Source organism: Rugamonas violacea, from assembly GCF_016461825.1.
Classification (GTDB): domain Bacteria; phylum Pseudomonadota; class Gammaproteobacteria; order Burkholderiales; family Burkholderiaceae_D; genus Rugamonas.
On sequence record NZ_JAEMNU010000125.1, the window covers coordinates 24,610 to 82,280 of the forward strand.

General features: G+C 66.5%; 43 protein-coding genes (1 of these 43 running past the window's edge). 21 read left to right on the plus strand and 22 right to left on the minus strand.

What is annotated here, in order from left to right:
* The first annotated feature begins 71 nt into the window (after nucleotides 1-71).
* The 3 genes from H7U20_RS23820 to H7U20_RS23830 all read left to right on the plus strand — a co-directional run bounded on the left by H7U20_RS23820 (nucleotide 72) and on the right by H7U20_RS23830 (nucleotide 4,214).
* Nucleotides 72-1,697, plus strand: a complete 1,626-nt coding sequence (locus H7U20_RS23820; protein ID WP_199761627.1) for an HAL/PAL/TAL family ammonia-lyase — start codon at nucleotides 72-74, stop codon at nucleotides 1,695-1,697.
* 225 nt (nucleotides 1,698-1,922) lie between these two features.
* Nucleotides 1,923-3,224: an NCS2 family permease gene (locus H7U20_RS23825; RefSeq protein ID WP_199761628.1), complete on the plus strand. Its 1,302-nt coding sequence runs from the start codon at nucleotides 1,923-1,925 to the stop codon at nucleotides 3,222-3,224.
* A gap of 120 nt (nucleotides 3,225-3,344) precedes the next feature.
* The gene (locus tag H7U20_RS23830; RefSeq protein ID WP_199761629.1) at nucleotides 3,345-4,214 is read left to right on the plus strand and encodes an outer envelope protein; all 870 of its coding nucleotides are present in this window, start codon (nucleotides 3,345-3,347) and stop codon (nucleotides 4,212-4,214) included.
* 180 nt (nucleotides 4,215-4,394) lie between these two features.
* On the opposite strand, the gene H7U20_RS23835 is transcribed toward H7U20_RS23830, so the two are convergent.
* The gene (locus H7U20_RS23835; protein WP_199761630.1) at nucleotides 4,395-5,162 is read right to left on the minus strand and encodes a DUF4386 domain-containing protein; all 768 of its coding nucleotides are present in this window, start codon (nucleotides 5,160-5,162) and stop codon (nucleotides 4,395-4,397) included.
* Nucleotides 5,163-5,305: 143 nt separating this feature from the next.
* Here H7U20_RS23835 and H7U20_RS23840 point away from each other — a divergent pair, with 143 nt between their 5' ends.
* A complete protein-coding gene (locus tag H7U20_RS23840; RefSeq protein WP_199761631.1) occupies nucleotides 5,306-6,340 on the plus strand; it encodes an AraC family transcriptional regulator in 1,035 nt (344 codons plus the stop codon).
* A 10-nt stretch (nucleotides 6,341-6,350) separates the two neighbouring features.
* Here the strand turns inward: H7U20_RS23840 and H7U20_RS23845 are convergent, their stop codons facing one another.
* The 3 genes from H7U20_RS23845 to H7U20_RS23855 form a co-directional block, all read right to left on the minus strand.
* Nucleotides 6,351-6,764, minus strand: a complete 414-nt coding sequence (locus tag H7U20_RS23845) for a type 2 periplasmic-binding domain-containing protein (protein WP_370593239.1) — start codon at nucleotides 6,762-6,764, stop codon at nucleotides 6,351-6,353.
* A gap of 86 nt (nucleotides 6,765-6,850) precedes the next feature.
* The gene (locus H7U20_RS23850) at nucleotides 6,851-8,023 is read right to left on the minus strand and encodes a hypothetical protein (protein WP_199761632.1); all 1,173 of its coding nucleotides are present in this window, start codon (nucleotides 8,021-8,023) and stop codon (nucleotides 6,851-6,853) included.
* A 161-nt stretch (nucleotides 8,024-8,184) separates the two neighbouring features.
* Nucleotides 8,185-8,655, minus strand: a complete 471-nt coding sequence (locus H7U20_RS23855) for an Lrp/AsnC family transcriptional regulator (RefSeq protein ID WP_199761633.1) — start codon at nucleotides 8,653-8,655, stop codon at nucleotides 8,185-8,187.
* A 126-nt stretch (nucleotides 8,656-8,781) separates the two neighbouring features.
* Here H7U20_RS23855 and H7U20_RS23860 point away from each other — a divergent pair, with 126 nt between their 5' ends.
* Complete coding sequence (locus tag H7U20_RS23860) at nucleotides 8,782-9,075, plus strand: hypothetical protein (protein WP_199761634.1); 294 nt, start codon at nucleotides 8,782-8,784, stop codon at nucleotides 9,073-9,075.
* Nucleotides 9,076-9,095: 20 nt separating this feature from the next.
* Here the strand turns inward: H7U20_RS23860 and H7U20_RS23865 are convergent, their stop codons facing one another.
* The 3 genes from H7U20_RS23865 to H7U20_RS23875 all read right to left on the minus strand — a co-directional run bounded on the left by H7U20_RS23865 (nucleotide 9,096) and on the right by H7U20_RS23875 (nucleotide 15,202).
* Entirely contained in the window at nucleotides 9,096-10,394 is a 1,299-nt protein-coding gene (locus tag H7U20_RS23865) for an NCS2 family permease (protein ID WP_199761635.1), read from the minus strand.
* 202 nt (nucleotides 10,395-10,596) lie between these two features.
* Nucleotides 10,597-12,543: a phytase gene (locus H7U20_RS23870; protein WP_233411033.1), complete on the minus strand. Its 1,947-nt coding sequence runs from the start codon at nucleotides 12,541-12,543 to the stop codon at nucleotides 10,597-10,599.
* 70 nt (nucleotides 12,544-12,613) lie between these two features.
* Complete coding sequence (locus tag H7U20_RS23875; RefSeq protein WP_199761636.1) at nucleotides 12,614-15,202, minus strand: TonB-dependent receptor; 2,589 nt, start codon at nucleotides 15,200-15,202, stop codon at nucleotides 12,614-12,616.
* Nucleotides 15,203-15,672: 470 nt separating this feature from the next.
* On the opposite strand from H7U20_RS23875, the gene H7U20_RS23880 reads away from it, so the two are divergent.
* Genes H7U20_RS23880 through H7U20_RS23890 form a run of 4 tightly spaced genes read left to right on the plus strand, consistent with a single transcriptional unit; the run spans nucleotide 15,673 to nucleotide 18,170 of the window.
* A complete protein-coding gene (locus H7U20_RS23880; RefSeq protein WP_199761637.1) occupies nucleotides 15,673-16,656 on the plus strand; it encodes a GGDEF domain-containing protein in 984 nt (327 codons plus the stop codon).
* Nucleotides 16,653-17,678 (plus strand): AraC family transcriptional regulator, encoded by a 1,026-nt coding sequence (locus H7U20_RS23885; RefSeq protein WP_199761638.1) that lies wholly within the window; start codon nucleotides 16,653-16,655, stop codon nucleotides 17,676-17,678. Before H7U20_RS23880 ends, H7U20_RS23885 begins: the two co-directional genes overlap by 4 nt.
* On the plus strand, nucleotides 17,675-17,803 hold the full coding sequence (locus tag H7U20_RS30725) for a hypothetical protein (RefSeq protein WP_255522881.1): 129 nt from the start codon (nucleotides 17,675-17,677) through the stop codon (nucleotides 17,801-17,803). Before H7U20_RS23885 ends, H7U20_RS30725 begins: the two co-directional genes overlap by 4 nt.
* A gap of 55 nt (nucleotides 17,804-17,858) precedes the next feature.
* The gene (locus tag H7U20_RS23890) at nucleotides 17,859-18,170 is read left to right on the plus strand and encodes an Hpt domain-containing protein (RefSeq protein WP_199761639.1); all 312 of its coding nucleotides are present in this window, start codon (nucleotides 17,859-17,861) and stop codon (nucleotides 18,168-18,170) included.
* Between the two features lie 175 nt (nucleotides 18,171-18,345).
* Here the strand turns inward: H7U20_RS23890 and H7U20_RS23895 are convergent, their stop codons facing one another.
* From H7U20_RS23895 to H7U20_RS23920, 6 genes are all read right to left on the minus strand, one after another.
* Nucleotides 18,346-19,932, minus strand: a complete 1,587-nt coding sequence (locus tag H7U20_RS23895; RefSeq protein ID WP_199761640.1) for an SAM-dependent methyltransferase — start codon at nucleotides 19,930-19,932, stop codon at nucleotides 18,346-18,348.
* Nucleotides 19,933-20,087: 155 nt separating this feature from the next.
* Entirely contained in the window at nucleotides 20,088-21,254 is a 1,167-nt protein-coding gene (locus H7U20_RS23900) for a tyrosine-type recombinase/integrase (protein WP_199761641.1), read from the minus strand.
* Nucleotides 21,255-21,426: 172 nt separating this feature from the next.
* Entirely contained in the window at nucleotides 21,427-22,998 is a 1,572-nt protein-coding gene (locus H7U20_RS23905) for a sensor domain-containing diguanylate cyclase (RefSeq protein WP_199761642.1), read from the minus strand.
* A 209-nt stretch (nucleotides 22,999-23,207) separates the two neighbouring features.
* Nucleotides 23,208-24,494 (minus strand): arsenic transporter, encoded by a 1,287-nt coding sequence (locus tag H7U20_RS23910; RefSeq protein ID WP_199761643.1) that lies wholly within the window; start codon nucleotides 24,492-24,494, stop codon nucleotides 23,208-23,210.
* Complete coding sequence (locus H7U20_RS23915) at nucleotides 24,488-25,006, minus strand: arsenate reductase ArsC (protein WP_199761644.1); 519 nt, start codon at nucleotides 25,004-25,006, stop codon at nucleotides 24,488-24,490. Before H7U20_RS23915 ends, H7U20_RS23910 begins: the two co-directional genes overlap by 7 nt.
* Nucleotides 25,007-25,083: 77 nt before the next feature.
* Nucleotides 25,084-25,410, minus strand: coding sequence for an ArsR/SmtB family transcription factor (locus H7U20_RS23920; RefSeq protein ID WP_199761645.1), 327 nt, complete (start codon nucleotides 25,408-25,410; stop codon nucleotides 25,084-25,086).
* Nucleotides 25,411-25,558: 148 nt separating this feature from the next.
* Between H7U20_RS23920 and H7U20_RS23925 the strand changes: the two genes are divergently transcribed.
* Together H7U20_RS23925 and H7U20_RS23930 are read left to right on the plus strand one after the other, a co-directional pair.
* Nucleotides 25,559-25,882 carry an ArsR/SmtB family transcription factor gene (locus tag H7U20_RS23925; RefSeq protein ID WP_199761646.1) on the plus strand — a complete coding sequence of 108 codons (324 nt, stop codon included), beginning with the start codon at nucleotides 25,559-25,561 and terminating at the stop codon, nucleotides 25,880-25,882.
* Nucleotides 25,882-26,286, plus strand: a complete 405-nt coding sequence (locus H7U20_RS23930; protein WP_199761647.1) for an SRPBCC family protein — start codon at nucleotides 25,882-25,884, stop codon at nucleotides 26,284-26,286. Before H7U20_RS23925 ends, H7U20_RS23930 begins: the two co-directional genes overlap by 1 nt.
* Nucleotides 26,287-26,349: 63 nt before the next feature.
* Here H7U20_RS23930 and H7U20_RS23935 read toward each other — a convergent pair whose 3' ends face one another.
* The 5 genes from H7U20_RS23935 to H7U20_RS23955 all read right to left on the minus strand — a co-directional run bounded on the left by H7U20_RS23935 (nucleotide 26,350) and on the right by H7U20_RS23955 (nucleotide 33,598).
* A complete protein-coding gene (locus H7U20_RS23935) occupies nucleotides 26,350-26,766 on the minus strand; it encodes a GFA family protein (protein ID WP_199761648.1) in 417 nt (138 codons plus the stop codon).
* 217 nt (nucleotides 26,767-26,983) lie between these two features.
* Nucleotides 26,984-28,639: a methyl-accepting chemotaxis protein gene (locus tag H7U20_RS23940; RefSeq protein WP_199761649.1), complete on the minus strand. Its 1,656-nt coding sequence runs from the start codon at nucleotides 28,637-28,639 to the stop codon at nucleotides 26,984-26,986.
* A 900-nt stretch (nucleotides 28,640-29,539) separates the two neighbouring features.
* Nucleotides 29,540-30,955, minus strand: a complete 1,416-nt coding sequence (locus H7U20_RS23945; RefSeq protein ID WP_199761650.1) for an amidase — start codon at nucleotides 30,953-30,955, stop codon at nucleotides 29,540-29,542.
* A gap of 140 nt (nucleotides 30,956-31,095) precedes the next feature.
* A complete protein-coding gene (locus tag H7U20_RS23950; RefSeq protein WP_199761651.1) occupies nucleotides 31,096-31,794 on the minus strand; it encodes a response regulator in 699 nt (232 codons plus the stop codon).
* A complete protein-coding gene (locus H7U20_RS23955; RefSeq protein WP_199761652.1) occupies nucleotides 31,787-33,598 on the minus strand; it encodes an ATP-binding protein in 1,812 nt (603 codons plus the stop codon). The genes H7U20_RS23950 and H7U20_RS23955 overlap by 8 nt, the downstream gene beginning before the upstream one ends.
* A gap of 166 nt (nucleotides 33,599-33,764) precedes the next feature.
* Between H7U20_RS23955 and H7U20_RS23960 the strand changes: the two genes are divergently transcribed.
* From H7U20_RS23960 to H7U20_RS23970, 3 genes are all read left to right on the plus strand, one after another.
* Nucleotides 33,765-35,441 carry a cytochrome C gene (locus H7U20_RS23960; RefSeq protein ID WP_233411035.1) on the plus strand — a complete coding sequence of 559 codons (1,677 nt, stop codon included), beginning with the start codon at nucleotides 33,765-33,767 and terminating at the stop codon, nucleotides 35,439-35,441.
* A 162-nt stretch (nucleotides 35,442-35,603) separates the two neighbouring features.
* Nucleotides 35,604-39,014: a response regulator gene (locus H7U20_RS23965; RefSeq protein WP_199761653.1), complete on the plus strand. Its 3,411-nt coding sequence runs from the start codon at nucleotides 35,604-35,606 to the stop codon at nucleotides 39,012-39,014.
* Between the two features lie 160 nt (nucleotides 39,015-39,174).
* On the plus strand, nucleotides 39,175-40,299 hold the full coding sequence (locus tag H7U20_RS23970) for a sensor histidine kinase (protein ID WP_199761654.1): 1,125 nt from the start codon (nucleotides 39,175-39,177) through the stop codon (nucleotides 40,297-40,299).
* A 67-nt stretch (nucleotides 40,300-40,366) separates the two neighbouring features.
* On the opposite strand, the gene H7U20_RS23975 is transcribed toward H7U20_RS23970, so the two are convergent.
* Nucleotides 40,367-41,134: a carbonic anhydrase gene (locus H7U20_RS23975; RefSeq protein WP_199761655.1), complete on the minus strand. Its 768-nt coding sequence runs from the start codon at nucleotides 41,132-41,134 to the stop codon at nucleotides 40,367-40,369.
* A 364-nt stretch (nucleotides 41,135-41,498) separates the two neighbouring features.
* On the opposite strand from H7U20_RS23975, the gene H7U20_RS23980 reads away from it, so the two are divergent.
* The 5 genes from H7U20_RS23980 to H7U20_RS24000 all read left to right on the plus strand — a co-directional run bounded on the left by H7U20_RS23980 (nucleotide 41,499) and on the right by H7U20_RS24000 (nucleotide 49,243).
* Nucleotides 41,499-42,575 (plus strand): ABC transporter substrate-binding protein, encoded by a 1,077-nt coding sequence (locus H7U20_RS23980; RefSeq protein WP_199761656.1) that lies wholly within the window; start codon nucleotides 41,499-41,501, stop codon nucleotides 42,573-42,575.
* Nucleotides 42,576-42,870: 295 nt separating this feature from the next.
* Entirely contained in the window at nucleotides 42,871-43,218 is a 348-nt protein-coding gene (locus tag H7U20_RS23985) for a hypothetical protein (protein ID WP_199761657.1), read from the plus strand.
* A 116-nt stretch (nucleotides 43,219-43,334) separates the two neighbouring features.
* Complete coding sequence (locus H7U20_RS23990) at nucleotides 43,335-44,786, plus strand: TolC family protein (protein ID WP_199761658.1); 1,452 nt, start codon at nucleotides 43,335-43,337, stop codon at nucleotides 44,784-44,786.
* Complete coding sequence (locus H7U20_RS23995) at nucleotides 44,783-46,066, plus strand: efflux RND transporter periplasmic adaptor subunit (RefSeq protein WP_199761659.1); 1,284 nt, start codon at nucleotides 44,783-44,785, stop codon at nucleotides 46,064-46,066. The genes H7U20_RS23990 and H7U20_RS23995 overlap by 4 nt, the downstream gene beginning before the upstream one ends.
* Before the next feature lie 12 nt (nucleotides 46,067-46,078).
* On the plus strand, nucleotides 46,079-49,243 hold the full coding sequence (locus H7U20_RS24000) for a CusA/CzcA family heavy metal efflux RND transporter (RefSeq protein WP_199761660.1): 3,165 nt from the start codon (nucleotides 46,079-46,081) through the stop codon (nucleotides 49,241-49,243).
* A gap of 87 nt (nucleotides 49,244-49,330) precedes the next feature.
* On the opposite strand, the gene H7U20_RS24005 is transcribed toward H7U20_RS24000, so the two are convergent.
* Nucleotides 49,331-49,786, minus strand: coding sequence for a hemerythrin domain-containing protein (locus H7U20_RS24005; RefSeq protein WP_199761661.1), 456 nt, complete (start codon nucleotides 49,784-49,786; stop codon nucleotides 49,331-49,333).
* Between the two features lie 257 nt (nucleotides 49,787-50,043).
* Between H7U20_RS24005 and H7U20_RS24010 the strand changes: the two genes are divergently transcribed.
* Both H7U20_RS24010 and H7U20_RS24015 read left to right on the plus strand, forming a co-directional pair.
* Nucleotides 50,044-50,952, plus strand: coding sequence for a hypothetical protein (locus tag H7U20_RS24010; RefSeq protein ID WP_233411036.1), 909 nt, complete (start codon nucleotides 50,044-50,046; stop codon nucleotides 50,950-50,952).
* A gap of 120 nt (nucleotides 50,953-51,072) precedes the next feature.
* Nucleotides 51,073-53,172: a catalase gene (locus tag H7U20_RS24015; protein WP_199761662.1), complete on the plus strand. Its 2,100-nt coding sequence runs from the start codon at nucleotides 51,073-51,075 to the stop codon at nucleotides 53,170-53,172.
* A gap of 60 nt (nucleotides 53,173-53,232) precedes the next feature.
* Here the strand turns inward: H7U20_RS24015 and H7U20_RS24020 are convergent, their stop codons facing one another.
* Nucleotides 53,233-56,985, minus strand: coding sequence for an EAL domain-containing protein (locus H7U20_RS24020; RefSeq protein ID WP_199761663.1), 3,753 nt, complete (start codon nucleotides 56,983-56,985; stop codon nucleotides 53,233-53,235).
* A gap of 401 nt (nucleotides 56,986-57,386) precedes the next feature.
* Nucleotides 57,387-57,671: the 3' portion of a GAF domain-containing sensor histidine kinase gene (locus H7U20_RS24025; RefSeq protein WP_370593241.1), read on the minus strand. The gene runs 1,092 nt beyond the window's last position; only the last 285 of its 1,377 coding nucleotides appear in the window; its start codon lies off the right edge, out of view; it ends in the stop codon at nucleotides 57,387-57,389.

Below are 57,671 nucleotides of genomic sequence, written 5' to 3' on the forward strand. Positions count from 1 at the left end.
TATGGGTTCCCGCCTACGCGGGAACGACGGGGCTATTCGATGTGCCCATTAATTACATAGAGAGAATCATCATGACCATAACAACCATCAATGGTTTCAACCTGACGGCCGCGCAAGTGGTGGCCGTGGCCCGCGACCGCCACATCGAGGTGGCGTTGGCCGCCTCCTCGCGCGCCGCGCTGAAGGAGAGCCGCGACTATATCGAGGCGACCTGGATGCACGACGAGGCGCCGATGATGTACAGCTTTAACACCGGCGTCGGCATGCTGAAGGACACCCGCGTCAAGGTCGAGGACATCGTGCTGTTCCAGACCCAACTGATCAAGGCGCACGCCGCCGGCATGGGCGAGCCGTTCTCGGAGGAGGTCAGCCGCGCCACGATGCTGCTGCGCGCCAACGCCTTCGCCAGCAACTATTCGGCGCCGCGCGTCGAGGTGGTCGACCGCCTGCTGGCCTTCGTCAACGCCGGCATCCACCCGATCATGCCGCAGAAGGGGTCGGTGGGCGCCTCGGGCGACTTGGCGCCGCTGGCCTATCTGGCCGCCGCCATCGCCGGTTTCCCCGAGGCCGAGGTGATGTATGAGGGGCGCCGCATGTCGGCGCCGGAGGCGATCGGCCTGTCCGGCGTCGGCCCGGTGGTGTTCGAGCTGAAGGCCAAGGACGCCTCGGCGCTGATCAACGGCTGCACCGTGTCGCTGGCGGTGGCGCTGCTGGCCGCCGCCGACGCGCGCAATATGCTGTCGGACGCCTGCCTGTCGCTCGGCCTGACCCTGGAGGCGATGCGCGCCGAGATGGCCGCCTTCGATCCGCGCATCCACGCGGCGCGGCCGCACGTGGGCCAGATCAAGACCGCTGCCATCGTGCGCCATCTGTTGGAGGGTTCGACCCGCACCACCCACGCCGCCCGCGCCGTGCAGTTCCCCGAGGAGCTGCGCCGCACCGACATTGCCTACACCGAGCGCATCCAGGACGTGTATTCGCTGCGCTGCGCGCCGCAGGTCTACGGTCCGGTGTTCGACGCGCTCGACTACATCGACACCATCCTCGACAAGGAAACCAACTCGGCCACCGACAATCCGCTGATCTTCGGCAAGGATGGCGGCGGCTTCGAGATCATCTCCGGCGGCAATTTCCACGGCCAATATCTGGCCCAGGCGATGGACTTGCTGGCGATGGCCGTGGCCGACCTGGGCAGCATCGTCGAGCGCCGCGTCGCCCGGCTGATCGACCCGACCCTGTCCTGGGGTTTGCCGCGCAACCTGATGTCGGGCGTGCGCGGCGTCAACACCGGCTATCCGGTGGTGCAGTGCTCGCTCAGCTCGCTGGTGATGGAGAACCGCACGCTGTGCATGCCGGGCAGCGTGGACAGCATTCCGGCCAAGGGCAACAGCGAGGACCATGTGTCGAACTCGACCTGGTGCGCGCGCAAGGCCGCCGTTGTTGTATCGAACACACAATACATTGTCGGCGTAGAAATGTTACTTGCGGCCCAGGCGCTGACGATGACGGAATCCTTGCTGCCCGGTTTTGTGCTCGGCAAGGGCACCCAGGCGGCCTACGATTCGGTGCGCGGGCAGATCGCCGCCTGCCTCGACGGCGACCGCTGGCTGCACGCCGACATCGAAATGGCGCGCTCCTTCGTGGTCAGCGGCTCGGTGCGCAAGGCGGTCGAGGCGAAGATCGGGAATTTTGTCTAGCTTGGCTTGGACCATCGAATAGGAGGGCAGAAAGGGGCAAAACGGCAGGATCTGCGCTTTGCCCCGTCCGATATAGGAATTCACAGATAGCAAGTATCCACCGCGCCGGACATGGCGAAGAGGGTGCTGGGATAAGGTCACACACTGGTCGGCCGCTGGTTGTTCCCCTGTTTAATCAGCGCATGACATATGAGAAGTATAAAAAAGAGAACAAGGAGACGCAAAATGTTGTTACTAGAAAAGTTTTTCAAGTTGAAAGAGAATGGGACGGATGTGCGCACCGAGCTGGTCGCCGGCCTGACCACCTTCCTGACGATGGCCTATATCATCTTCGTCAACCCCTCCATCCTGGGTGACGCCGGCATGCCCAAGGGCGCCGTGTTCGTCGCCACCTGCATCGCGGCGGCGCTCGGCTGTCTGATCATGGGCCTGTACGCCAATTACCCGATCGCGCTGGCGCCGGGCATGGGCTTGAACGCCTACTTCGCCTACGTGGTGGTGAAGGGCATGGGCATGCCGTGGGAGATGGCGCTGGGCGCGGTCTTTATTTCCGGCTGCCTGTTCCTGTTCGTCAGCGTGTTCAAGCTGCGCGAGATCATCGTCAACGGCATTCCGCATTCGATACGCACCGCCATCACCGTCGGCATCGGCTTGTTCCTCGGTTTGATTTCGCTGAAGAGCGCCGGTATTGTCGTGGCCAATCCGTCCACCTTGGTCTCGGTGGGCGACCTGCACAAGGCGCCGCCGCTGTTGGCCATCGTCGGTTTCTTCGTCATCGTCGCGCTGGACCGTCTGGCGGTCAAGGGGGCGATTCTGATCGGCATCCTGGCGGTGACGGTGCTCAGTTTCTTCGTCGGCGGCAACCACTTCGACGGTCTGGTGGCGGCGCCGCCGTCGCTGGCGCCGACGCTGTTCAAGCTCGACATCATGGGCGCGTTGTCGGTCGGCCTGCTGAACGTGGTGCTGGTGTTCTTCCTGGTGGAATTGTTCGACGCCACCGGCACCTTGATGGGCGTGGCCAACCGCGCCGGCCTGCTGGTCAACGGCAAGATGGAACGCCTCAACAAGGCCTTGATGGCCGACAGCTGCGCCATCGCCGCCGGCTCGCTGCTGGGCACCTCCAGCACCACCGCCTACATCGAAAGCGCCGCCGGCGTGCAAGCGGGCGGCCGCACCGGCCTGACCGCCGTCGCCGTCGCCGTGCTGTTCCTGGCCTGCCTGTTCATTTCGCCGCTGGCCGCCGTGGTGCCGTCGTACGCGACCGCGCCGGCGCTGCTGTACGTGTCTTGCCTGATGTTGCGTGAACTGGTCGAGATCGACTGGTCCGACACCACCGAAAGCGTGCCGGCCGCGATTGCCGCGCTGACCATGCCGTTCACCTATTCGATCGCCCTGGGCGTGGCTTTCGGCTTCATCTCCTACGCGGTGTTGAAGCTGTTGACCGGCCGGGTGCGCGAAGTGCGCCCTGTCATTTGGGCGATCGCCTGCGTGTTCACGTTCAAGTTCGTCTACCTCGGCGCGGGTTGAGCCGGATCTCATCTGACTCTTACCTGCGTCTCATCTGAGTCCATTTTATCTTTGACCGGCGGCGCCACGGCGCTTGCCGCGCTGCCGGTCGCCCTGTCAATTCATCTGGAATACATAAAAATGTTTAACACCACCAATAAATACCTGCCACAACTGTTGTGCATCGCCTGCGTCAGCCTGGCCGGCACGGTCCACGCCGCCGACTGGAGCGACACCTCGATCAGCTATCGCACCGGCAACGATTACCGCGAGCCGTTCAACCCACAGGATATTTCCAAGCACATCTTCGCGCTGACCCATGTCAGCGGTTACAAGTACGGAAGCAACTATTTCAACGCCGACTTCCTGATTTCGGATAAGAACGATCCGGCTTCGCTGAACCAGACCGGCGGCGCGCAGGAAGCCTACATCCTCTATCGCAACACCTTCGACCTGGGCAAGATCACCGGCAAGCCCATCAAGTTTGGCCCGGTCAACGGCGTCGGCATCACCGCCGGCTTCGACGTCAACACCAAGAACGACGTCGGCTACAACTCGCGCAAGCGCATGCTGGTGCTGGGACCGACCTTGATGTGGGAGGTGCCGGGCCATCTGAACACCAGCCTGCTGCTGGTCAACGAGAGCAACGCACCGAGCGGCGCCTTCGCGCCGATCTCCGGCGTGACCGGCCGCTACACCTACAAGACGCACGCGATGCTGGCGGCCGACTGGGCGATTCCGCTCGGCACGCTGGTGGCTTTCGAGGGCTTCGCCAACTTCATCGGCGCCAAGGGCAAGGACGAGGTCGGCCGCGACACCGGCGCGGAAACCAATATCGACATGCAGTTGATGGTCGACGTGGGGGCCTTGGCGGGCAGCGCCAAGAACACTTTCCGCGTCGGCGTCGAGTACCAGTACTGGCGCAACAAGTTCGGCAATACCTCGGCGATTACCGGCGGCCAGGGCCATGTCGCCAAGACGCCGATGCTGCGCGCCGAGTACCACTTCTAAGCGCAGCGCTAAAATCCGTCGCTCCGCAAGGGCAGACCGCCTGCGCAAGTGGGAATCCATGTTGTGCTAGGCAGCATGCGGCGTAAGGGGGAACTCATGCGGGGCATGGGGGGAACTCATGCGGGGCATGGGGGGAACTCATGCGGGGCATGGGTTCCCGCCTGCGCGGGAACGACGATGCTAGGCGGGCAATGCTGCGGCTGCTGGCGTTGACGTCGACGTCGACGAACTGCCGTGCGCCCCTGCTTCGACCTTGATGCCACGGACCAGCAAGTAGAGTCCGCTGACGATCTCGCTGACAAACATCGGTGCAAAGCCGAACTGGGTCAGCGCCGCATGTTCCGGTAGGATAAAGTTCGTCAGGCTGACGAGCACCACCAGAACCGATGCGGCAATACCGATGACGGCCTGCACCTTCGGCAAATAGGCCGATTTCAGAAACAGGCTGAAGAACAAAATCGAGCCGCAGCCGAAGAACAGGGTCGAGCTATTGAAACCGACGAAATGGCTGTGGCGCGCCAACGTCAGCAGTGTCTGCCACTGTTCAGTGCCGCCGGCAGCTAGGCCTCCGCCGGTGCCGATGTAGGTGGTGTAAATGCGCAGCTGTTCGAAGCTGAAGATGAGGATGATCGCGCCGATAAAAGTTTCGCCGAGCCGGAACAGCAGGGCCAAATTGGCGAGGCGCTCGTTGACCGGTTTCAGGGCGACATACAGGGCATAGGCCAGCACGGTCGTGCACAGCGGCGTCAACACCTGCAGGGTCAGCGCGAACCGGTACAGATGTTCCGACGCGGCGGCGTGGCGCGCGGCGGCGGCAAAATCGCCATTGCCGACGATGCCGGAAATGATAAATTCGCCACTCATGTACATGACGATCAGCAGCAAATAGACGAAACCGGCGATGCGGGCGTAGTAAATCTGTGTCGTTTGATCCGAGGTATTTTGCATCGTGCGCCTTTTCTTTCCGTGACTAAAAAAATATAGTATTGTTGCAAGCCTGAAAACCTAGCAAGACTATCCGGAAGGCACGCGAAAGAACATGACTCCACGCATCAATGACATGATCCCAGGTTGCATCGTGCCCCGCAGCGATGGCTGAGTTGACGGTTGCGGCCGGCGTCGCGCGCGGCTTGATGGAGGTGGCGGTATCCAGGGGCGCCAACCGTGACGCGCTGGCACAGCGCGCGGCGATCGATGTGAGCGTCCTCGACGACCAGGACAAGCGGGTGCCGTTTGCCAGTTATGTGGCACTTATGCGGGCGGGCAAGGAATTGTGCAACGATCCCGCGCTGGCGCTGCATTACGCCGAGGAGATCGACCTGTCCGAGGTGTCCATCGTCGGACTGCTCGGCCACGCCTCGGCGACCATGCTCGACGCCTTCGCGCAACTCAATCGGTATGGGCAACTGGTGGTCGAGGTCGAGGTTGAAGGCGTCGCCGTTGCCGACCGGTTTCAGCTGCTGCCAAGCAAGGGGGAGCTGTGGCTTGTCGATAATCGCAAACGGCCCAACGATTGTCCCGAGTTGACCGAAGCGACTTTCGCCCGCATGGTGTGCGGCACGCGCCGCTTCGGCGATACGCCGTTTGTCAAGGCGCTGCACGTCACGCATGCCGATCCCGGTTATCGCGCCGAGTACGAGCGGATTTTTCGCGCGCCGGTGGTGTTCGGCAGCGACAGGAACGCGATGCTGATCGATGCGGCGTGGCTGAGCCATCGCATCGCGCTGGTGCCGCGCTATGTGTTCGGTATTTTGAGCGAGCACGCGCAGACTTTGCTGAAGAAGCTGGAGAATTCGAAATCGACGCGTGGCCGCGTCGAGTGCATATTGATGCCGGTGCTGCATACCGGCAGCGCCAGCATGGACTTGGTCGCCGGCCAGATGGGGCTGAGTCGCCAGACTTTGTTTCGCAAGTTGAAAGCCGAGGAGACCACCTTCGAGAAGGTTTTGGACGAGTTGCGTCATGCGCTGGCGCAGCATTACCTGAGCGGGAAGAAGGTCTCGGTCAACGAGACGACCTATCTGGTCGGTTTTTCCGATCCGGCGGCTTTTTCGCGGGCGTTCAAACGCTGGACCGGATTCAGCCCGCGCGACGCGCGGCAAGCCTTTAATTCCGCCACGGACTAGATAGTGTGCGTCAGGGGATGACCAGGATGGTCTTGACGCTGTCGTCCACCGCCGACTTCTCGATGTAGCCGATGGCGTTGACGTCGGCCGCGATGGCCTTCTTGACCTCGGCGCTGGAGTGCATCTCGGCCGGCGCCACGCCCTTGCCGGTGAAGACGATCTTGGCCCAGGCCGCCTTGACCTGGGAGATGTCCTTGCCGGAAAGCTTCTGGTAGAACTCGGCGCGGATCGGCGATTTTTCCGCCTGGTCGAGCGGCACGAACATGCTCGATTTGCCGAGGAAGAACTGGGACGCCTGCTCGGAGAACATGCGGGTGGCCGGGTTTTTCGGATTGACGACGACGGCGATCTCGATCGCCAGCGCCGGTGCGCCGGCACACATCAGGGTAAGGCCGAGCAAGCCGGTGCGGAAGGCGTTGTGCATGGTGTTCTCGCTAAGAATCACGGCCGCCGGCTTGCGCTGCGGCCCTGCCGATCGGATGGTCGCCGGCCGCAGCCGGCTCGGGCGCTTCAGAACACCGTCTGCCAGGACGCCGAAATTAGGTCGGCGTTGCCGGTGAACAGCCACTTCGATTCGTCCTTGATGCGGTCGTACTGCACCTTGAAGGCTTGCGAGGAGGTGAAGTCCCAGCGGTAGCTGAGCGACTTGGTGCTGTGTTTTTCGGTGGCGGTGGGCCAGTAGGCGGCCCGTTCGCGGAATTGCGACCAGGACAACATGACCGTGTGCGCGCCCCATTTGCGGCCGCCCGAATAGGACTGGGCGGTGTAGGTGTTCTTGACCGAGGGGCGGTCGATATAGTTGAGCTCGCTGCGCAGTATCCAGTCCTTGTAGTCGACATTGAGCGACAGGCCGTAGAAGGATTGGCCGACGTCGTTGACGAAGTCGCCGTTGGCGCCGGTCATCACCAAGGAGCGCACGCCGTTGACGACAGCGAAGCGCTCGACCACCGTGTGCATGTAGACGCCGCGCGCGGTGACGATGTCGTTGCTGACGTCGAGATAGCCGCCAATCATCTTTTTCCAATGCTCGTCGATCTGGGTCGAATAGTAGATGCTGCCGAGCAAGGTATTGTCCTTGGTCTTGCGGTGGCCTACCCACACGTTGCCGTTGATGTTCCAGTCGCCCACCGAGCCGGAATACAGGACGTTGGCGCCATCGTAGGAATAGATTTGCCAGGCATATAAATCCTGCGAGGGGCGTACCCAGGGATAGGCGTAGCCGACGTACATATAATCGGAATAGTAATATAGCGGCAGCCGCTTGCGGCCGAATTGCACGGTCCAGGCATCGTCGATTTTATAACTGCCATACGCCCAATCGGCATTGACCGAACTATCGGCGCCGCGCGCGACCAATTGCACGGTGGCCGACATTTGTGGCGTGAATTTGAAATTGCCTTGGACACCGGCCAGAGATTCGGGCGCCAGATCGGTCTTGTGATATTCGTAGACGCCGGCGTATTCGTAATTGCTGACGAAGCAGGGACACTGATAGCTGACACCGGGTTTGGCGCTCAAGGTGTAGGGCGTGGGGCCGCTTTGGCCATTGGTCGGATCGCCACTGAGCACGCGGCCGGCGGTGACTTGGGCGAAGCCGCTGAAACTGCTGTCGACGGCGTGGGCGGAGGTGGCCAGCGTGCCGAATATCGTAATAATCGCCAAATAGAGTTGATTTAAACGCATGGCCCGATCCTTTTATTATTTGGAATGGTGGAATTCCCTGTTGAAGAATTTACTATTCAAAAATGAAAAAATCAAGCTGGCGAAGTTTATATGTCTTTTTTATGGGAAAATTTCAAACCACCATTATTTATTTCAATTTTATAATGTTGGTATTTATAAAATCAAGGTTCCACTGAATGGCTGCGTTTTAAACAGCGCAGAACGAAGGTCGAGCGGCTGTGGCGCAGGCCGGGCAAACGGTATAGTTTGCGGCGCAGGAATTCCTCGTAGCCGGCGGTGCCGGCCACCGCCACCTTGATCAGATAGTCGTATTCGCCGGTCAGCAGATAGGCCTCCATCACCTCCGGCAGGTCGGCCAGCGCCTGGCCGAATTTTTCGAAGATCTCGTCGTCGTGGCGGTCCAGTGTGACCTCGATGATGACGGTGTCCGGGAAGCCCAGCGCCTTCTGGCTGAGCAGGGCGGCATAGCCTTCGATCACGCCGCGCTCCTCCAACGCACGCACGCGGTTCCAGCAGGGCGTGGTGGATAGGCCGACCTTTTCCGCCAGCTTGGTGTTGCTCAGGCGGCCGTCAAGGCGCAGCTCGCGCAGGATGCGCCGGTCAATTTCGTCGAGTTGGGCTTGATGATCCATGGGTCTTTATCGTCCAAGTAGAAAATTCCATTGAATCGTCATTGTATGGTGGATTCTTCTCTGTTTGGCGGTATTTCGCATAAAGTATGGAAGCCTATTTTACACCCGGCTGGCTATAGTGGAGGCATGAATACTTCCACCGCCCCCTACAAAAAGGTTCTCCGCTTCGGCGTGGAGAACGACGCCGCCCTTGCCACGCTGGAGGCCGCGTTGGCGATTATTCGCCGTTTGGAGATCGAGTTGTGCAGCCTGCGCACCAGCGCGGGAGAGGAGGGGATGGACGTGCAAATCCGCCTGGCGGCGGCCGAGGAAGAGCCGCTGGTGCTGTGCCGCATGCGGCTGCACAATGTGATTGGCATCCTCAGCATTCGTGAAATGCCGGTGCTGGTGGCGTCACAGGAGCGGCGGCATCTGGCATAGCCGCCGCCCGGCGTTGCCGCTCAGCCCTTCAGATAGATGTACTTGAACAGGAAGATCGCGGCGATCACCCAGACCACCGGCTTGACCTGGCGCGCGCGGCCGGTCAGCAACTTCAGGCCGGCGTAGGTGATGAAGCCGAAAGCGATGCCGTGGGCGATCGAGTAGGTGAAGGGGATGGCCAGCGCGGTGACCGCCGCCGGCACGCTTTCGGTGCTTTCGCTCCAGTCCACCTCGGTGAGATCGCGCAGCATCAGGCAGGCGACGAACAACAGCGCCGGCGCGGTGGCGTAGGCCGGCACCACGCCGGCGATCGGCGCGACGAACAGGCAGGCCAGGAACAGCAAGGCCACCACGACGGCGGTCAGGCCGGTGCGGCCGCCGGCCTGCACGCCGGCCGCGCTTTCGATATAGGCGGTGGTGCTGGAGGTGCCGAGCATGGAGCCGGCGACGATGGCGCAGCTGTCGGCCATCAGCGCCTTGTTCAGGCGGATCATCTTACCGTCGACCAGCAGGCCGCCACGGCTGGCCACGCCCATCAGCGTGCCGGTGGCGTCGAACAGCTCGACCAGGAAGAACACCAGCACCACGTTGAGGATGCCGACCGAGAGGGCGGCCTTGGGATCGAACGCGAACAGGGTGGCGTCGATCGACGGCGGCAGCGAGACGAAGCCGTGGAAGGTGTTCCCGCCGACGAAGAAGCTGAGGATGGTGACGGTGACGATGCCGATCAGGATCGCGCCCGGAACGCGCAGGCGGTCCAGCGCGACGATCAGCATGAAGCCGGCGATGGCCATGACGGCGGCCGGCTTGTGCAGGTCGCCCACGCCGACCATGGTGGCCGGGTTGGCGACGACGATGCCGGCGCTCTTCATGGCGATCAGGGCGAGGAACAGGCCGATGCCGACGGTGATGGCGGTGCGCAGCGAGTGCGGGATGCCGTTGACGATTTGCTCGCGGATCTTGAACAGGCTGACGACGATGAACAGGCAGCCGGAGATGAACACGGCGCCCAGCGCGGTCTGCCAGGGCACGCCCATGCCCAGCACGACGGCGTAGGCGAAGTAGGCGTTCAGGCCCATGCCGGGCGCCATGCCGATCGGGTAGTTGGCGTACAGGCCCATGATGAGCGTGCCCAACGCGGCGGCCAGGCAGGTGGCGACGAAGACGGCGTCTTTCGGCATGCCCGCGTCGGCCAGGATGGTCGGGTTCACGAAGATGATGTAGGCCATCGTGAGGAAGGTGGTGAGGCCGGCGATGACCTCGGTGCGGACGTTGGTGCCATGCTCTTTGAGCTTGAAGAATGTATCGAGAGTGGACAAGTGCGTCTCCGTGATTAGGCCAGTGGTGCCGCGCGCGCGGGCCGACAGGATATCACGGATGGTGATGTGGCCGGGCGTGGCGCGGCCAGCAAGCCGGCGCGCTCAAGACTACCCCACGGCGTGAAACTGGGGTCGGACCCCGCGGGGTCCGCCCCCGGCTCTCTGCCTTTGGGGTGGGGAAAGGCGTCCTGCGCCTGGAGACTCAGTCCAGCTTGAGGGCGCGGGCGACGTCGTCCCAGGCGACGTATTTGAAGTTCTGCGCGCCGTCCGGCAGGCGTTTGTAGCCGTCCTGCACCACCAGCATGCCCTTGGCGTAGGCGCCGCCCAGGTTGGCCGAGGTGACGTCCAGACCGTCCGTCTCCGAGGTGCCGTCGATGCCGGCGGCCAGGTTGAAGCCGATGCGGAAGGCGCCGCGCATCTTGTACGGCGGCAGGGCGTCGAGCACCACGTAGCTGTTGCTGCCCTGGCTGGAGACGACCAGGTAATCGGCCTTGGCGCCGTGGTAGAGCGCCATGCCTTCGACGTCGGCGGTCAGGTGCGGGCCGACCGGCAGCGCCATGGTCAGCGCGTCGGGCTTGGCGGCATCGGCCGAGGTGACCCAGACGCCGCGCTTTTCCTCACCCAGGTAGAGGCGGGCGTTGCGGTCGTCGGCGACGCAGCCCTCGGGTTGGCTGGCCACCTTGAACTTGCGCAGCAGCGTGCTGGCGAAGCGGCCATCCTGGCGGCCGATACGGTATTGCAGGAAGGTGCCGTCCTTGTCGTTGATGAAGACTTCCAGGCCGCCGGCGCTTGGCTGGTAGGAGCAGATGCCGTAGATTTTATCCAGCCCGGTGGGGAAGCGGGCGGCCTCGCTGACCTGGCCGGCGGGGTCTATATTGAACAGCACCAGCGTGTTGTCGTCGCGCTGGGTGGCCACCGCCAAGTCAAAGCGCTGCTGGTCGAGCAGCACGTTCTGGCGCAGGTCGACGTTGTTCAGGCGGCCGACCTCCAGCAGTTGCAGCTGCTTGCCTTGCAGGTCGTAGACCAGTAGGCCCTGCTTCTTGTTGGTGCCGAGGACGCGCGAGGCGGAGCGGTCGGTCGGATGCAGCCAGATGGCGGGATCGTCGGCGGCGTCGCCGGGACGGGCCATCGGTTCGGTCTGGGCGCGCGGTTCGATGATGGGAAGCGGCGCGGCCACGACGGCCTTGGGCGCCGGCCAGGCCAGCGGGCGGATCTGCCAGGACTTGGCGGCGTCGTCCGGCAGCAGCAGTTGCGCTTGCGCGCGCGGCGGCGTGGCACTGGCACTGGCACTGGCACTGGCACCGGTACTGGAACCGGCACCGGCACCAGCGGCGGGAGCGGCGGCGAGGCGCACGGCCAGCTGCTTGGCGCCGCCCACGCTTTGCCGGCCGACGGCTTGCCACACGCCGTCGCGTTGGCGCAGCAGGTGCAGGGTTTTGCCCTTGGCATCGAGCAGGGCGACGCCGCCCGGCAGCACGGCCAGCGCGCCGGCGCCGCCTTCCAGCTTGCCGTAGGGCGCACGCAGGGCCACCGGCTGGCGGCCGCCCATGCCTTCGGCGTCGGCGTCGTAGGCCCACAGGCCGACGTTGCTCTCGCTGGCGAACAAGGTCTGGCTGGCGTCGTCGACACGGCAGTGCTTGACGTGCGGTGGCAGTGCCAGCTTGCGCACCAGTTGGCGCTGTTCGCCGTGCAGCACCCATTGCTCGGCCTGGCCATCCTTCCCGATCAGGAACAGGTGGTCGAGCTGCTGCTGGTCGCGGAACAGGCAGGCGGATTCGATGCCGTACGTTGGCGCCGGCAGCGGCGCCTGCTGGCGCAGCTGGCCGGTCTTGGTGTCGACGACGATGATTTGCGCGCGGTCGGTGTTGGCGTCCAGGACCATGGCCAGCGCGCCGTCGGTGTGGCTGCGCACATCGAGCTGCTTGGCGCGCATCGCCAACACGGCGCGCTCCTTGCCGGCGGCGTCGAGCAGGTGCAGGCCCTGCTTGTCCAAGGTCAGCCAGCCGCCGTCGGGCAGCGCGGCCAGTTCCTGCGCGCGGGCGGTGGCGCCGGGCGTGGCTTGAATGGTGCCGGTCGTGGCGTAGCTCGGCGTGGCTAGTATGCTCAGCAGGGCGGCGCCGACGGCGCTCTTGATTGTGTGTTTGCTCATTTCAGTCTTCTTCATTGTTGTTGTGGGCATGTCGCGTATGGGTTCCCGCCTGCGCGGGAACGACGGGGACTTAAAACAGATTGGCCTTCAGGCTGATCTTGTAGGTGCGGCCGTACTGCTCGTACTGGGCGTTGTGGCCCTTGCTGCCCTGGTAGACGTAGTACTTCTCGTTGTTCAGGTTGGCCGCCTCGAACACCAGTTGCAGCTGTTTGTTGAGCTGGTAGGCGAAGGAGAAGTCGAGCTGCTTCTGCGTGTCGACGATGCGGTCCTGCGCCGGGTTGAGGATGTCCGCGCCCAGCTCCAGCAGATACGGCGACTTGTAGTTGAGCGCCAGGCGGGTGCTGACGGCGCCGCTCTCGTAGCCCAGCATCAGGTTGAGCATGCGGTCGGACTGGCCGGGCATGTCGATGCTGCGGCCCAGCGTGGTCTTGGCGGCCAGGTCGTAGCGGGCGATGTGGGCGCTGGAGTCGGACCAGGTGCCGTTGGCGCCGACGATCAGGCGGTTCCACGGCGACGGCAGCATGCGCAGCGGCTGGCTGTAGGACAGCTCCAGGCCGCGCACGCTGGCCGTGTCGCCGTTGGCGAACGAGGTCGCGGTGGTGTAGCCGGCCCACTGTCCGGTGCCGGCCAGGTTGGTGGTGTAGGTGAAGTTCCTGATATCCTTGTGGAAGAGGTAGGCCGAGACGGCGCCGCCGTCGGCGCCCAGCACGCGCTCGATGCCCAGGTCCAAATTGGTCGACTTGAGCGGCGCCAGGTCCGGGTTGCCGATGCTCGCCTCGGTGGCGCTGGCCAGGCTGACGCCGGGCGCCAGCTGGCTGAAGTTGGCGCGCACCACGGCGTGGGTCCAGGCGGCGCGCACACTGGTTTTGTGATCGACGTCGTAGCGCAGCTGGGCCGACGGCAGCCAGTTGGTGTAGGCGCGTTCGCGCCGCAGCGGCGTGATGGCGCCGCCGCTGACCTGCGAGCCCGAAGCCGCGAAGCGGGTGCGTTCGGCGCGCACGCCGGCCAGCAGGTGCCAGGCGTCGAGGGTGACGCTGTCCTGCACGTAGGCGGCGTCGATATCCTCGTTCATCTGGTAGTCGTTGATGCTCGATTCCAGTGTCAGGCGGGCGGCGTTGCGGTCCAGGCCGGCGACGCGGGCGCGCAGCAGCGCCGGGTCGATGGCGCTGCCGATGCGGCCGAGCGGATAATCCAGCGCCTGGCCTTGGACGAAGCCGGCCATCGACACGCCGCCGGCGCCCCAGTAGTTGGGGCTGGAGCTCTTGGCGCTGTTGTACTGCCACTGGTTGGTGTCGTTGCTCTTCTCGCGGCGGCTGGCCTTGAGGCCGAACTTCAGCGTCGAGCGGGCCTGGCCCAGGTCGAACTCGTGGCTCAGGTCGACGCGCGCCTGGTTGGCCTTGTCGGCCGAATAGCGCTGCTGCAGGCTGATCGCGTTCAGGCTGTAGTTGGCCGGATCGAAGATGGCGGCCGGCGCCACCAGGTGGGGCAGGGCGCCGTCGCTGAAGCCGACGCCGGCGAAGTTGGCGTTGCCACGGAAGCGGCCATCGTTCAAGGCCTCCGGGGTGTCCTCGTCGGCCTTGTTGGCGGAGCCGGACAATGCCAACTTCCAGTCGCCGAACTGCTGCTCGCTGCCCAGCACGAAGGAGCGGATGGTCTGGGTGTATTTGCGCTGGCGGATGCGGCGCTCGGCGCGCGCGCTGGCGGTGGCGCCTTCGGCCACGGCGCCGCCGCTGATGTTGCTGATGGTCAGACGGTCGCGCACCTCGTCGTCGCTGAAGCGGCTGAGGAAGCTGCGCAGATAGTAGCTGCTGCCTGCCTCGGGGCGGTAGTCGAGATTGAGCGCGAAGGCGTTGCGCTCGCGGACCGGCAGATAGTCGCGCAGCTCGAAGCCGCCCAGGCGCTCGCCGTCCCAGGCGCCGCCGGTCTCCACGTTGTCCGAGCCGAATTTGCGCTTCTCCAGACTCAGGCCGGCGGCCACGCCCAGCTTGCCGTCCATAAAGCGCTGCGCGCCCAGCAGGGAGGCGTTGGGGCTGGTCTTGCCGGTGTTCTGGTCGTAGCTGGCGCCGGCGCTGGCCGACAGCAGGCGGCCCGGCAGGTCGAAGGCGGACAGCGATTTGACCTCGACGGTGGCGCCCAGCGAGTTGGCGTCCTGGTCCGGCGTCAGCGTCTTGCTCACCTCCAGCGAGCGAATCAGACCGGCCGGCAGCACGTCCAGCGCCACGGCGCGGCGGCCCGCCTCGGGCGAAGGCACCAGCGCGCCGTTGATGGTGACCGCGTTCAGGTCCGGACCCATGCCGCGCACGGTGATGTAGCGGCCCTCGCCCTGGTCGCGCTGCACCGACACGCCCGGCAGGCGGGCCAGCGCCTCGGCGGCGTTCTTGTCCGGCAGGCCGCCGATATCGTCGCTGCTGATGACGCTGATGATGTTGTCGGCCTTCTCCTGCGCCGCGACGGCCTTGCTCATGGCGACGCGCTGGCCGGTGACGACCACGCGCGAATGGTGTTCCGGCTCGGCGGCGGCGTTGGCGTTGACCTCGGCCGCGTTGACGGAGGTGGCGTGGCCGGCCAACATGGTCAGCACGCCGATGGCCAGGGCGGACAGGCGGCAGCCGTGCTGTGGTTCGGTGCGGGTGGAAGAAAGGCGGATCGGAGTGGTCATGGTCTGGTCTGGGAAAGAAGAAAGTGGCCGGATTCTAGGCAGCCAATATGTCCGTCCCGTGACACGTGCTGGCGGCACCGCGCCGAAAGCGGTCATGGCGGCCCGTTTGGCGGCTCGCCGGCGAAGATGTGAGCCGGATTGACCCGCTCAACCGGGGGCAGCAACCTCCAACGGCAACCGCGCAACCGGGGTCAGCAACCGGGGGCAGAGCAACCGGGGTCAGTGCCGACATTCGTACACGGACTGAGCAGTAACGCGGCTCTGCGGTGCGCGTCCATTGTTGAGCTCGTGTCCGAATGTCGGCACTGACCCCGGGGAAGCGCGGGGCGGGGGAGCGACGGATTTTTTACGCATCGGTGAGCTGTTTGCACCTCCCGGCGTTGCGCGGCGATGTTGTTGACGTTGTCATCATGACGTCATCAGGCGCGGCTATGCTGCGGCACCAATCATTCCATTTACCCGCCGCCGCCATGCTCCGTCTGCACCGCCTCACCTTGTTCTCCGCCGCCCTGGCCCTGGTGGTCTGGTATCTTTTGTACGCGAATATCGGCACGGCCAAGCCCTTCCACACCTGGAAGTGGATGGACATCGTCAGCGAGGGCGGCACGGCGCTGATGGCCGGCGTCTGGTTCCTGTTCACGCTGAGCAGCCGGCCCGGCGGCCGTGTGACGAATCTGCTGGCCGGCGGCTTGGCGGCGATCATGCTCGGCTCCTGGGCCGACTGCCTCGACGAGTTTTTCCACATCAGCAAAGACCAGGTCTGGGACAACTGGCTGGAGGCGCTGGTGCCGTGCGGGATGCTGCTGCTCACCGGCGGCATGTATTACTGGCGCCAGGAGCAGTTCCGCCTGAACGATCACCTGCGCAAGCGCGAGCGCCTGTTCCGCGACCACCGCGCCTTCGACCGCATCACCCAACTGGCCAACGCCGACTACCTGCGCGACCAGATCCGGCTGGAGCAGTCGGGCCGGCCCGGCGTCGACTGCGCGCTGGTGCTGCTCGATATCGACCGCTTCCACCTCATCAACCGCGAGTTCGGCCAGCAGGAGGGCGACCGCGTGCTGCAGGCGGTGGGCCATATGCTGCTGCTGAACCTGCGCGGCGACGACCTGCTGTGCCGCTACGCCGGCGACCGCTTCGCCGTCCTGATGCCGGACACCGGCCTGGCCGAGGCCGAGGCGCTGGCCAGCCACCTGTGCGCGATGGTGGGGCAGATGCGCCATCACGGCAAGGCCGGCGCCGTGCCGGTCAGCCTGCGCCACGCCTGCTCGATGGCGGACGCGGAGCCGGACGCGCTGCTCGGCGCCTTGAGCCGTGCGGTGGAGACGCCGGCCGCCACCAGCGCCGTTTCTGCCGCCGCTGTCAGGGCGGCTGCCGACAGCGTTGCCGCCGCGGCGGCAGGTGCGAGTGCCGGCGCCAGCGCCGGCCCGGCGCGCGCCACCGCGCCGGCATGATCGCCTATCGCGGCGCGGGCGAGGCCTGCATCGCCGCGCAGCACCAACCTGCGTTGGTGCTCGACTACGCGCGCAGCCGCGACGCCGACGGCGTCCACCTGCTGCGCGACACCGGACTGGATGGCAGCGACATCCCCGCCGCCGGCCGCGCCGTCAGCCCGCTGCAGTATGCCCAGTTGATCCGCAACGTGCTGCGCGAGCTCGATAGCGCCGACACCAGTTTCATGCTGGGCCAGCAGATGCTGCCCGGGCACTACGGTGAAATCAGCCACGCCCTGCTGCACGCGCAGACGCTGCGCCAGGCGCTGCAGATCCTGTGCGAGTTCGCCAGCCGACTGTGTCCGCTGCTGCGGCCGCGTTGGCGCGAGGAGGGCGCGCTGGCCGTGGTCTACTGGATGGACAGCTTCGGCCTGCCGGCGCTGCGCCCGGCGCTGGTGGAGATGCACATGACGGCGCTGGCGGCGATGTGCCGCTGGCTCGGCGGCGAACGGCTGCCGTGGCGTTTCTGCTTCAACCGCGCCAGTCCGCGCCACACCGAGCAGCACCAGGTGCACCTGGGCCAGGAGCTGCGCTTCGACTGCCACCTCGACGCCATGCTGATCGACGCCGCCTGGCTGGACCGGCCCTGGCCGCGCGGCAGCGCGATGGCCGCCTCGGTGGCGCTGCGCGCCGTCGAGCTGGAGGCGGCGCGCGCGCCGCTGCATCCCGGCCTGCTCGACGCGCTGTACGACTTTTTGCTCGAACGGGTGCGCGGCGCGCCGACCCTGGAGCTGACCGCCGCCGCCTTCGACGTCAGTCCGGCCACGCTGAAGCGCCACCTGCTGCGCCACGGCAGCCACTTCCAGGCGGAGTTGGACCAGGTGCGCACCCATGTCGCCATCTACCTGTTCCAGACCCGCCGCGCCGACAACGACACCGTCGCCGCCTACCTCGGCTTCCACGACGCCACCAACTTCCGCCGCTCCTTCAAGCGCTGGACCGGGCAGACGCCGGGTTTGCTGCGCGACGCGCTGCACGTTTGAGCTGGATTGATTACGTCACCAAGGTGCATTATTCGGCGGAAAGTTTGCTCGGCATCATCAACGACATCCTGGATTTTTCGAAAATCGAGGCCGGCAAGATGTCGATGGAAAGCATCGATTTTTAGACAGGGGGGGGGCAGTACCGTTGCCGTGCCTAAGCGTGCGGAAGCGCCGCTTGCCATGTCGCCGATGGATCTTCCCGGGATCGATACGCATGCAGGGTTGCAAGTGGCGGCAATGGATGCCCGGCTGTATCGCAAACTATTGGCCATGTTTGTCGAAGACCATGCCGATTTCGCCGATCAGTTCAGCGAAAGCTCGGCCGCCGGCCGACAAGAAGAGACGGTTCGACTGGCGCACACGCTCAAAGGCACGTCCGGCAATATCGGCGCATCCGGCGTCCGCGCGGCGGCGGAAAAACTGGAGACGCTGTGTGCGAACAATGCGGATGCCGCAGCCATTGCGGCGGCCTTGGCGGACACCGTGCAATGACACGGCGGCATTGGACCTGTTTGATTTTGACGAGGCCTTGAGCCAGTTTGGGGAGCCGCAGTAGCAATGCGCCAGGCCGAAGGTGGTGTCGAGGCGGGGAGCGGAGCATCCAGCGGCTCCGGTTGGCTTCAACATCCAATTTTACATAATATAAATTATGCGAAGTTAAGTCGACTTACGCAACGTTCCGGTTCCGCTCCAGCAGAGTCAGATGCAGCGCTCTCGCGGCATCGAATCCGGGGACTGCCATCAGCGCCTGCTCGACAAAAACCAGCGCGTCGGCGTCCCGCCCCAGCGCCGCGTGGCAAAGCGCCATGTTGAATGCGGTGCCATGCTCCATTCCGTACAGCTCCGCCGAATAGCCGAAGAACCGCAACGCCTCTTCGTGTCGTTCGATTTCTAGCAACAGCACACCGATGGAAAAAGCCAGGTCGTCGCTTTCGCCTATCGGCAGATAGTTCTCCCATGTGCGATTGAGCGCCCCGGCCAGCGCCTCCCGTTGCTCGTCCGAGTAATCCGCCACCCAGCCTTGCAGTAGCGGGAAGATCGACGTCAGGCGTCGATGATCCCATCCGCTCAGGCGCAGGTAGGCCAACAATTCTTCAAAGGACAGTTCAGCACTGGCGCGCTCTATGCCATCCTTGAGTGTGTAGAAATCGTCCGGCCCGAAGCGAACGCCCAGATCATCATATGCCGCCCGCATCTCCGCCGATGACTGCAACGACTGCCCGAACAGCAAAGCGCCCACCGTCAGATGCTGACTCTTTTGCGTCGGCAACAACGCGCATCCGCCGCGCAGCTGCGCATACATACGAAGTAATTGATAATCAACCGCCATGGACACCGAACCATGGCGTAGAAAAATGGGACTTGCCTGGCCTGTGGCCAGCGCCAGATCGCTGTGATAGCCGTAGTCGCCGATCAATAGCAGCAGCCTGCCATCGGCGATCCGTTCGAAGCGGCCGATGCAGCGTAACGCCACGGTCGGGAAAGTAAATGCCACCGCCGGCAGCTTGCGACGATATTGTTCCAGCATGGCGTTCCAAAGCGGGTCCTCATAATAATCCGACGTAATTGCCTGGGCGTCGTAATCGACTTCCGCCCGCATCAATATCGCCGGATCGTTTGCATCGCTCTCTTTTTGAGCGGTACGCAGCGTCACCAACAGCTCATGCAACACGCCGCCCTCAAGTTGAAAGGCGTCCTGCGGCAGCGAGTCGAAGACGTAGTTGGCAATCAGGAGCAAAGGATTGCGCAATTCACCGGCTTTGAGGACAGCCCCGGAAACGGCCAGTTGCACGACTTCATCGCGGTCGGCATCAAAGCGGGCGAAATCCAGCCAACCTTCCTGGATCAGATCCCGCAGCCACGGATGGGTTTGCCAAGTGGCCAGAATATCCGGCGTAAAATCGGTCATCACGTAAGTCACCCGCATTCCCCCCAAGCGGGCGCCCTGCATCAGTTGGCGTAGCCGCCGCAACAGGCGATAGCCAAGCCTGCCTGCCCCTGAGCCGAGCTCGACGATGTAGACGGGCTGCGAGGCATCGTAGCCGGCCGCCGCGATGTCGCGCAGATAGCCCAGGACGCAGCGCGAATAAGCGTCCGCCAGGAAAGGGCTGCAAGAGACATGATGCGGCACGACGCCATCACTCCAGGCCTTCATGCCCTGCGTCTCGAAGTAACGACGTTGCCAGTCCCATATGCGGGAGGCGGACAGTCGCTGGCGGCTGTCGAGTGGCGGAAACTTTGCGGCAGGTGTCATGGCTCATATCCCGTCATTAACTTAAAGACAATTTAAGGGATAGTCATTGCAGCAAATTACGCACATTGTCACAGTGACGATTAAACAACGGGATATTCTGTCGCGAAGTAATCCCAGGCCTTGGCCCATGCCCAAGGCGTTTCCCCAGCGCTTTCTCAGACAATATTCTTGCCATTCACCGAAGCCAGAATCTCGTCGTGCCGCTCGTTGTCGGTCTTGTGCAGATACGCCGCCGTGGTGGCGATGCTGGCGTGGCCGGCGGTCTCCTGCAGCGTCTTCAGCTGCACACCGTTGTTGGCGTGGTTGGTCAGCATGCTGTGGCGCAGCCAGTGCGTCGACGCCTGCCGCAGCGTCGCCGCCGTGTCGACGTCGCCCAGCGCGGACGCGGCGCGCGCGGCGTCGTTGAACAGCGCCTTCAACGCGTCCGACGCGGCTTCGTCGGAAATGCGCGCCGGAACGCGGCTGCGGCTCGACAGCACCAGCGGCGTGCGGTCGGCGCGCACGGTGTGCGGCAGCAGTCCATAGGCCCGCCGGTAGTCTCGATAGGCTTCCTGCAGATCGTCCGGCACCGGCAAACGCCGGGGCTTGCCGCCTTTGCCCATCACGTCCAGCCACCAGCGGCCGTTGCCTTCGGTGTACAGCGCGCCCATGTCGGCGCTGACGATCTCGTTGAGCCGGGCGCCGGTGTGCGTGTAGGCCAGCAGCAGGAAACGGTCGCGGGCGCGGCGGCGCAAGGCGGCCGGCGTGCCGGCGGCGCGCGCGCCGACGGTGGCCAGCGCCAGGGCGATCGCCTGCTGTGTCAGGTAGCGCGTCACCCGGTTGGTGTGCGGCATTTTGACGTTCTTGACCAGGGCGCCGGGATCGCGCCGCAAATAGCCGGTCTGCTCGGCGAACGCCAGCAGGCCCTTGACGGCGATCATCGCCTGGCGCCGGCTGGCGTCCGACAGCGGCCCGCTGAACGGCCGGTAGCGCGGGTCGGCGCGCGGCCATTTGGTGGTGGAAATCCATTCGGCCGGCGGTTCCCGCAGGAACTCCTTGTAGGCGTTCAGGTCGGCCACGTTGAGCATGCGCAGCGTCTTGCCGGCCTCTTCGCGGCACCAGCTCAGGAAGCGGAACAGCTCCTTTTGCGTGTTGGTGATGGATTTGGGGCCGAGTTCGCCGTGGCCGATGAATTCGCGGGCGATCTCGCTGTCCGTTTGGGCGTCGGTGATGGCGTCGTCGGCGATGTCGCGCAGGCCGGCCAGATAGCCCTTGCGCCGCTCGCCTTCGCCCAGGGTGGCGGCCGTGGCCGGTGCCAGGTCGATCAGTTCAAATTTTTTCATCGAGGTTTGGTGTTGCCGTCGGCAAAAATACTGTTTGTTTAACCAGTAAATTATACAGTATTTCGTACAGTATTTTAACTCGACAATATGAGGAGTAATCTCGACTTGAATAGTTGGAGGAGAGGGGGCTTTTGGGCTAAAAACGCTTCGACAAGCAAGGCCGACATCGTCCTCAGGCGCAGCGCTCCAGCATTTCGCTGTGCGCGCACACCCGGTTTTTGCCCCCTGCCTTGGCCTGGTACAAGGCTTTGTCGGCCGCCTCGATCAGCTCCAGCGGCCGCCGCTCCCGGCCCACGGGCACGAAGGCCGCCACCCCTACGCTGACGGTGACCATGCCGCCGGGGCTGCCGGCGTGGGGCAACTCCAGCCGGTGGATGGCGAGCCGGATGTTCTCGGCGACGGCGATGGCGCCCCGCAGGTCGCTGCCCGGCAGCAGTACGACCAGCTCTTCCCCGCCATAGCGTGCCGTCACGTCGCCCGGCCGGTGGCTGCTCTTCGCCACCACCTTGCCGATTTCGCGCAGGCAGGCGTCGCCCGCCGCGTGGCCGTAGTTGTCGTTGTACTGTTTGAAGCAGTCGACGTCGATCATGATCAGCGCCAGCGCGCTGGCGTTGCGGATGGCGCGGCTGAATTCGTCCTGCAGGGCGGTGTCGAAATGGCGCCGGTTGGCCAGGCCGGTCAGGCCGTCCTGCATGGCCAGCGTGGCCAGCGTGCGGTTCAGGTTTTCCAGCGCGTGGCGGGCGGTCAGCAACTCCCCTTCCGCCTCGGCGCGCAGGCGGATCTGTTTGAGCAGACGCAGCCCGAGCAACACCAGGCCCAGTGTCAGGATGGCGGCGACGGCGGCGTGCAGCTCGGCTTCGGCGCGCCAGCCGACCAGCATTTCGCCTTGCGACAAGGCGGCCGACACCACCAGCGGATATTGTTGCACGCGGCGGTAGCTGTTGATCCGCGTGATGCCGTCCTGGCCGGAGGTGAAGGTGACGGTGCTCTCGGGCGCGCGCGGCAGGTGCTCGAGGAACAGCGGCAGGCGCGAAATGTCCCGCCCCAGCGAGTTCTCGTCGAACGGCCGGCGCACCAGCATGATGCCCTTGTCCAGCGCGATGAAGATGGCGCCGGAGTGGCCGATGGCGAAGCGTTGGTAGTAGCGGCTGAAGTATTGCATATCGATGCTGGCCATGACCACGCCGGCAAAGCCGCCGTCCGGCCGGTCGAGGCGGCGCGACACCGTCACCACCCAGGCGCCGCTGGCGCGGCCGAGGATGGGCGGGCCGATGTGCGCGCCGCGGTCGCGGTGGTCGCGGTGGTAGTTGAAATATTCGCGGCCGGCGCTGTTCAGTTCGGGCGACGCCTTGCTTTGCGAGTTCAGCAGCCAATCGCCGTCCGGCCCGATGATGAACAAGGCGTGCATCTGCGGCAGCTCGCTGACATGGGAGGCCAGCAGTTGGTGCAGCCGCGTCGTATCGCCGGCCGGAAAACCATCCTTCTCCAGCCGCTCGACCAGGCCGACCAGGATAGTGTCGGCTTGCTTTAAGGTGTCGTAGGCGTGCTGGGCGACGGCGTGGGCCAGGTTGGTCGCGGCGGCTTTGGCCTCGGTCAGCTGGATTTCACGCGCGCGCAGCGTTTGCCACAGTTGCATGACCAGCATGCAGACGCACACCAGCACAATGAAGGTGGCGGCCAGCAAGGTGACGGGGCGCCGCTGCGGTGGGGGCTGGGCCGGGCTGGCCTCGGGCGACGGTGCCATTGGGCGATCCTTTGCGAGGTGGCGCTGCCCTCCCCCATCAGACGGCGGGGTCATGCGGCGATCAGGCTTGTTGCTTAGCGTCCAGTATGACCAATTCCGGCCGCGCCAATCTCTCGAATACTAACCTTGGCGGAATTGTTGACTCTGATCAAGCCCCGTCGGGACCAGCCGCTCCTCGATGAATGTGCCCCCCCTGGCGGGTACGCCTGTCACAGTGTGCTCAGGCGCAGCGCCAGCGCGGCCAAGGTCAGCAGCAGCACCGGCAAGGTCAGCACGATGCCGACGCGGAAATAGTATCCCCAGGATATGTCTATCTTTTTGCTCGACAGCACGTGCAGCCAGAGCAAGGTGGCCAGGCTGCCGATCGGCGTGATCTTCGGCCCCAGGTCGCTGCCGATGACGTTGGCATAGATCATCGCTTCGCGCACCACGCCTTGGGCGCCGCTGGCGTCGATCGACAAGGCGCCGATCAGCACGGTCGGCATATTGTTCATGATTGAGGACAGCAAGGCGGTCAGCAGGCCGGTGCCCAGCGCCGCGCCCCACACGCCGTGGGCGGCGAACTGGTTCAGCAGGCCGCTCAGGTGGCCGGTCAGGCCGGCGTTGCGCAGGCCGTAGACCACCAGATACATGCCGAGCGAGAAGACGACGATCTGCCACGGCGCGTTGCGCACTACCGCCCCGGTGGAAATGACCTGGCCGCGCGCCGCCACCAGCAACAACAGCGCCGCGCCGGCCGCCGCCACCGCGCTGATCGGCACGCCGAGCCGCTCCAGGCCGAAGAAGCCGAGCAACAGCATGGCCAGCACCAGCCAGCCGGCGAGGAAGGTGGCGCGGTCGCGGATGGCTTCGGCCGGCCGCTTCAACTGCGCCAGGTCGTAGTCCTTGGGAATGTCTTTGCGGAAGAACAGGAACAAGGCGGCCAGCGTGGCCAGCACCGACACCAGGTTGACCGGCGCCATCACTAGGGCATAGCGGGCGAAGCCGATGTGGAAGAAGTCGGCCGAGACGATGTTGACCAGGTTGGAGACCACCAGCGGCAGGCTGGCCGTGTCGGCAATGAAGCCGGCCGCCATGACAAAGGCCAGCGTGGCGCGGGCGTCGAAGCGCAGGGCCAGCAGCATGGCGATGACGATGGGCGTCAGGATCAGGGCGGCACCATCGTTGGCGAACAGCGCGGCGACGGCGGCGCCGAGCAGGACCAGCAAGGCGAACAGCCGGCCTCCCCTGCCGCCGCCCCAGCGCGCCACATGCAGCGCGGCCCACTCGAAGAAGCCGGCCTGGTCGAGCAGCAGACTGATGATGATGACGGCGATGAAGGCGCCGGTGGCGTTCCAGACGATGTGCCAGACGACGGGAATGTCGGCCGGCTGGATGACGCCGGCCAGCATCGCCACCGCCGCGCCGATGGCGGCACTCCAGCCTATGCCAAGGCCGCGCGGTTGCCAGATCACCAGAACCAGGGTGGCGAGAAAGATCAGGAACGCGGTCAGCACGGCGGATTTTCTTGGATCGCGCTTTGGCCGATCGCCTTGAGCTCGTGGTGGATGGCGTTCTTTTCGAGCATGTGCAGCGGCAGGCTGAGGAACAACTGGACGCGCGCCATGATCTGGCGGAACACCTTATGGAAGGCGGCGCGCTTGTCCTCGTCGCTGCCGGCCACGGCGGCCGGGTCTTCGAAGCCCCAATGGGCCGACAGCGGATGGCCCGGCCAGTAGGGACAGACCTCGCCGGCGGCGTTGTCGCAGACGGTGATGATGAAATCCATCTGCGGCGCGTCGGCGGCGCCGAACTCGTCCCAGCTCTTGCTGCGCAGATTCGCCAGCGGATAGCCGGTGGCCTGGATCTGCTCGACGGCGAAGGGATTGACGGCACCGGCCGGCTGGCTGCCGGCGGAATAAGCCGTGAAGCGGCCTTTGCCCATCGTCGTCACCAGGGCCTCGGCCATGATGCTGCGGGCGGAGTTGCCGGTACACAGGAACAGCACGTTGTAGACTTTATCGCTCATCAAAACTCCTTCGGTCGGTGATTGGCGGAAATACGTGTTCGGGACGCAGGTTCGGGACGCAGGTTCGGAACGCAGGTTCAGCAGCTTGGGCAGGCGGCGCCGGACGGCGGTGTACAGGGCACGCCGGCGCAGCAGTTTTCGGTCAGGAAGCCGATCAGCGCGTTCATGCTGCCGATATTGGCGGCGTAGATGATGAAGCGGCCGTCCTGGCGCGAGCCGATCAGCTCGGCATGCGACAGTTCTTTCAAATGGAAGGACAGCGACGACGGTGGAATGCCCAGTTGCTCACCGATCTTACTGGCGGCCATGCCCTGCGGTCCGGTCTGCACCAACAGGCGGAACACCGCCAGTCGCGACTCCTGCGCCAGCGCCGCCAGGGCGGACAATACGTTCTTGGTTTCCACGGCCACTCCTCGATATCGACTCCATATTTCAATGATAGTGGAAATATGGAATATACACAAAAAATAATTCATGGTCGGCTTGACAATCGATAACCAAATGGCTATGATTTATTCATGCTGGCTTCCAGTAGCACCCCGAGGATTTGCAATGCACGCCGAGCCGACAGTTGTTTTAAAAGCCTTGGCCGATCCGACCCGGCGCGCCATTTTCGAACGCTTAAGCAGGGACGGCGAATTGACGGTTCATGCCCTCACCGATCCGTCGGGAGTGTCGCAACCGGCCATTTCGAAGCACTTGGGCGCGCTGAAACTAGCCGGCCTGGTGCGCGGCCGCCGGGACGGACGCGAAACGTATTACAGCGCCGTGCCGGACGCGCTGGCGCCACTGATGGACTGGATCAGCTTCTATTCGACCTTCTGGAATAAGCAATTCGACCGCTTGGAAACCCTTTTGAAAAGGATGGATCAATAATGCAAACCGACGACACCAAAACAGTCATTGTGGAGCGCGAGATGGCGCATTCCCTCGAGAAAGTCTGGCGCGCCCTGACGCAGGGGCCGCTGATTGAGGAATGGCTGATGAAAAACGACTTCCAACCAATCGTGGGCCACCGTTTCGACCTGCGCGGCGACTGGGGCGTGGTTGACTGCCAAGTGCTGGCGGTCGAGCCGAACAAGGAACTGTCCTACACCTGGGAAGCCATGGGGCTCAAGAGTGTCGTCACTTGGACCCTCGCCGCCACCAGCAAGGGAACGCAGCTGCGCATGGAGCAGTCGGGCTTCAGGCAAGACCAGCAGCAGGCCTACCAAGGTGCCCAGTACGGCTGGCAGAAACTCTTTGGCGCACTCGAAGGCGTGCTGCAGGGGCTATCGTGAATAAGAAGACACCGGCGCGAAAAGCCAAAACCTGATGGCTTTCCCCCAGCGTCGACCAGACTATCATTCGCCGCGTGGCGACTGGGGGAATTTTGGCAAATCCGGGTTCATGTGATCCCAATGTGCCGCACTGGCCGTGTAGATATTCATCTTGGGATGAAAATCGCCCGGATCATCCAGCGTGCCGGCGCGCAAACCTAGCAAATTGGGCAGCATCTGCAATCTGGCAAACAATTGCGAGCCGCAATTCGGGCAGAAGCCACGGCTGATGGTATTGCCACTGTCGGCTTTGGAGTCAAAGTATTTAACTGTGCCTTGAATGGAAACGCTCTCCTCGGGCATGAAAATCGCTGGGGTGAATGCACTGCCTGAGCTGCGCTGGCAATCGCGACAATGACAGTTGCCCGAAAAACTAGGCTCGGCGGAAGTTTCAAAGCGGACGGCACCGCACAGGCAGCCGCCAGTAAGCAATTTGTTCATATTTTCCCAAACCGCGAGCGCGCATTCGCGCTTTGCGGAAGTAACATGCTTCTCGTTTATAGGACACTGCTTCGGCATCATCAGCCGCCCAGCACAACGCTGGCGCCGGCGCCGGCGCCCGGCATAGCGCAGGATAGGCGTAACCGTTGATCCGGCAGTGCAATTTTCTTGCCAAGAATACCATATTCCGCCGTTTAGAAAATACCTGTCGCGGCCGTCAATATCCGTTGCCGAGCCGACGCGCGGACGCCGGCGGGCGAACGGCCGCCTGTGCCGGCACGACGGCCAGCCGCGCCGGCCTGTGCTCCTTGAGCTTGAACACCGCCAGCGCCTGCATCAGCTTGTTGGCCTGCATGGCCAGGCCGCTCGTCGCGGCGGCGGCCTGCTCGACCAGGGCGGCGTTCTGCTGGGTCACGTCGTCGAGCTGGGTGACCGCCCGGTTGACCTGGGCGATGCCGGCGCCCTGCTCGGCCGAGGCGGTGGCGATCTCGCTCATCACCTGCTTGACGTCCTTGATCGAGGCGATGATGTCCTGCATGGTGCCGCCGGCGTTGTTGGCCATCAGCGTGCCGGCCTTGACCTTCTCGGACGAGATGTCGATCAGTTGCTTGATCTCGCGGGCGGCGGCGGCCGAGCGCTGGGCCAGGTTGCGCACCTCGGTGGCGACCACGGCGAAGCCCCTGCCCTGCTCGCCGGCTCGGGCCGCCTCGACCGCCGCGTTGAGCGCCAGAATGTTGGTCTGGAAGGCGATGCCGTCGATGATGCCGATGATGTCGGAAATCTTGCCCGACGAGGCGCTCATGTCGGCGATGGTCTCGATCACCTTGACGACGATCTGACCGCCGTTCTCGGCGATCGAGTTGGCGTCGTTGGCCATGATGTTGGCCTGGGTGGCGTGGCTGGTGTTCTGGTTGACGGTGGCGGCCAGCTGTTCCATGCTCGACGCCGTTTGCTCCAGCGCGGCCGCCTGCGCCTCGGTGCGCGCCGACAGGTCCAGATTGCCGGTGGCGATCTCGCGCGTGGCGTGCTGCATCTGGACGAAGTTGCCGCGCACGTCGCCGATGATGCTGTGCAGGTTGACGCCGAGCTGGCGCAGCGAGCGCAGCAGCTGGCCGATCTCGTCGCTGCGCTCGGTGTGGATGTCGGCGCGCAGATCGCCGCCGGCCATCGCCTGGATGCTGCCGAGTGCCGCCTGCAACGGCGCGACAATGCTCTGCAGCAGGAAGTACCACAAGGCCAGCACACCGAGCACGGCGACAGCGGCCAGGCCGCCCAGCCAACTGGCGGAGGCCGCCGCCGACGCCGGCGCGACAGCGGCGACGCCAAGGATCGCCAGCGTGGCCGACAGGAAGGACATGGTCAGGCCGATGCGGCGCCGCAGCGACAGCTCGGTCAGCGCGGCAAGGCCGCTGCGCCAGCCGGTGGCGACGGCGCGGCCTTGGCGGATCGCCAGGCGCTTGGGGTTGCCGGCCTTGATCTCGCGGTACAACTGGTCGACGGCGGCGACTTGGTCGCGGCTGGGCTTGGTGCGCACCGACATGTAGCCGACCGGGCGGCCATGCTCCATGGTCGGTGTGACGTTCGCCAGCACCCAATAGAAGTCGCCGTTCTTGCAGCGGTTCTTCACCAGACCGGTCCACGGCAGGCCGGACTTGACGGTCGCCCACAGGTCGGCGAAGGCCTCCTTCGGCATGTCCGGGTGGCGCAGGATGTTCTGGGGGGCGCCGAGCAACTCGTCCTCGGCGTAGCCGCTGACTTCGACGAAGTAGGGATTGGCGTAGGTGATGTTGCCCTGCAGATCGGTGGTGGAGACGATGGTCTGGCCATCGCGCAGCACGTATTCGTTGTTGCTAACCGGAGTGTTCAAACGCACTGGACTATTTCCTCTCTTGATTGCCGCATCAATACGCAATGAGAGGAAGATGCCCGGCACGTCGGCGGATCAAGGCCGGCCTTCGGCAATCATGCTTCCCGCCGGGGGAAGCCACATCTGTGCGTATTGAGGCAGGTATTGTCGGGGCCGTCTTCTGTGGAGCGGCTGTGGCGAAATAAATAATATTTCTTTGTGGAATTATTATACTTCATTTGCGAAATACTTATGCCTTGTTTTCCGCCGCTGACGGCGTAGCGAGGATGGTTGATGTTGCCGCGCAACACTATTGCCAAGTAAGCAATCAGTAGACACCCTTCTGAGATCTCGCTTGATCGTCGGGTTTTCAAGGATATTAATTGTGGGGAAGGTCCGTTCTCGCCCCAAAGCTGCCAGTCGTCGTTCCCGCGAAAGCGGGAACCCATGCTGAGTATTCAAACAAGCGGCGTATGGATTCCCGCCTACGCGGGAATGACGGGTCTTGGCCGAACGCGGCCGATAGTCGCATAGCATCTTGCTCATCTGAAAAATGCACGAAATCTCACGGCATCGAAGTGCGAGGTGTCTGGCTGCGATTTACGGAACAGGTGGCCGCACCGCTTTATGCGATTGGCTGGCGGCGACTTATGGGTGCATCGAATAAGCCTGACTTCGTCGTTCCGCATCGGCGCACCGCCGCGTAGGCGGGAACCCATATCGCGCTAGACAGGGTGCGGCGTATAGGTTCCCACCTGCGCGGGAACGACGGGTTTTAGAGGTGCCCTTATGAGAATAGAGGTCTGTGGTGATGAGAATAGTCAATTTGATGAACTGGTTCAGGCCGCGAGTAGCCGGCTGAAGCAGCAGACGGTGGCACTGCCGAACTTGAACATCACGACATTCCCGGCCGGCCCCTCCCCCGTCTCAGTTGAGCGCGGCCTCGACGGCTGCAGCGGCGTCGAACAAATGTCCCTCCGCGCCCGGCGCGCAGGCCAGCATCACGCTGGGCGCCAAACCGCTGGCGGGATCGGCGTGGCGCCAGGCGGGCACGGCGATGGTCGGCAGGTCGCAGTAGTTGCAGAAGGTGATGGGTGTCATCAGGCCGTTCGGGCCGGGCCGCAGGGTTTTGCGGTTCATGCCGCCGTGCTTGGGTGCCAGCATGCCCAGCGTGGGCAGCAGCAGGATGCCGTCGGCGCCGAGCAGGCCGCGATAGTGGGCGCGCGCCGCCTCGAAGGTGGCGATCAGGCGCGCCAGCTGGGCGGCGCCGCGCGGCTTGATGAACTGGCCCAGCGTGGCGCCCTGCAACATCCACATGAACAGGCCGGGATCGATGGTGGCGCGGCCGGTCAGCTGGCGCAGCGCCTCGCCCCAGACGTTGAACCGGCCCGCCTCGGGCGTGCTGAGCAGGCGCTGCCAGGACGGCGCGGCGTCGTGCAGGATCATCGACGGCATGCGGAAGAACAGCTGGCCGACGTCGCCGAAGGCGGCCGTCTCGGGCCGCATGCCCTCCTGACCGAGCGCCGTCTGCGCCGACGCCAACGCGGCGCCAATGCAGGGGCTTTCTACGCTGTAGGGGAAGCCGGCCGGGCCGATCAGGCGCAGGCCGGCCAGCGGCGCGGGCGGCGCCGGCGCGCGCTCGGCGATGACCTGGTAGACCATCCGGGCGTCGCGCACGCTGCGGGTGATCGGTCCGATGCCCAGCCAACTGGCGGTGTGGCCGTCGATCTGCGGCCAGGTGCCGGTGCCGTCGACGGCGCCCGAGGCGGGTTTGAAGCCGACCAGGCCGCAGAAGGCGGCCGGGATGCGGATCGAGCCGAGGATGTCGGAGCCCAGGCCGAAGGCGCTGGCGCCGGAGCCGACCAGGGCGCCCTCGCCGCCGGTCGAGCCGCCGGCCACGCGGCTGGGGTCGAGCGGGTTGTTGGTGCGGCCGTAGCGCGGGTTGCTGCTCTCGCCGGTCATGGCGAACTCGGGCACGTTGCTGCGGGCGATGACAATCGCGCCGGCGGCGCGCAGTTTGGCGACGACGCTGGCGTCGGCGGCCTGCGGTTGCGGCGTCATGCGCAGCGAGCCGGCGGTGATGCTCTGGCCGGCGATGCCGAAGGTCTCCTTGACCGTGCACGGCAGTCCGGCCAGCGGACCCGGCCGCGCCTGGCGCACGGCCTCTGCGGCCTCGTCGCGCAGCACCTGGGTGGCGCCGTTGAGCGCGCCCTGGGTGGCGTCGAGGCGGGCCAGATGCTGACGCAACAGCTCGGCGGCGCTGGATTCACCCCGCTCCAGCTGCTGTTTCAGGGCGACGGCGTCGGGCATGGCGGGGCGTTGCGGCGTGGCGGTCAAGGTCATTGGCAAATGGGGCTGGGCCCGGTGCATGGTTCAACGGTGGAGGCGGGAGCGCCCGGCGAGTATAGACAATATTGGATTAAAACAACACCGGGCAATGTCGCCGGGGTCGGTGCGCGTGGCTGCCGCGCCGCCCCACCACCTCAGGTGCCGGCCGGCGCCGGCGGCTCGTAGCGGTAGCCGACGCCGTACACCGATTGCAGGCAGTCGGCCTGCGGCCCGCAGCCGCTCAGCTTGCGGCGGATGTTTTTGATGTGGGAGTCGACCGTGCGGTCGTTGATGCTGCGCTGGTCTTCGTGGGCGATGTCGAGCAATTGCTGGCGCGAAAACACGCGCTGCGGATGGCCGACCAGTTCGGCCAGCAAGCGGAATTCGACCGGCGTCAGCGGCAGCGCGGCGCCAAGATGCAGCACTTGCATGCGTGCGCGGTCGACCAGCAGGCCGGGCGATGGGGCCGCCGTCGGCAACACGCCGGCGGCGCGGCGCAGGTGGACGCGCACCCGGGCGACCAGTTCGCGCGGGCTGAACGGCTTGCAGACGTAGTCGTCGGCGCCGGTGTCGAGGCCGAGCAGGCGGTCGACCTCGTCCACCCGCGCCGTCAACATGATGATCGGCACGGGCGAAAATTGCCGCACGGCGCGGCAGACGCCGATGCCGTCCAGCCCGGGCAGCATCAGGTCGAGCACCATCAGGTCGGCGCCGCCGTCGCGCATGGCGGCCACGGCGGCCAGGCCGTCGTCGACGTGGCTGCTGCGCCAGTCGGCGGCGGCGAAGTAGTCGGCCAGCAGCGCGGCGATCTTGGGGTCGTCCTCGACGATGAGAATGTGGGGGCGATTATCCATGTTGCTCCATAGACGGCTGGTTGGCGGGGCCGCGCGCGGGCGGACCCAAGGGCAGCCGCAGTACGATGTTGAGGCCGCCCAGCGCCGATGGCAAGGCGACGATGTTGCCGCCGTGGGCCTCGAGCAGCACCTTGCAAATGGCCAGGCCCAGGCCGCTGCCGCCGCGCCCGCGGGTGCGCACGGTGTCGACCCGGTACAGCCGTTCGAAAATGCTGGCATGGGCGCCAACGGGTACGCCGGGGGCGCTGTCGGCGATGCTCAGCTCGGCCCAGGCGCCGTCGCGCGTCAATGCGAGCACGATGCGGCCGCCGGCGTCGGTGTAGCGCAGGCTGTTCTCCAGCAGATTCGCCAACACCTGGGTCAGCCGGCCGCCGTCGCCGGTCAAGGCCAGCGGCGCGGCCGGCGTGGTCCACTCCAGCCGCAGGCCGGCTTTGGCGGCGCGGCCCTGGTAGCGCTCCAACAGCGGCGTCAGCAGGGCCGCCAGGTCCAGCGTCCGCCACTGGTAATGCAGCTCGCCGGCGTCGGCCAGGGCCAGCTGTTGCAGGTCGTCGAGCAGTTGCCCCAGGCGCAGCACCTCGCCGTGCAGCGACTCCAGCGCGGCGTTGTCGGCCAGCCGGATGCCGTCGATCTGCGCCTCGATCTCGCCGCGCAGCACCGTCAGCGGCGTGCGCAGTTCGTGCGAGATGTCGGCCAGCATGCGGCGGCGCTGCCCTTCGCTCCGCTCCAGCGCCTCGGCCATGGCGTTGACGTCGCGCGCCAGGTCGGCCAACTCGTCGCGCGAGACCAGCGGGGCGCGGGCAGAAAACTGACCCTGCGCCAGCTTCGCCGTCACCTTGTGCAGCTCGGCGACCGGGCGCAGCAGGTGGCGCGCCAGCCAGATCGCCGCCAGCAGGGCCAGCGCGATCAGGGCGACGGCCAGCAGCAAGATGGTTTGCAACTGGCCACGCAGGAACACGGTGGCGCTGGGGTCTGAGCCGCTGGCCTGGCGCAGCGGCATCAGGCGCATGCGGCCGACCACCCGGCCGTCGACCTTGATGTCGCGTTCTATGCCGGGCGGAAAATCGGGCGGGCCGATGACGACGCGGCCCTCGGCGTCGACGATGGAGATGCGCGAGGCGAAGCCGATCGGGTCGTGGCGCGGCGGGCGCCCTTCGGCGCGGCGTCCCTGCGGCTCGTCGTCCTCGGCGGGCGGCGCCGCCTGGTCCCGGCGTGGTGACGCTTCTTCCCGGCGCGACGGCGCTTCTTGCCCGCGCGGCGCCGTTTCATTCAGCCGCGGCGACGCTTCATCCAGCCGTGGCAACGTTTCATTCAGCCGTGGCGGTGGCTCATCCGGCCGTGGCGGTGGCCGCATGCCGTACCGGGCACGCGGCGGCGGGCGGCGCCCGGTCTGCTCGCCGGCATCACCAGCCTCGCCGGCATCGCCATCAGCACCGACAAGCTCGTCGGGATCTTGGCCGCGCGCCCGGTCCGGCGCGCCGGCAGCGGCCTCCCCGGGCGGTGGCGTGGCACGCGGCGGCGGACCGCCGCGCTCCTCCACCTCGGCCAGGATGCGCGGCTTCATCTGATCCAGCACGCTTTTAAAGGCGCGCGGTTGGCGCCGCAGCCAGTCGAAACTGCCTTCGAGGCGGTAGCGGTCCTCCAGCAGCTGGCGCAGCTGGTCCAGGTCCTGGGTCTGCAGTTCGTTCAGATAGGCGACGAAGCCGCGCTGCAAATTGCTGCTGGTCACCCACGCCATGGTGCCGACGCAGAGGATGACCAGCGCCGTCACCGCCAACGCGATCTTGCGCGCGATGGTCAGCCGCATCGTCCCCGCCCTTGCTGAATCGCCATTCCAGCGCCCCGTCGTTTGTTTATTGTCAGCAATCATACCCGGCAATTGTGCAGCCAATATGAAAAGCCGGCGAGCTCCATTTTTCCTGCACATTGTTGCCGCAAAGTGATTCCTATCGACAATAAACAGGAGATCCGCGATGCAAGCCTCCCATTTCACCACGCTGCCCGGCAAGGCTGGCAAGGCCGACCACGCGCGCCGGCGTGCCGACTGTGGCGCCCTGCCTCCCTTGGCGCTGGCGCTGGCCGCCGCCATGTTGAGCGCATGCGGCGGCAGCGGCGGCGGCAATAGTCAGGAGGCAGGCAACGTGCTGCTGGCCGGCGCCACCGTGGCCGTCAGCGAGGCCGCCCCGACGGCCGTGAGCGACGGCGCCACCGCCATCGGCACGACGCCGGCCAGGCAAGGCGGCTTGGCCTTGGCCGCCGCGCCCGCCATCGCCCCGCTGCCGGTGCCGAACGACGAGGGCGCCGCCTTGACCTTCAGCAGCGTCGGCACGATCGACAGCGCCAACCCCTTCTTCAAAGCGCAAGGCAACGGCCGCTCCTGCGCCAGCTGCCACCAGCCCGACAACGGCTGGAGCATCACGCCGGACGGCCTGGCGCGCCGCTTCGAGGCCAGCGCCGGCCTCGACCCGGTGTTCCGTCCGGTCGACGGCGCCGTCTCGCCGAATGCGGCCACCGCCACGCTGGCGCAGAAGCGCGTCGCCTACAGCATGCTGCTCAGCAAGGGCCTGGTGCGGGTCGGCCTGCCCTTGCCGGCCAACGCCGAATTCACCCTGGTCAAGATCGACGATCCCTACCACTATGCCAGCGCCAAGGAGTTGTCGTTGTTCCGCCGGCCGTTGCCGACCACCAACCTGGCCTTTCTCAGCAGCGTGATGTGGGATGGCCGCGAGACGACGGCCGACCCCGCCTCGACCATGTGCTTGAAGGATGTGCGGCCGGCGCGCTGTTTCGCCGCCATCGACGCCGATTTGTTGCACCAGTCCAACAGCGCCGTGCGCGGCCACGCCGAGGCGGCGCTGGACCTGAGCGCGGCCGAACAGCGCGCCATCGTCGACTTCGAGAAGACCCTGTTCACGGCGCAGAGCAGCTCGCTCGCCGCCGGCGGTCTGAGCGAGGGCGGCGCCCTGGGCGGACCGGTGCGGTTGTCGCGCACCGGCTATTACTTCGGCATCAACGACGTGCAGGCCGGCGACTACCGCAGCGGCGCGCCGTTCAACCGCAACGCGCTGGACTTGTTCGGCGCCTGGCGCAACCTGGCCAATCCACCGGCGCCGGCAGCGCCGCCGGGGCGCGGCCGGCCGGCGCCACCACCGCCGGCGCCGTCGGCGCAGAACCTGGCGCGCGCCGCCATCGCCCGTGGCGAGCAAATTTTCAACAACAAGCCCTTCAACATCAGCGGCGTGGCCGGCTTCAACGACGAGCTGCGTCTGCCCTTGCAGCGCGGCACCTGCAGCAGCTGCCACAACACGCCCAACGTCGGCAGCCACTCGGTGACGCGGATGTTCAACACCGGCGTGGCGGCCGGCGCGCTGCGCAGCGCCGACATGCCGCTGTACACGCTGCGTAACAACGCCACCGGCGAGCTGGTCGACACCAGCGACCCCGGCGCCGCCATGCTCAGCGGGCGCTGGCGCGACATCGGCCGCGTGAAGGTGCCCAGCCTGCGCGGCATCGAGTCGCGTTCGCCCTACTTCCACAACGGCTCGGTGCACTTGATCGAGGACGTGGTGGGCTTCTACGACAAACGTTTCCGCATCGCTTACACGGCGCAGGAGGCGGCCGACCTGGCGGCCTTCCTCAAGGCCCTGTAAGCCGCGCATCCGGCCGCCATGCGCGGCGGCCGGCGCTTGATTTGTATCAATTAACATGGTGAAGGGGCGTGCAAGCTTTGCCCGGGCGCAGGAAAACAAGGGATTACAAATCCTTCCAGCAATGTTAATGTGTGCTGCATCAAGCCCCCCCTGCCCTCGCTCATGACCGTCGACACCTTGCGCAAGTTAAGGAAACTGTTCGCCTTGCTGGTGGCCGCCGTGGCGGCCGTGTTGCTGTTGGTGAGCGCCTTCGTGCTGCACAATCTGTACCAGAGCCAGCAGCGCTACCAGAACAATGCCGAGGAAACCTCGCGCAACCTGGCCATTTCGCTGGAGAACTTCCTGCATTCGCACTTCCAGGAGGTCGACCTGGCGATGCGCCGCGCCGCCAGCGAGTTCCGCACCCTGCACAGCGAACAGCGCTTCGACGACGCCGGCTTCAGCGCTTTTTTGCGCGGCCTCAAGGAGCGCCTGCCGCAGGCCGACGCGGTGCGCGGCTCGGACCGCAACGGCCGCGTCATCTACGGTGAAAAGGTCGACCTGAGCAAGCCGCAAGACCTGTCCATCCGCGAGTTCTACCAGCGCAGCAAGACCGAGCGCGAGCTGGTGTTCGGCGTGCCGGTCAAGTCGCGCATCTCGGGCGAATGGGTGTTTCCGCTGATGTACGCGCTGACGCTGCCGGACGGCAGCTTCGGCGGCACCGCCTATGTCAATCTGAACAATTCGCGCATCACCGAGCTGTTCTCCTCGCTCAACGTGGACCAGCACGGCGTCATCATCCTGCTCGACCAGCAGCGTCGCGTGCTGCACCGCTATCCCGAATCGCGCGAGGTGCAGATCGGCAGCCAGATCGCCTTGTCGCCGGAGACCAGCCGCGTGCTGGCCTCCGGTCAACGGCGCGCCACCTACAAGTCGATCAGCGTGCGCGACGGCCGCGAGCGCGTGGTCAGTGTCGAGCGGATCGGCGGCTATCCGGTGTTCGTGCTGGTCGGCCTGGCCGGCGAGGACTTCCTCGCGCCTTGGCGCAAGGAGGCGCGCGACGACGCCATCTTCCTGGCCACGCTGTACGTGCTGGCCGCCAGCCTGCTGCTGGGCGTGCGCGCGGCGCTGCGCAAGCAGTCGCAGGCCTTGCACCAGCTGGTGTTGAAGGACCAGGCGCTGCAGGGTTCGCTGGCGGCGCTGACCCGGTCGGAGCAGCGCTGGCGCTCGCTCACCGAGGGCCTGCCGCAGATGGTCTGGACCTTGACCCCGGCGCGCCGCTTCGAGTTCCTCAGCCACCACTGGCAAGAGTTCACCGGCATCGACACCGCCACGCTGTTGGCCGGCGCCGCCTGGTTCGACCTCCTCCATCCCGACGACCGCAGCCGCGTCGACGCCGCCTGGGCCGCCGCGCTGGCGCTCGGCGGCGAGTTCCGCTGCGACTGCCGGCTGCGCGGCGGCGACGGCCACTGGCGCATCTTCGAGCACCACGCCCTGCCGCAGCGCGACCCGGCCGGCCGGCCGCTGTGCTGGGTCGGCAGCAGCACCGACATCACGGCGGCGCGCGAGGCGCACGCCCAGCTGTCGCAGGCCAAGGACGCCGCGCTGGCGGCCGGCCGCGCCAAGTCCGAATTCGTCGCCAACATGAGCCACGAGATCCGCACGCCGATGAACGCGGTGCTGGGCATGCTGCAGTTGTTGCAGCAGACGCCGCTGGCGCCGCGCCAGCAGGATTACGCCGTCAAGGCCGAGTCGGCGGCGCGCTCGCTGCTCAACCTGCTCAACGACATCCTCGACTTCTCCAAGGTCGAGGCAGGCAAGCTGACCTTGGACTGCCATCCCTTCAGCGTCGACAAGCTGCTGCGCGACCTGTCGGTGATCCTCTCGGCCAACGTCGGCGACAAGGACGTCGAGGTGCTGTTCCAAATCGATCCGGCGATCCCCAAGTGGGTCAGCGGCGACGCGCTGCGGCTGCAGCAGATCCTGCTCAACCTGAGCGGCAACGCGATCAAGTTCACCGCCCATGGCGAGGTGCTGCTGTCGGTGCGTCTGCTGGCGCACGACGCGGCCGGCCTGCGCCTGGCCTTCGCCATCCGCGACACCGGCATCGGCATCTCGGCCGAGCAGTGCGAGCGCATCTTCGAGGGCTTCTCGCAGGCCGAGGCGTCGACCGCGCGGCGCTACGGCGGCAGCGGCCTGGGCCTGGCCATCAGCCAGCGCCTGGTGCGCCTGATGGGCGGCGAACTGGACGTGCGCAGCGCGCCGGGCCAGGGCAGCGTGTTCGAATTCGTCGTGGTGCTGCAGCCGGCCACCACGCCGGCGACGCTGCTGCCCGATCCGCGACTGCTGCAACAGCTCGACTGCCTGGTGGTCGACGACAATCCGAGCGCGCGCCAGGTGCTGGCCGAGATGGCGCGCTCCTTCGGCTGGCAGGTCGACACCGCCGTCGACGGCGCCGACGCGCTGGCCGCGCTGGCGCGGCGCGCGCCGGCGCGGCCCTACGACGTCATGTTCGTCGACTGGCGCATGCCGCTGCTCGACGGCTGGGACACCGCCGTGCGCATCCGCCAGTTGCTGCCGGCCGGCGCCGCGCCGCTGATCATCATGGTCACCGCCTACGACCGCGAGATATTGGCGCAGAAGCAGCTCGAACAGCAGCACTCGGGCGCCGCCACGCTGGACGGCGTGCTGGTCAAGCCGGTGACCGCCTCGATGCTGTTCGACGCCGTGGCCGACGCCAAGCCGGGTCAACGCCACGGCGGCGCGCCGGCCACGGTGGCGCCGTCGCGGCGCCGCCTGCACGGCCTGCGCCTGCTGCTGGTCGAGGACAATCCGGCCAACCAGCAGGTGGCGCGCGAGCTGCTCGGCTACGAGGGCGCCGAGGTGGCGCTGGCCAACTGCGGCCAGGCCGCCATCGAGGCGGTGCGGGACGGCGCGCCGCCCGACCTGATCCTGATGGACATCCAAATGCCGGACATGGACGGCTACCACGCCAGCCGGGCCATCCGCGCCCAGCTGGGCTGGCGCACGCCGCCCATCGTCGCCATGACGGCCAACGCGCTGGCCAGCGACCGGGCCGCCGCGCTGGCCGCCGGCATGGCCGACCACGTCGGCAAGCCCTTCGACCTGGACCAGCTGGTCGCCGTCATCCTCGGCCACACCGCCGCCGCCGGGGGCGCCGCCGCGCCGCGCCCACTGCCCCCGCCACCGCCGGCACCGGCCGCCGAGCGCGAGCCCGACGTACTCGACGGCGCCGCCGCGCTGCAACGCATGGGCGGCCATAGCCAGCTGTATCTGCGCACCCTGCGCGATTTCACCGCCGAGGCCGGCAACATCGGCGCCCGCTTGCACGGCGCCATCGAAGAACAGAACCTGGCATCGGCCAAACCGCTGCTGCATGTGCTCAAGGGCCTGGCCGGCACGGTGGGCGCCGAGCAGTTGGCCGTGCTGGCAGCGACGGCGGAAGCGGCCTCCACCGACGAAGGCTGGATCGCGCTGGCCATGGTGCTGGCGGCGCTGCCGCCCGCGCTGGCGGCGATCGAGCAATTGGCGGCGGCGCTTGAAGGCGCCGCCGCGCCCGGCGCGGCAGGCTAGCCGATCATAGACGCGCCGGCTTGCCCGATAAAATCAACGTTCGATAGCGCACAGACCTTGTTCACGGGAGCGCCCACCATCATGGCTTGCGTCGGTGTTCCGGGCGCCAACGCCCCAGACCGCAGCGTTCATCGGCCCGGGTATACTCGTGAGGCCGGCCATGATGCATGAATTTTTGATCGCAAACCGAACTGAACTTGAGCGGCGTTGTCGAGATAAAGTGTCTGCCCGTCCCGATAGATCGCCTAACAGACAGCAGCTGGAACAAGGTATTCCCAAATTTTTAGACCAGCTCATCCGCACCCTCCAGGCGGAAAGCGAGGGTGCGCTCGCCCAAGCCTTGGCGGTGTCAGGCCCCGCCGCCGGCGATCCCTACCGCATCGCTGAACTCGGCGTGTCTGCCGGCATTCATGGCGCGGATCTTTTGACGCTGGGATATTCGATCAACGAGGTCGTCCATGATTACGGCGACTTGTGCCAAGCGGTGTCGGACCTCTCCATGGACCTCGATGAGAAATTTGAGATCAGCGAGTTTCGCACACTAAATCGATGCCTTGACAATGGCATCGCCGATGCGGTGACGGCGTTTAGCGAACATCGCGACGTGGCAATCGCCGACGAGCAAGCGTTGGAGACCAATGAACGTTTGGGGTTTTTCGCGCATGAACTGCGCAATCATTTGAACACCGCGATGCTCGCGTTGGCGGCCATCAAATCGGGCAGCGTCGGCTTGGGCGGTCCAACCGGAGCGGTTTTGGACCGCAGCCTGATTGGTCTTCGTCGACTGATTGACCGTTCCCTCGCCGAAGTCCGGATTGGCCCCGGCATGACTCTGCACCGCTCGGTGTTCAGCCTGGCGCACTTTATCGGCGAGATGAAATATTCCGCCGCTCTTGAGGCTGAGCTGCTTGATTGCGGATTTAATGTTGAGCCTATCTCTCCGGTCCTGATGGTGGACGTCGATAAGGATCTGCTGTTCTCAGCTCTCGGCAACCTGTTACAAAACGCGTTCAAATTCAGCGGCAAAGGCGGCGCCGTGACGCTCAGCGTGGACACGCAGGAAGACCGGATTCGGATCAGGGTGAAAGACAGCGGCCCCGGTCTGAGCGCGGAGTCCGCGCACAATATGTTCCTGCCTTTCACGCAGAGCGGAAGCAATCGGAATGGCCTCGGACTGGGCCTCTCCATCGCCCGGCGCAGTGTCGAGGCCAATGGCGGACTGCTCATAGTTGAAAGCAAGCTCGGCGACGGCTGCGTGTTCGTCATCGATTTGCCTCGCAGATAGGATTCATGAGATGCGCTCGGCCTGTGGCCGTAGCGCCGTCCGTCTTGCCGCCCGCCGGCGGCGCGGCTTACTGGCTCTGCTGCAGGCTGCGGCCGTTGAGCGCCTGCACCGGCCGGGCGTTCATCGGATACAGCTTGCGGAAGGTGGCCAGCTGGTCCTTGGAGATCTCCAGCGGCTGCTTCAGCACCTGCCAGCGCACGCCCTCGCTGCACGGCGGCGTGGTCAGCGAGCCCATGAAGGCGTAGTAGCCCTGGGCGGCCGGCAGCAGGTCGGCCGGATTCAGCGGCTCGGCCAGCTCGGCCTTGCCGTCGGCCTGCCTGGGCATCTTGGCGAAGACCTTCTTCAGCAGCGGGTTTTCCTTGCCCTCGCTAAACAGCACGGCCACCACCGCCAGCTTGCCTTCGGCGTTCTTGTGGACCATGTGGGCCACCAGCGGATAGGCCTTGCCGTTGACCTTTTCCTCGCTCGGCGTGTGGAAATGGAATTGCAGCAGCTTGTAGTCGGCGCCGCCCAGCTTGGCGCTGTTGCCGTCGCCGACGTTGACCTGGATGGTGTGGCCGTTGTTGACCACCTCGGCGCGGCCGGCGGCGTAGCTGAAGCCCAGCGCCGGCAGCTCGGCCTTGGCGGCGTCGCGGATGTCGATCGGCGATTGCTCCTTGCCCAGCTTGCACGAGGCGAAGTCGGGCTGCAGCTCGCTCCAGTGGGCCGGATCGCCGTGGCCGCTATAGCTCCAGTGGGCCGGCTTGGCGTCGTGCGGCTTGTCCGCGCTCAGGGTTGGGTGGGCATAGGCGAGCGCGCAGATGGCCAGCGTGGCCGGAATGATCGATTGTTTCATGCTTGTCTCCTGTGTGTTCTGGCTGGCCCCGAGGCGATTGCCGGGGTGGGCCAGCCATGGTAGCAAACGGCGGCCGCGCGTTTCTCACCAAATCCCACAGTGCCGGCCAAGCCGGTGCGGATGGTCGAAAACTGTGGCGAAAACGCCGCAGTGGCGACGCGGCAGGCGCGCCGCTGCCGTCGCGCCGCCCTTGTTGGTCCACACATGGCCCGCCAGACGTGCCGATTGGCTCGCCAGGGCTAGTCGAACATTGCCATAGTTGCATGTTTGTCTGGTCTAATCAACACAACGGCCGCCGCCGCGCGCCAGCAAGGCGCCGCCGCGCCCGGCCTCCCACCCACCGCCTGGAACAACACGGACAACCATGCAAAAAATCGCTGCAATCTGCACGCTGGCGCTCGCCGCCGGCACCCTTCCCGCCCAAGCCTTCGAGCCGCTGGCCGCCGATTCGATGGAGGAGGCCCGCACCTTCAAGATCGAAGTGCTGCAAGTGACCGACATCGAGCCCTACCAGGAATCGCTGAACGGTTTCCTCGCCGCGCTGCGCAGCAACGAGCTCATCGAGGGCAAGAACCTGCTCGTGCATCGCGTCAAGATCGATTTCGATATGGAAAAAGGCGGTTTCTGGAGCCGGCTCGGCGTGCTGCTGCGCATACGCAACGAGGCGAGCCGCATCGTCGAGGCCAAGCCCGACCTGGTGCTGACCATCGGCACGCCGGCCACCAAGTATGCCCGCGGCATCCTGGAGGACGCCCACATCCCGCTGGTGTTCACCGCCGTGGCCAATCCGCAGGACGCCGGCTGCGTCTCGCTGAGCGACGCCGGCCCGGGCGTCACCGGCTCCACGCTGTACAGCAACATGGGCGAGTCGGTGAAGGTGGTGCAACAACTGTTCCCCGAGGTGCGGCGCATCGGCATGGTCCACACCGACGATGAGAACGGCGTCGCCCACGTTGCCGCCGCCAGCGCCAGCGCCGGCCAGGCCGGCATGGCGGTGAGCGCGCGCCTGATCAGCAAGAACGACAGCATCGTGCCGACGCTCAAGGCGCTGTACGACCAGGGCCAGGGCGTGCAGATGTTCGCCGTGCCGCTGGATACCTACTACGGCCTGCACCGCTACGAGGCGGCCACCGACCTGGGCGAGTTCGGCGCCGCCCACCAACTGCCGGTGGTGACCCTGGCGATGGTGCGGGTGCCGGGTGCCGTGCTGTACGTCGGCTCCGACTTCACCCAGGTGGGCAATCTGGCCGGCATCCAGGCCAGCAAGATCCTCAAGCGCCGCACCAAGCCGGATGTGTTGCCGATCCTGCGGCAGGAAACGCCGACCGTGCTGATCGACCCGGAGCGGGCGGCGGCGCTGCATATTTCCTTGCCGACGGCTTTTCTCGCGCACAAGAGCGTGGGGAAGAATGGGTTCTGGCAGATTGATCTGGCCAAGTAGGGGGCCGGCGCGCACGTTGAGGGAGCTCATGCGGGGTATGGCGGGAACTCATGCGGGGCATGAGTTCCCGCCTGCGCGGGAACGACGGGGTTGGGACTTAGGATGGACTTAAGGCCACCTCTAAAAACCCGTCATTCCCGCGTAGGCGGGAATCCATACCCCGCATGCCCATTGGCTCAGCATGGGTTCCCGCCTGCGCGGGAACGACGGGGTTGGGACTTAGGATGGACTTAAGCGCGGCGCCGTTTGGCGGCCGCATTGGCGCGCCGGCGACAATGCGGCTACAATCTCGCCCATGCGCCGTTTCCTGATCATTTTGCTGTTGCTGATCCTACCGTGCCAGGTCACCCTGGCGGCGGTGGATCTGTGCTGCGGCTTCGATCGGACCACGCGCCACCAACCCTGCGCCGTCGAGGCGCAGGAGAACCTGGACCTGTCCAAGCCGCACAGCAGCGTCAATTCACCGATCGACGCCCACTGCGCCCTGTGCTTCCTGGGCAGCATCAGCATCATGTCCGCGCCGACCGTGCGCAAGCTGCCGCAGCAGCTGGAACACAGCGCCGCCGTCGCTTCCGCGCGCGTCCAATTCGCCTCCCACGCCGCACCGCGTCCCGAACGGCCGCAATGGCAGCCTGCCGTCTGACCCGGCAAGCGGCCCCTTTTTTCCTGTATTTGTTGTCACTGCCACCACGGTTATAGAACCGCTGGTGCGCACGCCGCTGTGCCGGATTCCCTCGTCTTTCATTCACGGAGAATTCGATGCAAGCATTATTCTGGCCCCTGGGCTTGGCGACCGTGCTCGCCTTGCCGGCGGCCGCACAGGGCGCCAACACGCCCGCCCCACCTTCACCTTCGCCGATACTGGCGTCGGCCACCCTGGCCATCCCGACCACCCTGGCCATCCCGACCACCCTGGCCATCCCGACCACCCCGGCCACCCCGGCCATCCCGGCCACTTTGGCCATCCCGGCCACTTTGGCCACCCCGGCCACTTTGGCCACTCTGGCCACGCCGGCCCTCGCCCCACCAGTCTCGGCCAGCACTGTGCTCAGTCTGGCGCAAGCCCTGGCGCTGGCCTTGCGCGCCAGTCCCGATCTGGCCGCCGCCACGCATGAGGTCGGCGCCGCCGACGGCGCCCTGCGCCAAGCCGGCGCGGCGCCCAACCCCGAGCTGTCGCTGACCATGGAGGACCAACAGGCCGCCACGCGCAGCACCACCCTGCAATGGAGCCAACCGCTGGAGACCGGCGGCAAGCGCGCCGCCCGCGTCGCCGTGGCCTCACTCGGCCGCGACAGCGCCGAGGCGGCACTGGCCGCGCGGCGCGCCAGCGTGGGCGGCGCCGTCATGGCCGACTTCGCCCAGGTGCAACTGGCGCAGGAGCGCGCCCGGCTCGGCCTGGCCGCCCTGGTACTGGCGCGCCAGGCCAGCGCCGCCGCCGCCAAGCGCGTCGCCGCCGGCAAGATCTCGCCGGTGGAGGAAAGCAAGGCACGCGTCGCCGAGGCCGGCGTGCGCCTGGCGCTGAGCCAGGCCAACGCCGAGCTGCTGCGCGCGCGCGGCCGTCTGGCCGCCAACTGGGGCGCGACGACGGCAGCGTTCGCCAGCGTCGAGACGGCCATGCCGGACTTGGCGCCGCTGCCCACGCTGGCGCAACTGGCGGCGCGTTTGGAACAGGCGCCGCAAATGGCGCGGGCGCGCAGCGAAATGGCGCGCAGCCAGGCCGAGCTGCGGCTGCAGCAGGCGCGCCGCGCGCCCGACGTCACCTTGATCCTGGGCGCCAAGCGCAACGCCGAGCTGGGCCGCAACCAGGCGATTCTCGGCCTGTCCGTGCCGCTGCCGCTGTTCGACCGCAACCAGGGCAATGTGCAGGCCGCCGCCAGCCGCAGCGAACAGGCGCGTAGCGAGCTCGACGCCACCGTCGTGCGCCTGCACAACCAGTTGCAGGCGGCGCACGGCAGTTGGCGCAGCGCCACCGAGCAGGCCGAGCTGTACCGCAGCGAGATCCTGCCCGGCGCCAACAGCGCCTACGCCGCCGCCGTCAAGGGTTTCGAGTTCGGCAAGTTCAGCTTCCTCGACGTGCTGGACGCCCAACGCACCCTGTTCGACGCCCAGAGCGGCTACCTGCGCGCCCTTACCGATATCCGCCTGGCCTACGCCGACCTGCATGGTCTGCTCGGCGGCGCCCCCAATACCTTGTCTGCGGAGCAGCCATGAAATTTGCATCATCCATCAACAAAAAACAAAGAACGGCCATCGCGGCCATCGTCGTCGGCACCGTGGTGTTGGGCAGTTTGATCCTGTGGGGCGGCAAGTCGGCGCCGGCGGCGGGGCTGGAACATGATGACCACCAAGCCGCGGCCGCCGCGCCGCAACTGCTGGGCGGCAAGATCACCCTGAGCGCGGCGCAGATCAAGGCGGCCGGCATCGAGCTCGGCAGCGCGACGCCGGCCAACATCGTCGCAAGCGTGCGGCTGCAAGGCGAGGTGCGCATGAACGAGGAGCGCAGCGCGCACATTGTGCCGCGCGTGGCCGGCATGGTCGAGAGCGTGGCCGTCGGCCTGGGCCAGCAGGTCAAGCGCGGCCAGGTGCTGGCCATCATCAACAGCGGCACCGTGGCCGAATTGCGCGGCGACAGCCTGACGGCGCAGCGCCGCCTTGAGTTGGCGCGCAGCACCTTCGCCCGCGAGCAAACTTTGTGGGAGCAAAAGATCTCCGCCGAGCAGGACTTCCAGCAGGCCCGCCAAGCCCTGCGCGAGGCCGAAATCAACGCCCTGAACAGCCGGCAAAAACTGGCCGCGCTGGGCGTCGACGAGACGTCCGGCGCCGCTGGCGGGCTGAACCGCTACACCGTGCGCGCGCCGTTCGACGCCACCGTGGTCGAGCGCCGCCTCAGCGCCGGCGTGCCGGTCAAGGAGGACGCCGACGTGCTGACCCTGTCCGATCTGGGCACGCTGTGGCTCGACGTTGCCGTGCCGGAGCGCGACCTGGCCACGGTGAAGCCGGGCGCGACGGTGGAACTGGCGCTGCCGGCCACCACCACCACCACCACCACCACCACACCCGCCGCCAACGCCACGGCCAACGCGCCGGGCCGCGCCGCCGACAGCGCCGCCGGCGCCACCGTGGCGCACGGCAAGGTGGCCTACGTCAGCGCCCTGCTCGGCGAGCAAACCCGCACGGCGACCGCGCGCATTTTGCTGGCCAATCCGCAGGGCCGTTGGCGCCCCGGCCAGTTCGCCACGGTGACGGTGAACGCCGCGCCGGTGGCGGCAACGGTGACGGTGGCGCTGAGCGCGCTGCAAACCGTCGAGAACCGCCAGGTGGTGTTCCTGCGCACGGCCGAGGGCTTCGTCGCCCAGCCGGTGGTGACCGGCGCCAGCGACGGCAAGCTGATCGAGATCGTCTCCGGCCTGCCGGCGGGCAGCAAGTATGCCGCCGTCGGCAGCTTCCTCATCAAGTCGGAGCAAGGCAAATCCGACGAAGCCGGCCATTAAGGGGGATGAACCATGTTTGAACGCATCATCGATTTCTCCATCGCCCGCCGCTGGCTGGTACTGCTGGCCGTGCTGGCCATGGCCGCCGCCGGCGTCTACAACTACCAGCGTCTGCCGATCGACGCCGTGCCCGACATCACCAACGTGCAGGTGCAGATCAACAGCGCCGCGCCCGGCTACTCGCCGCTGGAGACCGAGCAGCGCATCACCCTGCCGATCGAGACGGCGATGGCCGGCCTGCCCCACCTGGAACAGACCCGCTCGCTGTCACGCTACGGCCTGTCGCAGGTGACGGTGATCTTCAAGGACGGCACCGACCTGTACTTCGCCCGCCAGCTGGTCAACGAGCGGTTGCAACAGGCGCGCAACGCGCTGCCGGCCGGCGTCACGCCGACGCTGGGGCCGATTTCGACCGGCCTGGGCGAGATCTACTTTTGGACCGTGGAGGCGCGCGACGGCGCCCGCAAGGCCGACGGCACGCCGTACAGCCCGACCGACCTGCGCGAGATCCAGGACTGGATCATCAAGCCGCAGTTGCGCAACGTGCCCGGCGTGACCGAAATCAACGCCATCGGCGGCTACGCCAAGGAGTACCAGATCGCCCCGCTGCCGGAACGGCTGGCGGCGCACGGCCTGGCGTTGGCCGACCTGCTGGCGGCGGTCGAGCGCAACAACGGCACGGTCGGCGCCGGCTACATCGAAAAGCGCGGCGAGCAGTTGCTGGTGCGCGCGCCGGGACAGCTGAGCTCGCTTGAGGAGCTGCGCAACGTGGTGCTCGGCAACAACGACGGCGCCGTGTTACGCCTGCGCGACGTCGCCGAGGTGAGCCTGGGACGCGAGCTGCGCACCGGCGCCGCCACCGAGAACGGCCGCGAGGTGGTGCTGGGCACCGTCTTCATGCTGCTCGGCGAGAACAGCCGCACCGTCTCCAGCGCCGTCGACAAGAAGATGGCCGAAATCAACCGCAGCCTGCCGGCCGGCGTCTACGCGCCGACCGTGTACAACCGCACGGTGCTGGTCGACAAGGCCATCGCCACCGTGCGCAACAACCTGTTGGAGGGGGCGGTGCTGGTGGTGGCCGTGCTGTTCCTGTTCCTCGGCAATATGCGCGCCGCGCTCATCACCGCGCTGGTGATCCCGCTGGCGATGCTGTTCACCTTCAGCGGCATGGTCGGCAACCATGTCAGCGCCAACCTGATGAGTTTGGGCGCGCTGGACTTCGGCATCATCATCGACGGCGCCGTCGTCATCGTCGAGAACTGCGTGCGCCGCCTGGCCCACGCGCAGGAGAAGCTGGGCCGCCCGCTGACCCTGGCCGAGCGGCTGGGCGAGGTGCGCGGCGCCGCCCGCGAGGCCCGCCGGCCGCTGCTGTTCGGCCAGCTCATCATCATGATCGTCTACCTGCCGATGTTCGCGCTGGGCGGTGTCGAAGGCCGCATGTTCCAGCCCATGGCCTACACCGTGGTGATCGCCCTGGTCGGCGCGATGATCCTGTCGCTGACCTTCGTGCCGGCCGCCGTCGCCCTGTTCATCGGCGAGCGCGTGGCCGAGAAGGAAAACGGCCTGATGTTGCGCGCCCGCCGCCTGTACGCGCCGGTGCTTGAGCGCATGCTGGCCAATCCGGCGGTGGTGCTGAGCGGCGCCGCCGCCACGGTGCTGCTGTCGGCGCTGCTGGTGACGCGCCTGGGCAGCGAATTCGTGCCCAGCCTGAACGAGGGCGACCTGGCGGTGATGACCCTGCGCGTGCCCGGCACCAGCCTGAGCCAGTCGGTCGCCATGCAGCAGCAGTTGGAGAAGACGCTGGTACGCCAGTTCCCCGAGATCGACCGGATGTTCGCCCGCATCGGCACCGCCGAGGTGGCCACCGACCCGATGCCGCCCAACGCCGCCGACAGCTACATCATGCTCAAGCCGCAGTCGCAATGGCCCAAGCCGCGCCGCACGCGCGACGAGCTGATCGCCGCCATCGAGGAGGTCGCCAACACGCTGCCGGGCAACAGCTACGAATTCTCGCAGCCGATCCAGCTGCGCTTCAACGAGCTGATCTCCGGCGTGCGCAGCGACGTCGCCCTCAAGCTGTACGGCGACGACCTGGAGCAACTGCAGCTGACCGCCGGCAAGATGGCCGCCGTGCTGCAGGACATTCCCGGCGCGGCCGAGGTGAAGGTCGAGCAGACCAGCGGCCTGCCGATGCTGACCATGCGGGTCGACCGCGAGCGCGCCGCCCGCTACGGCCTGGCCATGGCCGAGGTGCAGCAACTGCTGGCGGTGGCGGTCGGCGGCCGCGAGGCCGGCGTGGTGTTCGAGGGCGACCGCCGCTTCAACATCGTGGTGCGTCTGCCGGAAAATCTGCGCAACGACATCGAGGCCCTGAAACGCCTGCCGCTGCCGCTGCCGGTCGGTGCCGACGGCGCGCGCCGCAGCATCGCGCTGGCCGAGGTGGCCAGCTTCGACCTGGCGCCGCAGCCGAACCAGGTCAGCCGCGAGAACGGCAAGCGCCGCGTGGTGGTTTCGGCCAATGTGCGCGGCCGCGACATGGGTTCCTTCGTCGCCGAGGCGCAGCGCCTGGTGGCGCAGAAGGTGCCGGCGCCGCCCGGCTACTGGACCGAATGGGGCGGCCAGTTCGACAATCTGCAATCGGCCGCCAGCCGTTTGAAGCTGGTGGTGCCGGCCGCGCTGCTGCTGGTGTTGTTGCTGTTGTTCGTCATGTTCAACAACGTGCGCGACGGCCTGCTGGTGTTCACCGGCATTCCCTTCGCGCTGACCGGCGGCCTGGCGGCGCTGTGGCTGCGCGGCTTGCCGCTGTCGATTTCGGCGGCGGTCGGCTTCATCGCCCTGTCCGGCGTGGCGGTGCTCAACGGCCTGGTGCTGATCGCCTTCATTCGCGGCCTGCGCGAACAGGGCCGCACGCTGGACGAGGCGATCCGCGAGGGCGCCCTGACCCGCCTGCGGCCGGTGCTGATGACGGCATTGGTGGCGGCGCTGGGTTTCGTGCCGATGGCGCTGGCGCTGGGCACCGGCGCCGAAGTGCAGCGGCCGCTGGCGACGGTGGTGATCGGCGGCATCCTGTCGTCCACCTTGCTGACCCTGCTGGTGTTGCCGGTGTTGTACCGGCTGGCGCATGGCCGGCTGGCTGGCGAGCCGGCGGCGGCGCGGCTGGCGCCGCTGGGCGCCTAGCTGAATTCTGAAGAACCGGCCGCCCCGGCCGGTTCGATGGGCAAGGTCTTCTCCGTCGCCAAATTGGAGGACGACCTTGCCGGCGCATCAAGCCGTAGCGAGTAATTGCTCTTTCAGCTCGGCCATCCGCTGACCGAGCTCGACCAGATCGACCTTGGTCTTGCGCGCGGCCGGGAACATGTCGCCCTCTTCTTCTCCGACGTGGTGTTCGATCTGCTCGGAAAGCACCTTCACTTTGGCATCGTACAGCTGGTCGCCCGGGTCCATTTCCAGGATCTGCGCGATCAGTTCCTTGGCGCTGGCGTGCTCGACCAAGGCCTCGTCCATCAGATCGTTATCCTTGATCGGGCCGCGAACGGCCGGGTAGAAAATCTGCTCTTCCAGTTGGGTATGCACCGTCAATTCCATGCAGATCTGGTCAGCGAGCTTCTTTTTACTGACCGTCGAACGGTCACTGAGCCCCTCGAATTGAGCGAACAAGCCTTTCACTTTCTGATGATCGGCGACCAGCATTGCGATAGCGTCTTTGGGATGAACCGTCATGTTAATTCTCCTCGTTAAGGTGAGCACGATTGTCGTTTGCGGCCGACGCCGGGTCGGTGCGTTCCTTAACCTTGTGCGCGCGCGGTCGGTGAAAATTTCGTGATCGGCGCAGTCGCGCAGGATGGCGAGATTGGTACGTTGGCGTACAGTGGAGCACCGATGGCGATGTTAATTTATCAGCGTGGATAAGGGGCGCGGTCGGCTACCGGCCGGCCCCTGATTCATCAATTTATCAACCTGCCATGGAAGATTCTGACATGCAAACTTCAACCATTCCGGTTGCCATCGCGCACACCGATGCACATCGCGCCGACCACCTGTTGTCGGGTGTTTCCTGGGGAGCCATTCTAGCCGGCGCCGCAGCGGCCGCCGCCCTCTCGCTAATCCTGCTCATGCTGGGCGTTGGGTTGGGACTGTCCGCCGTTTCGCCGTGGGCACCGGCGCCCGGCGCCGCCGTCATCGGCGGCGCCACCATTGCCTGGCTCGCCTTCACGCAGCTGGCCGCGTCGGGCCTCGGCGGCTACCTGGCCGGCCGTCTTCGCATCAAGTGGGCCAGCGTCCACACCGATGAAGTGTATTTCCGCGACACCGCCCATGGCTTGCTGGCATGGGCCATCGCCACCTTGTTGACCGCGACGCTGCTGGTCGGTTCCGTGCGCGCCACACTGAGCGGCGCGATCGATTCGGCCGCCCCGGTGGTCGCTCCGGTCGCCGGCGCGGTCGCTGCGGGCGCGCGTGGCGGCAACAGCGCCAACCCGGTCGATTACTTCTCCGACATGCTGTTGCGTAGCGATAAGCCCGACGCCAACAGCGCCGAGGCGCGGGCCGAAGTGGTGCGCATCGTCGGCACCGGCCTGGGCAACGGTGGCTTGACGCCGGACGACCGCAACTACCTTGCGCGCGTCGTCGCGGCGCGTAGCGGCATGGCCCAGGCGGACGCCGAGAAACGCGTCGACGATGTCTATGCCCGTGCCAACAGCGCGATTGAAAAGGCCAAGATCGCCGCCAAGGACGCCGCCGACACGGCGCGCAAAGCAGCGGCCTGGTCCGCCATCTGGATGGCCGTCTCGCTCCTGCTCGGGGCCTTTGTCGCCAGCATGTTGGCAACCTTCGGCGGCCGTCTGCGCGACCGCGTCGAGTCCCATTCCACCGCCACAGTCCATTAATTATCAGGAGGTATTTCCCATGCGCTCAATTCTCTTATGGATGATCGGCATTCCCATTCCCGTGATTATCCTTATCGCCCTCTTCGTTCATTAAGCCCTATTTCACTTGCGGAGTAATACATGACGAAAACCAAAGCGGCCGGCGGCAACGCCGGTACACCAGCGCCGGCAACAACACCCTCTCCCACCACGGTTGGCAATGGCGGCGAGTGGCACCAGCAGGCGCTCGACAATACGCTCAGCACCAACCAGGGCCTGCCGATAGCGGACAACCAGAACTCGTTGCGCTCCGGTCCGCGCGGTCCGACCTTGCTTGAGGATTTCATCCTGCGCGAGAAAATCACCCACTTCGACCATGAACGCATTCCCGAGCGCATTGTCCATGCGCGCGGCACCGGCGTGCATGGCGTGTTCGAGCTGACGAAGTCGTTGGCGAAGTACACGCGCGCCAAGATCCTCACCGAAGTGGGCGAGCAGACGCCGGTGTTCACGCGTTTTTCCACCGTCGCGGGCGGTGCCGGTTCGATCGACACGCCGCGCGATGTGCGCGGTTTCGCCGTCAAGCTGTATACCAAGGAAGGCAACTGGGACTTGGTCGGCAATAACATTCCGGTCTTTTTCATCCAGGACGCGATCAAGTTCCCCGACTTGGTTCACGCCGTCAAGATGGAGCCGGATCGCGGCTTTCCACAGGCCGCCACCGCCCACGATACCTTCTGGGACTTCATTTCGCTGACGCCGGAATCGATGCACATGGTCATGTGGGCGATGTCCGACCGTACCCTGCCGCGCTCGCTGCGCATGATCGAGGGTTTCGGCGTCCACAGTTTTCGGCTGATCAACGAGGAGGGTCAATCGGCCTTCGTCAAGTTCCACTGGCGGCCAGCGCTGGGCCTGCAATCGACGATCTGGGACGAAGCCGTCAAGATCGCCGGTGCCGATCCGGATTTCCATCGGCGCGACATGTTCGAGGCGATCAGCAGCGGCGCCTTCCCCGCCTGGGATCTGGCGGTGCAATTGTTCACCCAGGAACAGGCCGACGGTTTCCCCTTCGACCACCTCGATCCGACCAAGCTGATTCCCGAGGAACTGATTCCGCTGAAAGTGATCGGCCGCATGACCTTGAACCGGTGGCCGAACAATTTTTTCGCCGAAACCGAGCAGGTGGCGTTCTGCCCTTCGCATGTGGTTCCCGGCATCGATTTTTCCAACGACCCGCTGCTGCAGGGACGGCTGTTTTCCTATCTCGACACGCAACTCTCGCGCCTGGGCGGGCCGAACTTCCACCAGATTCCCGTGAACGCGCCGAAATGCCCGTTCGACAATCACCAGCGCGACGGCCATATGCAGATGAGCCAGCCGGTCGGCCGCGTTGCGTATGAGCCGAACAGCCTGTCGGCGGATTCCCCGCGCGAACGCGCCGACGGCTTCCACAGCATGCCCGCCGAGGACGGCGGCGCCAAGGGGCGGATACGCGCGGAGTCCTTCGGCGACCATTATAGCCAGGCGCGCCAGTTCTTTATCAGCCAGACCGCGATCGAGCAGGCGCACATGGCGTCGGCGCTGGTGTTCGAACTGTCCAAGGTGGAGCATCCGCACATACGCGCGGCGGTGGTCGGCCATCTGCGCCATATCGACAAGGCGCTGGCGACGCGGGTGGCGAGCGGTCTGGGCATGGACGGCTTGCCGGACTCGCCGCCGACCGGCACGCCGCTGCGGCAATTCGATCCCTCGCCGGCGTTGCAGATCATCGGCAAGATGAAGGACACGCTGGAGGGACGCGCCGTCGGCCTGCTGGTGTCGGACGGCTCGGACCGGGCCGTCGTCGCCGCGCTGGTGGCGGCAATCGCCAAGGCGGGTGCCAGCCACAAGGTGATCGCGCCGCACGTCGGCGACGTCGTCCTGGGCGACAAGTCGCGCTTGAAGGTGGACGGGCAGCTCGCCGGCACGCCCTCGGTCATGTTCGACGCGGTGGCCATTGTGCTGAGCGCGGCGGCGGGCGCCGAGCTGTGCAAGGAAGCCGCGGCGGTCGATTTTGTCCGCGACGCGTTCGGCCACTTGAAGGCGATCGCCGCCGACGACGGCGCGCAGGCCTTGCTGGACAAGGCGGGCGTGGTCAAGGACGCCGGTGTGGTGGGCGCGGCGGACACGCGGCAGTTCATCGCGGCGGCCAAGACCCGGCAATGGGCGCGCGAAGAGTCGCTGCGCAAGCTGGCTTGATCGGGCGCGGCGCGGCTGGCGACGTCTGGAATCCGGGCACGCGCCGCCCCCGCCCCGCGCTCAATGCGGGCGGCGCTGGCGCTGGCGCTCGAAGGCGTCGCGGATGTGCTGGCGCAGCTCGGCGTCGTCCCACGGCTTGGAGAGGAATTTGTAGACGGCGCCCTGGTTGATGGCGTCGGTCACCGCCGCCAGGTCGGCGTTGCCGGACAGGATCATGCGCACCGTCTGCGGGTACAGTTCCTTGACCAGGCCGAGGAAGGCGGCGCCGCTCATGCCGGGCATGCACTGGTCGGACAGGATCACCTGGGCCGGCGTGAGCGCCAGCAGTTCCAGCGCCTCGGCGGCGCCGGCCGCCGTCAGCACGTGGTAGCCCTCCTTGCGCAGCAGGCGGCGCAAGGCGGTCAGGTTGTCCGGTTCGTCGTCGACCAGCAGCAAGGTGTTGCGACGGTCGTCGGCGGCGGCCGGCGGCGCCAGGCATTTCCCGTCAATCAGCATGGCGCTGAACTGCGCCGCCGGCAGCGGCTGACTGAAGTAATAACCCTGTATCTCGTCGCAGCGCTGGCGCCGCAGGAACTCCAACTGGCCCTCCGTCTCGACGCCTTCGGCCACCACGCGCAGGCCCAGGCTGTGCGACATGGCGATGACGGCGGTGGCGATGGCGGCGTCCTCGGCGCTGTTGGTCAGGCCGCTGACGAAGGAGCGGTCGATCTTGACGAAGTCGAAGGGAAAGCGCTTCAGGTAGGCCAGCGAGGAGTAGCCGGTGCCGAAGTCGTCCAGCGAGAGCTTGACGCCGAGCGCCTTGAGGGCGCGCAGGTGGCCGACGGCGGCCTGCGGGTCGTCCATCAGCACCGACTCGGTCAGCTCGAATTCGATGTCGCGCGGCGCCAGGGCGTGGCGGGCGATGGCGGCGGCGACGGTGTGCCGCACCTGGCCGCCGCTGAACTGCAGGGCCGACAGGTTGATCGCCACCGGCACGATGTCGACGCCGGCGGCGCGCCAGGCGGCCTGCTGGGCGCAGACGGCGTCGATGATCCAGTCGCCCAGCGGCACGATCAGGCCGGTCTGCTCGGCCAGCGGAATGAATTCGGCCGGCGCCACCAGGCCGCGCACGGGATCTTGCCAGCGCACCAGCGCCTCGGCGCTGACGATGTGGCCGCCCTGCAGGTCGACGCGGGGCTGGTAGTGCAGGCGGAACTGCTCGCCGGCGAGCGCGCCGCGCAGCGCCGCTTCGAGGGCGACGCGGGCGCTGATCGCCTGGTTCATGCGCGGCGCATAGAACAGGCAGCGCTGCGGCGAGGCCTTGGCCTGCTTGAGCGCCAGCTCGGCGCGCTTGAGCAGGGTCTCGGCGTCGCCGCCGTCCTCCGGGTAGAGCGCGACGCCGGCGCGCGCGGCCACGCCGATCTGTTGCGCGCCGATGGTCAGCGGCCGCTCCAGGCACTGCATCACTTGTTGTTCCAGCGTGGCCAGGACGTCGGCGCCGCCCTGCAGCGCGCCGACGGCGACGGCGAAGGTATCGCCGCCGATGCGCGCCGCCGTGAACGGCTCGCGCAGCTCGGCGCCGAGGCGGGCGGCGACGCCGCGCAACACCTGGTCGCCGACGTGGCGGCCAAACTCGTCGTTGAGCTGGGCGAAGCCTTTCAGGTTGATGGCGACGACGGCGGCGCCCTCGCCGGCGGCGCAGCCGTGCAGCAGTTGCGTGGTGCGGTCGTGGAACAGCATGCTGTTGGGCAGGCCGGTCAGCGCGTCGTAGTAGGCCAGGTAGCGCAGCCGCTCTTCGCGGTCGATGTATTGCAGGCCGAGCGAGAGGTCGCCGGCCAGCTCGTCGAGCAGCAGCAGGCGGCCCTCCTGGGCGAAGAAGCCGGCCTCTTTGGCGAACAGCACCAGCACGGCGCTGCAGCGCTGGTCGAGCAGGATCGGCAGCGCGGCCAGCGCGCGCACGCCGTGGGCGGCCAGCTCGGCGCGCAGCGGCGCCAGCGAGTCGTCGAGGTCGATGTCGTCGCACACCACGCTGCGCCGTTGGCGCGCCGCCACGCTGGCCGGCCGCGCCGCGCCGGCGCCGGCCGGGTCGGCGCTGAAGCGGATCAGCTCGGCGAAGCCGTCGGGCGCGCCGGCCGAGCCGACCACCCGGCCGGCCAGCGTGTCCGGGTCGATGACGCCGGCCCAGGCCATGCTGAAGGCGCCGTGGGCGACGGCGACGCGGCAGGCCTCCTGCAGCAGCTCGTCGCGCTCGCGCAGGCGGACGATGGCCGAGTTGATGCCGCTGAGCACGGCGTACAACTGGCCCAGCCGGCCGACCCGCTCCTGCTGGGCGGTGGCCTCGCTGACGTCGGCGGCCAGGCCGGCGACGCGGTAGACGCGGCCGTGCTCGTCGCGGATGGGGAAGCCGCGGTCGTGGATGTGGCGCAGCGCGCCGTCCGGCCGGACGATGCGGTAGCGGTAGTCGAAGCCGTCGAAGTGGCCGGGCACCTGCTCCCAGGCGCGCTCGCGGCGCTCGACCTCGGCCAGGTCGTCCGGATGGATCGCCTCCTTCCACGACAGCGGCGCGGCGTACAGGCTGGCGCAGCTGCGCCCCCAGATGGCCTGGTAGGCCGGGCTGATGTAGAGCACGCGGCCGGTGCCGATGTCGATCAGGTAGAAGATCTCGCCGATGTTCTCGGCCAGTTGGCGGAAGCGCGCCTCGCTGTCGCGCAGGCGCTCGGCCAGCTGGCGGCGGGCCTGCAGCTCGGCTTCGAGCTGGGCCACGTTGGCGTTGATCTTGTCGACCAGTAGCAGGTTCTCGTAGGCCACCGCCAACTGGCTGGCGACGGTGGCGACGGCGCGCTCGTCGATCTCGCTGAACTCGTCGGCGCCGAGCTTGTCGGCCAGGTAGATCCAGCCGTAGTCGCGCCCGGCCGCGCGGATCGGCACGGCCAGGAAGGAGCGCTGCGGCCGGCCGGCGCCGTCCAGCCCGGGCGGCGCCGGAGCGCGGTCGAGGTCGCGCAGGCGCTGCGGCTGGCGCTGGCCGAGCAGGAAGCCGAGCACGCCTGCGTCGGGCGCCAGCGCGGCCAGCCGGGCCTGCTCCTGCGCGTCCAGGCCTTGGCAGGCGAAGTGGCGCGCCGTCTGGCGGCCCGGTTCGACGATGCCGACCGCGCAATAACGCGCCACGCTGATTTGCCGCGCCACCTTGGCGGCGTAGTCGCACAGCGCTTGTGGCTCGCGCAGGCCGCTCATGTCGATGCCCATGTCGATCAGCGCGGTCAGCCGCAGGCCCACCGTCTGCAGGTCGGCCAGCGAGCTCGACAAGCGCTGCGTGGTGTGCCGCATCTCCTGCTGCTGGGCGTCGTCCGGCGCGGCGCGGCAGGCCATGTCGGAGATGCGCTGGTTGTTGTCCTCGACGCGCTGCAGGCAGGCCGCCAGTTGCTGGTCGAGCGCGACGAGGCGCGACGGCGGCGCCGAGGCCGCCATCACCGCGCTCAACGCCTCGTCGACGGCGCGCAGGATGAGCTCGGGCGTGGCCGGTTTCTGCAGCACCCAGTCGACCCGGCATTGCCTGGCCATCCGCCGCGCCTCGCGCAGATTGTAGGTGGAGGTGTAGAAGATCACCGGCACGGCGGCGATGGCGGCTTCGGCGCGCACGGCCAGCACGAAGTCGTAGCCGTTCATCACCGGCATCATCAAATCGGTGATGATCAGGTCGGGCCGGACGCTGCGCGCCAGCAGCAGCCCCTGCTGGCCGTCGGCGGCCACCAGCAAGCGGTGCTGGCCGCAGTCGAGCAGGGCCAGCAGGAACTCGCGGCTCAGCACGTGGTCGTCGACGATCAGGATGGTGGCCAAGGCGCCTCCCCTGGCACGGCGGGCAACACGCCGCCGCCGGTTTCATCAAGGATCAAACGGTTGAAATCCATCGCCATATACCGCCGCCGGTTGGGTGGAAACCATTCCACCGTAGTGCTTGGAGCCGCTGTGCCACACCCGCCGGTAGCCGACGCCGGCGGCGGCGAGAACGCGGTAGCGTGCCTGTTTCCGCCGCTCGCGGAGTGACGTTCGAGTATAAAGCGGAGTTTTGCGATTTTACAAGCAATGGATAAACTGCCGCCGCCCGATATGTCGCATTGTTGTGCGACTTGCCATTTGGGCGTCTCGATCAATGAACGGCCGGCGCCGCCCGGTGGCGCGGCCAGGCCGGTCGCGACGGCGCCGGCGGGGAGGCCGGCGCGCCGCGCGGCTCAGGCGGCTCAGGCGGCGTCGGCGGCCGGCGCGTTGCCGCCCGGCGCCAGGGTCAGCCGCGGCAGGGTCAGCGTGAAGCAGGCGCCCTGGCCGGGCGTGCTGCTGACCTCGATGCTGCCGCGCAGCGCCGTGGTCACCAGGTTGTAGGCGATATGCAGGCCGAGGCCGCTGCTACCGTGGCCCAGGCGGGTGGTGAAGAAGGGGTCGAACACCCGACCCAGGTCGGCCGGCGGGATGCCGACGCCGTCGTCGCTGACGCGCAGCAACACGCCCTGCCCCGCGTCCGGCTCGGC

Excerpts from the sequence above, each read along its gene's own strand:
- H7U20_RS23880 (WP_199761637.1), top strand. The coding sequence starts at position 15,673 with ATGCTCCGTCTGCACCGCCTCACCTTGTTCTCCGCCGCCCTGGCCCTG.
- H7U20_RS23885 (WP_199761638.1), top strand. The coding sequence starts at position 16,653 with ATGATCGCCTATCGCGGCGCGGGCGAGGCCTGCATCGCCGCGCAGCAC.
- H7U20_RS23855 (WP_199761633.1), bottom strand. The coding sequence starts at position 8,655 with ATGGATCATCAAGCCCAACTCGACGAAATTGACCGGCGCATCCTGCGC.
- H7U20_RS23905 (WP_199761642.1), bottom strand. The coding sequence starts at position 22,998 with ATGGCACCGTCGCCCGAGGCCAGCCCGGCCCAGCCCCCACCGCAGCGG.
- H7U20_RS23890 (WP_199761639.1), top strand. The coding sequence starts at position 17,859 with ATGTCGCCGATGGATCTTCCCGGGATCGATACGCATGCAGGGTTGCAA.
- H7U20_RS23950 (WP_199761651.1), bottom strand. The coding sequence starts at position 31,794 with ATGGATAATCGCCCCCACATTCTCATCGTCGAGGACGACCCCAAGATC.
- H7U20_RS23975 (WP_199761655.1), bottom strand. The coding sequence starts at position 41,134 with ATGAAACAATCGATCATTCCGGCCACGCTGGCCATCTGCGCGCTCGCC.
- H7U20_RS23990 (WP_199761658.1), top strand. The coding sequence starts at position 43,335 with ATGCAAGCATTATTCTGGCCCCTGGGCTTGGCGACCGTGCTCGCCTTG.
- H7U20_RS23840 (WP_199761631.1), top strand. The coding sequence starts at position 5,306 with ATGGCTGAGTTGACGGTTGCGGCCGGCGTCGCGCGCGGCTTGATGGAG.
- H7U20_RS23930 (WP_199761647.1), top strand. The coding sequence starts at position 25,882 with ATGCAAACCGACGACACCAAAACAGTCATTGTGGAGCGCGAGATGGCG.
- H7U20_RS23945 (WP_199761650.1), bottom strand. The coding sequence starts at position 30,955 with ATGACCTTGACCGCCACGCCGCAACGCCCCGCCATGCCCGACGCCGTC.
- H7U20_RS23845 (WP_370593239.1), bottom strand. The coding sequence starts at position 6,764 with ATGCACAACGCCTTCCGCACCGGCTTGCTCGGCCTTACCCTGATGTGT.
- H7U20_RS23995 (WP_199761659.1), top strand. The coding sequence starts at position 44,783 with ATGAAATTTGCATCATCCATCAACAAAAAACAAAGAACGGCCATCGCG.
- H7U20_RS23965 (WP_199761653.1), top strand. The coding sequence starts at position 35,604 with ATGACCGTCGACACCTTGCGCAAGTTAAGGAAACTGTTCGCCTTGCTG.
- H7U20_RS23875 (WP_199761636.1), bottom strand. The coding sequence starts at position 15,202 with ATGACCACTCCGATCCGCCTTTCTTCCACCCGCACCGAACCACAGCAC.
- H7U20_RS23820 (WP_199761627.1), top strand. The coding sequence starts at position 72 with ATGACCATAACAACCATCAATGGTTTCAACCTGACGGCCGCGCAAGTG.
- H7U20_RS23830 (WP_199761629.1), top strand. The coding sequence starts at position 3,345 with ATGTTTAACACCACCAATAAATACCTGCCACAACTGTTGTGCATCGCC.
- H7U20_RS23915 (WP_199761644.1), bottom strand. The coding sequence starts at position 25,006 with ATGAGCGATAAAGTCTACAACGTGCTGTTCCTGTGTACCGGCAACTCC.
- H7U20_RS23870 (WP_233411033.1), bottom strand. The coding sequence starts at position 12,543 with ATGAGCAAACACACAATCAAGAGCGCCGTCGGCGCCGCCCTGCTGAGC.
- H7U20_RS23970 (WP_199761654.1), top strand. The coding sequence starts at position 39,175 with ATGATGCATGAATTTTTGATCGCAAACCGAACTGAACTTGAGCGGCGT.
- H7U20_RS24005 (WP_199761661.1), bottom strand. The coding sequence starts at position 49,786 with ATGACGGTTCATCCCAAAGACGCTATCGCAATGCTGGTCGCCGATCAT.
- H7U20_RS23985 (WP_199761657.1), top strand. The coding sequence starts at position 42,871 with ATGCGCCGTTTCCTGATCATTTTGCTGTTGCTGATCCTACCGTGCCAG.
- H7U20_RS23825 (WP_199761628.1), top strand. The coding sequence starts at position 1,923 with ATGTTGTTACTAGAAAAGTTTTTCAAGTTGAAAGAGAATGGGACGGAT.
- H7U20_RS23860 (WP_199761634.1), top strand. The coding sequence starts at position 8,782 with ATGAATACTTCCACCGCCCCCTACAAAAAGGTTCTCCGCTTCGGCGTG.
- H7U20_RS23850 (WP_199761632.1), bottom strand. The coding sequence starts at position 8,023 with ATGCGTTTAAATCAACTCTATTTGGCGATTATTACGATATTCGGCACG.
- H7U20_RS23925 (WP_199761646.1), top strand. The coding sequence starts at position 25,559 with ATGCACGCCGAGCCGACAGTTGTTTTAAAAGCCTTGGCCGATCCGACC.
- H7U20_RS24000 (WP_199761660.1), top strand. The coding sequence starts at position 46,079 with ATGTTTGAACGCATCATCGATTTCTCCATCGCCCGCCGCTGGCTGGTA.
- H7U20_RS24010 (WP_233411036.1), top strand. The coding sequence starts at position 50,044 with ATGCAAACTTCAACCATTCCGGTTGCCATCGCGCACACCGATGCACAT.
- H7U20_RS23895 (WP_199761640.1), bottom strand. The coding sequence starts at position 19,932 with ATGACACCTGCCGCAAAGTTTCCGCCACTCGACAGCCGCCAGCGACTG.
- H7U20_RS24015 (WP_199761662.1), top strand. The coding sequence starts at position 51,073 with ATGACGAAAACCAAAGCGGCCGGCGGCAACGCCGGTACACCAGCGCCG.
- H7U20_RS23960 (WP_233411035.1), top strand. The coding sequence starts at position 33,765 with ATGCAAGCCTCCCATTTCACCACGCTGCCCGGCAAGGCTGGCAAGGCC.
- H7U20_RS23955 (WP_199761652.1), bottom strand. The coding sequence starts at position 33,598 with ATGCGGCTGACCATCGCGCGCAAGATCGCGTTGGCGGTGACGGCGCTG.
- H7U20_RS23935 (WP_199761648.1), bottom strand. The coding sequence starts at position 26,766 with ATGAACAAATTGCTTACTGGCGGCTGCCTGTGCGGTGCCGTCCGCTTT.
- H7U20_RS23980 (WP_199761656.1), top strand. The coding sequence starts at position 41,499 with ATGCAAAAAATCGCTGCAATCTGCACGCTGGCGCTCGCCGCCGGCACC.
- H7U20_RS23835 (WP_199761630.1), bottom strand. The coding sequence starts at position 5,162 with ATGCAAAATACCTCGGATCAAACGACACAGATTTACTACGCCCGCATC.
- H7U20_RS23900 (WP_199761641.1), bottom strand. The coding sequence starts at position 21,254 with ATGAAAAAATTTGAACTGATCGACCTGGCACCGGCCACGGCCGCCACC.